This is a genomic window from Pseudomonas sp. NCCP-436 (genome assembly GCF_019656335.1).
Taxonomy (GTDB): Bacteria; Pseudomonadota; Gammaproteobacteria; order Pseudomonadales; family Pseudomonadaceae; genus Aquipseudomonas.
On record NZ_BPLZ01000007.1, the window covers coordinates 168,791 to 214,238 of the forward strand.

At 62.0% G+C, this 45,448-nt stretch carries 45 protein-coding genes and 1 riboswitch (1 of these 46 only partly in view); of the genes, 19 read left to right on the forward strand and 26 right to left on the reverse strand.

Annotated elements, in window-relative coordinates; all coding sequences use genetic code 11:
• Both rpoH and NCCP436_RS10020 read left to right on the forward strand, forming a co-directional pair.
• Positions 1-656: the 3' portion of an RNA polymerase sigma factor RpoH gene (gene rpoH / locus NCCP436_RS10015; protein ID WP_220803850.1), read on the forward strand. Its footprint begins 199 nt before the window's first position; only the last 656 of its 855 coding nucleotides appear in the window; the start codon falls outside the window, past its left edge; the stop codon is at positions 654-656.
• 193 nt (positions 657-849) lie between these two features.
• Entirely contained in the window at positions 850-1,521 is a 672-nt protein-coding gene (locus NCCP436_RS10020; RefSeq protein WP_220803851.1) for a lysoplasmalogenase, read from the forward strand.
• Here the strand turns inward: NCCP436_RS10020 and mtgA are convergent.
• Positions 1,490-2,200: a monofunctional biosynthetic peptidoglycan transglycosylase gene (gene mtgA, locus NCCP436_RS10025; RefSeq protein ID WP_220803852.1), complete on the reverse strand. Its 711-nt coding sequence runs from the start codon at positions 2,198-2,200 to the stop codon at positions 1,490-1,492. The genes NCCP436_RS10020 and mtgA overlap by 32 nt on opposite strands.
• Positions 2,201-2,354: 154 nt before the next feature.
• Between mtgA and NCCP436_RS10030 the strand changes: the two genes are divergently transcribed.
• From NCCP436_RS10030 to NCCP436_RS10055, 6 genes are all read left to right on the forward strand, one after another.
• Complete coding sequence (locus NCCP436_RS10030; protein ID WP_220803853.1) at positions 2,355-2,726, forward strand: DUF423 domain-containing protein; 372 nt, start codon at positions 2,355-2,357, stop codon at positions 2,724-2,726.
• A 102-nt stretch (positions 2,727-2,828) separates the two neighbouring features.
• On the forward strand, positions 2,829-3,029 hold the full coding sequence (gene thiS, locus NCCP436_RS10035) for a sulfur carrier protein ThiS (protein WP_220803854.1): 201 nt from the start codon (positions 2,829-2,831) through the stop codon (positions 3,027-3,029).
• A gap of 19 nt (positions 3,030-3,048) precedes the next feature.
• Positions 3,049-3,843 (forward strand): thiazole synthase, encoded by a 795-nt coding sequence (locus tag NCCP436_RS10040; RefSeq protein WP_220803855.1) that lies wholly within the window; start codon positions 3,049-3,051, stop codon positions 3,841-3,843.
• Between the two features lie 77 nt (positions 3,844-3,920).
• Entirely contained in the window at positions 3,921-4,637 is a 717-nt protein-coding gene (trmB, locus tag NCCP436_RS10045) for a tRNA (guanosine(46)-N7)-methyltransferase TrmB (protein ID WP_220803856.1), read from the forward strand.
• A 205-nt stretch (positions 4,638-4,842) separates the two neighbouring features.
• Entirely contained in the window at positions 4,843-6,186 is a 1,344-nt protein-coding gene (locus NCCP436_RS10050; RefSeq protein WP_220803857.1) for a DUF1329 domain-containing protein, read from the forward strand.
• Between the two features lie 103 nt (positions 6,187-6,289).
• Positions 6,290-7,357, forward strand: a complete 1,068-nt coding sequence (locus NCCP436_RS10055; RefSeq protein ID WP_220803900.1) for an NAD(P)-dependent alcohol dehydrogenase — start codon at positions 6,290-6,292, stop codon at positions 7,355-7,357.
• A gap of 97 nt (positions 7,358-7,454) precedes the next feature.
• On the opposite strand, the gene NCCP436_RS10060 is transcribed toward NCCP436_RS10055, so the two are convergent.
• The 11 genes from NCCP436_RS10060 to NCCP436_RS10110 form a co-directional block, all read right to left on the reverse strand.
• Positions 7,455-7,778: a DUF3392 domain-containing protein gene (locus NCCP436_RS10060; RefSeq protein WP_220803858.1), complete on the reverse strand. Its 324-nt coding sequence runs from the start codon at positions 7,776-7,778 to the stop codon at positions 7,455-7,457.
• A gap of 171 nt (positions 7,779-7,949) precedes the next feature.
• Positions 7,950-9,110, reverse strand: a complete 1,161-nt coding sequence (hemW, locus tag NCCP436_RS10065; protein WP_220803859.1) for a radical SAM family heme chaperone HemW — start codon at positions 9,108-9,110, stop codon at positions 7,950-7,952.
• Complete coding sequence (rdgB, locus tag NCCP436_RS10070) at positions 9,107-9,703, reverse strand: RdgB/HAM1 family non-canonical purine NTP pyrophosphatase (protein ID WP_220803860.1); 597 nt, start codon at positions 9,701-9,703, stop codon at positions 9,107-9,109. The genes hemW and rdgB overlap by 4 nt, the downstream gene beginning before the upstream one ends.
• Positions 9,696-10,112: a DUF4426 domain-containing protein gene (locus tag NCCP436_RS10075; RefSeq protein ID WP_220803861.1), complete on the reverse strand. Its 417-nt coding sequence runs from the start codon at positions 10,110-10,112 to the stop codon at positions 9,696-9,698. The genes rdgB and NCCP436_RS10075 overlap by 8 nt, the downstream gene beginning before the upstream one ends.
• Before the next feature lie 15 nt (positions 10,113-10,127).
• On the reverse strand, positions 10,128-10,748 hold the full coding sequence (metW, locus tag NCCP436_RS10080; protein ID WP_220803862.1) for a methionine biosynthesis protein MetW: 621 nt from the start codon (positions 10,746-10,748) through the stop codon (positions 10,128-10,130).
• Between the two features lie 2 nt (positions 10,749-10,750).
• Complete coding sequence (locus tag NCCP436_RS10085) at positions 10,751-11,890, reverse strand: homoserine O-acetyltransferase (protein ID WP_220803863.1); 1,140 nt, start codon at positions 11,888-11,890, stop codon at positions 10,751-10,753.
• A gap of 155 nt (positions 11,891-12,045) precedes the next feature.
• Complete coding sequence (locus NCCP436_RS10090; RefSeq protein ID WP_220803864.1) at positions 12,046-14,016, reverse strand: dynamin-like GTPase family protein; 1,971 nt, start codon at positions 14,014-14,016, stop codon at positions 12,046-12,048.
• A 184-nt stretch (positions 14,017-14,200) separates the two neighbouring features.
• Positions 14,201-14,491, reverse strand: coding sequence for a DUF167 domain-containing protein (locus tag NCCP436_RS10095; RefSeq protein ID WP_220803865.1), 291 nt, complete (start codon positions 14,489-14,491; stop codon positions 14,201-14,203).
• 2 nt (positions 14,492-14,493) lie between these two features.
• A complete protein-coding gene (locus NCCP436_RS10100) occupies positions 14,494-15,087 on the reverse strand; it encodes a YggT family protein (protein WP_220803866.1) in 594 nt (197 codons plus the stop codon).
• A 10-nt stretch (positions 15,088-15,097) separates the two neighbouring features.
• Positions 15,098-15,916, reverse strand: a complete 819-nt coding sequence (gene proC / locus NCCP436_RS10105; RefSeq protein ID WP_220803867.1) for a pyrroline-5-carboxylate reductase — start codon at positions 15,914-15,916, stop codon at positions 15,098-15,100.
• A gap of 18 nt (positions 15,917-15,934) precedes the next feature.
• On the reverse strand, positions 15,935-16,627 hold the full coding sequence (locus tag NCCP436_RS10110; protein WP_220803868.1) for a YggS family pyridoxal phosphate-dependent enzyme: 693 nt from the start codon (positions 16,625-16,627) through the stop codon (positions 15,935-15,937).
• A gap of 74 nt (positions 16,628-16,701) precedes the next feature.
• On the opposite strand from NCCP436_RS10110, the gene pilT reads away from it, so the two are divergent.
• Positions 16,702-17,736, forward strand: a complete 1,035-nt coding sequence (gene pilT / locus NCCP436_RS10115) for a type IV pilus twitching motility protein PilT (protein WP_220803869.1) — start codon at positions 16,702-16,704, stop codon at positions 17,734-17,736.
• 93 nt (positions 17,737-17,829) lie between these two features.
• Positions 17,830-18,975, forward strand: coding sequence for a PilT/PilU family type 4a pilus ATPase (locus NCCP436_RS10120; protein WP_220803870.1), 1,146 nt, complete (start codon positions 17,830-17,832; stop codon positions 18,973-18,975).
• On the opposite strand, the gene NCCP436_RS10125 is transcribed toward NCCP436_RS10120, so the two are convergent.
• Together NCCP436_RS10125 and NCCP436_RS10130 are read right to left on the reverse strand one after the other, a co-directional pair.
• Positions 18,941-19,831 carry a TIGR03915 family putative DNA repair protein gene (locus tag NCCP436_RS10125; protein WP_220803871.1) on the reverse strand — a complete coding sequence of 297 codons (891 nt, stop codon included), beginning with the start codon at positions 19,829-19,831 and terminating at the stop codon, positions 18,941-18,943. The genes NCCP436_RS10120 and NCCP436_RS10125 overlap by 35 nt on opposite strands.
• Complete coding sequence (locus tag NCCP436_RS10130; RefSeq protein ID WP_220803872.1) at positions 19,831-21,042, reverse strand: putative DNA modification/repair radical SAM protein; 1,212 nt, start codon at positions 21,040-21,042, stop codon at positions 19,831-19,833. Before NCCP436_RS10130 ends, NCCP436_RS10125 begins: the two co-directional genes overlap by 1 nt.
• Before the next feature lie 149 nt (positions 21,043-21,191).
• Here NCCP436_RS10130 and NCCP436_RS10135 point away from each other — a divergent pair, with 149 nt between their 5' ends.
• Positions 21,192-21,590 carry a TM2 domain-containing protein gene (locus NCCP436_RS10135; RefSeq protein WP_220803873.1) on the forward strand — a complete coding sequence of 133 codons (399 nt, stop codon included), beginning with the start codon at positions 21,192-21,194 and terminating at the stop codon, positions 21,588-21,590.
• 14 nt (positions 21,591-21,604) lie between these two features.
• Here NCCP436_RS10135 and ntrC read toward each other — a convergent pair whose 3' ends face one another.
• The 4 genes from ntrC to NCCP436_RS10155 form a co-directional block, all read right to left on the reverse strand.
• Positions 21,605-23,035, reverse strand: coding sequence for a nitrogen regulation protein NR(I) (gene ntrC, locus NCCP436_RS10140; RefSeq protein WP_220803874.1), 1,431 nt, complete (start codon positions 23,033-23,035; stop codon positions 21,605-21,607).
• The gene (gene glnL / locus NCCP436_RS10145; protein ID WP_220803875.1) at positions 23,032-24,120 is read right to left on the reverse strand and encodes a nitrogen regulation protein NR(II); all 1,089 of its coding nucleotides are present in this window, start codon (positions 24,118-24,120) and stop codon (positions 23,032-23,034) included. The genes ntrC and glnL overlap by 4 nt, the downstream gene beginning before the upstream one ends.
• 188 nt (positions 24,121-24,308) lie before the next feature.
• On the reverse strand, positions 24,309-24,926 hold the full coding sequence (locus tag NCCP436_RS10150) for a DUF4124 domain-containing protein (RefSeq protein ID WP_220803901.1): 618 nt from the start codon (positions 24,924-24,926) through the stop codon (positions 24,309-24,311).
• Between the two features lie 5 nt (positions 24,927-24,931).
• Entirely contained in the window at positions 24,932-25,498 is a 567-nt protein-coding gene (locus NCCP436_RS10155; RefSeq protein ID WP_220803876.1) for a DUF4124 domain-containing protein, read from the reverse strand.
• Positions 25,499-25,835: 337 nt separating this feature from the next.
• Here NCCP436_RS10155 and NCCP436_RS10160 point away from each other — a divergent pair, with 337 nt between their 5' ends.
• Together NCCP436_RS10160 and NCCP436_RS10165 are read left to right on the forward strand one after the other, a co-directional pair.
• Positions 25,836-27,944 carry a mechanosensitive ion channel family protein gene (locus NCCP436_RS10160; RefSeq protein ID WP_259651480.1) on the forward strand — a complete coding sequence of 703 codons (2,109 nt, stop codon included), beginning with the start codon at positions 25,836-25,838 and terminating at the stop codon, positions 27,942-27,944.
• Positions 27,945-27,965: 21 nt separating this feature from the next.
• The gene (locus NCCP436_RS10165) at positions 27,966-28,346 is read left to right on the forward strand and encodes a VOC family protein (RefSeq protein ID WP_220803877.1); all 381 of its coding nucleotides are present in this window, start codon (positions 27,966-27,968) and stop codon (positions 28,344-28,346) included.
• A gap of 55 nt (positions 28,347-28,401) precedes the next feature.
• Here the strand turns inward: NCCP436_RS10165 and glnA are convergent, their stop codons facing one another.
• A complete protein-coding gene (gene glnA, locus NCCP436_RS10170) occupies positions 28,402-29,808 on the reverse strand; it encodes a glutamate--ammonia ligase (protein ID WP_220803878.1) in 1,407 nt (468 codons plus the stop codon).
• Between the two features lie 326 nt (positions 29,809-30,134).
• Between glnA and thiI the strand changes: the two genes are divergently transcribed.
• Complete coding sequence (gene thiI / locus NCCP436_RS10175; protein ID WP_220803879.1) at positions 30,135-31,589, forward strand: tRNA uracil 4-sulfurtransferase ThiI; 1,455 nt, start codon at positions 30,135-30,137, stop codon at positions 31,587-31,589.
• Between the two features lie 160 nt (positions 31,590-31,749).
• Positions 31,750-33,567, forward strand: a complete 1,818-nt coding sequence (typA, locus tag NCCP436_RS10180) for a translational GTPase TypA (RefSeq protein ID WP_220803880.1) — start codon at positions 31,750-31,752, stop codon at positions 33,565-33,567.
• A gap of 68 nt (positions 33,568-33,635) precedes the next feature.
• On the opposite strand, the gene NCCP436_RS10185 is transcribed toward typA, so the two are convergent.
• Together NCCP436_RS10185 and NCCP436_RS10190 are read right to left on the reverse strand one after the other, a co-directional pair.
• Complete coding sequence (locus NCCP436_RS10185) at positions 33,636-34,367, reverse strand: RNA methyltransferase (protein WP_220803881.1); 732 nt, start codon at positions 34,365-34,367, stop codon at positions 33,636-33,638.
• Positions 34,367-35,989, reverse strand: coding sequence for an NAD(P)/FAD-dependent oxidoreductase (locus NCCP436_RS10190; RefSeq protein WP_220803882.1), 1,623 nt, complete (start codon positions 35,987-35,989; stop codon positions 34,367-34,369). The genes NCCP436_RS10185 and NCCP436_RS10190 overlap by 1 nt, the downstream gene beginning before the upstream one ends.
• 261 nt (positions 35,990-36,250) lie before the next feature.
• Between NCCP436_RS10190 and rlmE the strand changes: the two genes are divergently transcribed.
• Positions 36,251-36,871: a 23S rRNA (uridine(2552)-2'-O)-methyltransferase RlmE gene (rlmE, locus tag NCCP436_RS10195; protein ID WP_220803883.1), complete on the forward strand. Its 621-nt coding sequence runs from the start codon at positions 36,251-36,253 to the stop codon at positions 36,869-36,871.
• Positions 36,872-36,887: 16 nt separating this feature from the next.
• Here the strand turns inward: rlmE and NCCP436_RS10200 are convergent, their stop codons facing one another.
• Complete coding sequence (locus NCCP436_RS10200; RefSeq protein WP_220803884.1) at positions 36,888-37,505, reverse strand: trimeric intracellular cation channel family protein; 618 nt, start codon at positions 37,503-37,505, stop codon at positions 36,888-36,890.
• A gap of 119 nt (positions 37,506-37,624) precedes the next feature.
• Positions 37,625-37,710, reverse strand: a riboswitch (glycine riboswitch).
• 91 nt (positions 37,711-37,801) lie between these two features.
• Entirely contained in the window at positions 37,802-39,091 is a 1,290-nt protein-coding gene (gbcA, locus tag NCCP436_RS10205) for a glycine-betaine demethylase subunit GbcA (protein ID WP_220803885.1), read from the reverse strand.
• Between the two features lie 313 nt (positions 39,092-39,404).
• Between gbcA and gbcB the strand changes: the two genes are divergently transcribed.
• Positions 39,405-40,508 (forward strand): glycine-betaine demethylase subunit GbcB, encoded by a 1,104-nt coding sequence (gbcB, locus tag NCCP436_RS10210; protein WP_220803886.1) that lies wholly within the window; start codon positions 39,405-39,407, stop codon positions 40,506-40,508.
• A gap of 10 nt (positions 40,509-40,518) precedes the next feature.
• On the opposite strand, the gene NCCP436_RS10215 is transcribed toward gbcB, so the two are convergent.
• From NCCP436_RS10215 to NCCP436_RS10225, 3 genes are all read right to left on the reverse strand, one after another.
• Positions 40,519-41,715, reverse strand: a complete 1,197-nt coding sequence (locus tag NCCP436_RS10215; RefSeq protein WP_220803887.1) for an MFS transporter — start codon at positions 41,713-41,715, stop codon at positions 40,519-40,521.
• Positions 41,716-41,739: 24 nt separating this feature from the next.
• Positions 41,740-42,204, reverse strand: coding sequence for a MarR family winged helix-turn-helix transcriptional regulator (locus tag NCCP436_RS10220; RefSeq protein ID WP_220803888.1), 465 nt, complete (start codon positions 42,202-42,204; stop codon positions 41,740-41,742).
• Positions 42,205-42,333: 129 nt separating this feature from the next.
• On the reverse strand, positions 42,334-43,374 hold the full coding sequence (locus tag NCCP436_RS10225) for a low specificity L-threonine aldolase (RefSeq protein WP_220803889.1): 1,041 nt from the start codon (positions 43,372-43,374) through the stop codon (positions 42,334-42,336).
• Positions 43,375-43,633: 259 nt separating this feature from the next.
• On the opposite strand from NCCP436_RS10225, the gene NCCP436_RS10230 reads away from it, so the two are divergent.
• Both NCCP436_RS10230 and glyA read left to right on the forward strand, forming a co-directional pair.
• Positions 43,634-43,933, forward strand: coding sequence for a hypothetical protein (locus NCCP436_RS10230; protein WP_220803890.1), 300 nt, complete (start codon positions 43,634-43,636; stop codon positions 43,931-43,933).
• A gap of 781 nt (positions 43,934-44,714) precedes the next feature.
• Positions 44,715-45,448: serine hydroxymethyltransferase (gene glyA / locus NCCP436_RS10235; RefSeq protein ID WP_220803891.1), on the forward strand; the 734-nt coding region annotated here is incomplete at its 3' end.

Below are 45,448 nucleotides of genomic sequence, written 5' to 3' on the forward strand. Positions count from 1 at the left end.
GTAGCTATTCGGGTTATGGCCTGTCGCAGGCTGATCTGATCCAGGAAGGCAACGTCGGCCTGATGAAGGCGGTCAAGCGCTTCAATCCGGAAATGGGCGTGCGCCTGGTGTCTTTTGCGGTGCACTGGATCCGGGCGGAAATTCACGAGTTCATCCTGAAGAACTGGCGCATCGTCAAGGTGGCTACCACCAAGGCCCAGCGCAAGCTGTTCTTCAATCTGCGCAGCCAGAAGAAGCGTCTGGCCTGGCTGAACAACGACGAAGTCACCGCCGTGGCCGAAAGCCTGGGTGTTGAGCCGCACGAAGTGCGCGAGATGGAAAGCCGTCTGACTGGTCAGGACATGGCCTTTGACCCGGCCAGCGACGCCGATGACGACAGTGCTTTCCAGGCGCCGGCCCATTATCTGGAAGATCATCGTTACGACCCCGCCCGCCAGCTTGAGGACGCCGACTGGAGTGACAGCTCCAGCAGCAACCTGCATGAGGCGCTGGAAACCCTCGACGAACGTAGCCGTGACATCCTCTACCAGCGCTGGCTGGCCGAGGAAAAAGCCACGCTGCATGACCTGGCGGCCAAGTACAACGTTTCTGCCGAGCGTATCCGACAGCTGGAGAAAAACGCGATGAACAAGCTCAAGGGTTGTATGGCTGCCTGAGCTGAGCATCACTGAAAAAGCCGCATGGAAATGCGGCTTTTTTATGTCGGGCGTCGAGCCTCAGGGCGGCCGAAATGGCCGAAAAACCGGCGGTTACGCTGTGTAAACGGGGATTTCGGAGTCTATTGCCGCGGGGCATGATCGCAGCTCAGATGACTCTATTCGGAGTCTTTGTCACTGCGAGGAAATCGTCATGACGCGACCACTCTATGGCCTGGCTGTGCTGCTGGGTCTGGCCTATATCCTGCTGATCGCGCTGCAACCCTATCCGCTGAGCTGGTTGCTGAAGATGACCCCGATGCTGATCTACGCCGTGTTGGTCTGGCGCCATCTGGGAGGAGCGGCAGGCGCCTGTCTGGGGCTGGGCTTTGGGGCTGCGTCGGCAGGAGATTTTTTTCTCGACTACGGTAATCGGGACGGCCTGTTCATCCAGGCGCTGCTGGCTTTTCTGGTCAACCAGATCGCCTTTGCCGTGGGTTTTTTCCTGCTCAGTCGAGGTGGCCGCTGGCATTGGTCACGCAGTGTCCCGGTGCTGGTCTATGGATTGCTGCTGGCAGTCTGGATGGTGCCGGCAGCACAGGGGCTGGAGCTGGCTGTCGGTCTCTATCTGGCCTGCCTGCTGGTCATGGCGATTTGTGCCGGTCGGGTGGAGACGCGTCCGGGTGCGCTCTGGCTGGGGGCGATGCTGTTCGTGCTGGCGGATTCTCTGATAGGTCTGAACAAGTTCGTGATGCCCTTTGAACATTCGACGCTGATCATCGTCAGTTGCTATTTCAGCGGGCAGTCGCTGATCGCCTGGGGCTTGCTCAGCCGCCCTGCCGGTCTTGCGGCAACTAGCCGGATGTCTGCGGTTTCAGTCGGTTGAGGTAATCGCTGCCACCGAGCTGACGAATCTGCTGGCGGATCCAGCCTGCGCGGCGCTGTACGTAGGCATCCGGGCGGCCGGCGCTCCAGCGGTGTGGGTTGGGCAGTACGGCGGCCAACTGGCTGGCCTGCTGGGTATTGAGGTAAGGCGCGCCAATGCCGAAGTGGTGCTGTGCGGCCGCTTCGGCGCCAAAGATGCCGTCGCCCCATTCGACGCTGTTGAGGTAGACCTCAAGGATGCGTTCCTTCGACCAGAGCAGCTCGATCAGGCTGGTGAACCAGGCTTCCAGTCCCTTGCGCAGCCAACTGCGGCCGGACCAGAGGAACAGGTTTTTGGCTACCTGCTGGCTCAGTGTGCTGGCACCGCGCAGCGAGCCACCGCTCTGGTTGTGCGCCAGTGCTGCACGGATGGCTTGCACGTCAAAGCCCCAGTGCTCGGCGAATTTCTGATCCTCGCCGGCGATTACCGCCATCTTCAACGAGTCCGGCAACTCCTGCCAGGGACGCCACTGGCGCTTGAGAGACAGCGACTGGCCGCTGCTCCAGGACTCGATCTTGCGCTCGAGCATCAGCGCCGTGGCGGGTGGCGGCAGCCAGCGCAGGGCAAGCACCAGAAGGGCGCTGCTCAGCATCAGCCAGAGCAGCAGTTTCAGCAGGCGGCGGGGCAGGGAGCGCAGCATGGTGTCTCGCAGTCCGGAGGTGGTGGCTAATTAGAACAAAAAATGTCGGGGTGTGCGGAACATCCCCGCCTGAAGCGTCCCAGTGACAATACGACCGTTACTCGGACTGTGACGATGAGTAAACTGCCTCCGATCAACTGTTATAGGAGGCTTCATGGCACGTTTCTGGTTGTTGCTGTCTGCTCTGGCCGGGTTGTCCGGTGTTGCCCTGGGGGCCTTTGCCGCCCACGGCCTGAAGCACCGCCTGAGTGCCGAATACCTGGCGGTATTTCAAACCGGCACCCACTACCAGCTGATTCATGCACTGGCCCTGTTTGGTGTCGCTTTGCTGGCGCTGCATGCTCCGAGTCGACTGATCAATCTGGCCGGCACGGCGTTCGCCGTTGGAATTCTGCTGTTCTCGGGCAGCCTGTATGTGCTGACACTCAGTGGGCTTGGCAAGTTGGGACTGATTACTCCTATAGGAGGAGTGGCCTTCATGCTGGGCTGGCTGTGCCTGGGGCTGGCGGCGTGGAAAATGAGCTGACCGTGGCGTCAGAAATGAGGATGAATGGCGCCATTTTACCTTGGTCATGATCAGTTAACGGGCTAGAATGCTGGCCCTTTTTCTAGTTGTGACCGAGCCGTCATGCGCATTCTGTTGAATGGTGAACCCTTTGAGCTGCCCGAGCAGCAGACCGTCGCGGAGTTGTTGAGTCGCCTCGATCTGGCCGGCCGCCGGGTGGCGGTAGAGCTCAACCTGGACATTGTTCCGCGTAGCCAGCACGCCAGTACTCAGCTCGCCGAAGGCGATCAGGTGGAAGTGGTACACGCCATCGGCGGCGGTTGATCCCTTTGAGGAGTTTCCCATGAGCCAAGTTCGCAACGACAAGCCCTTTACCCTGGCCGGTCGTACCTTCCAGTCGCGCCTGCTGGTCGGTACCGGCAAGTATCGCGACATGGACGAAACCCGTGACGCCATCGCGGCCTCTGGTGCCGAGATCGTCACCGTGGCTGTGCGTCGTACCAATATCGGGCAGAACCCGGACGAGCCAAACCTGCTCGATGTCATCAGCCCCGAGCAATACACCATCCTGCCCAACACAGCCGGTTGCTACGACGCCAGTGAGGCCGTGCGAACCTGCCGTTTGGCTCGCGAACTGCTGGATGGCCACAACCTGGTGAAGCTGGAAGTGCTGGCTGACCAGAAGACTCTGTTTCCCAACGTCATCGAGACCATCAAGGCGGCCGAGATACTGGTAAAGGATGGCTTTGACGTGATGGTCTACACCAGTGACGATCCCATCATCGCCCGCCAGTTGGCGGAAATCGGCTGCATCGCGGTGATGCCGCTGGCCGGCCTGATTGGCTCGGGTCTGGGCATTTGCAACCCGTATAACCTGCGCATCATCCTCGAAGAGGCCAAGGTTCCGGTACTGGTCGATGCAGGGGTGGGCACCGCCTCCGACGCCACCATCGCCATGGAGCTGGGCTGCGAGGCGGTGTTGCTCAACAGCGCCATTGCCCATGCGCAGGATCCGATCCTGATGGCCCGCGCCATGAAGCATGCAGTCGAGGCCGGGCGCCTGGCCTACCTGGCCGGGCGTATGCCGAAGAAACTCTACGCCACAGCTTCTTCGCCGCTCGATGGCCTGATTGGCTAAGCCGACGCCGGCGATTGGCAGCGCCTGTCCGCCGGTGACCGTATTGGCGCAACTGCAAGCAATCTCAAGAGCACAGCATGACTGACACACAACAGCCCGAACTGACCGCAGACGGTCGCCAGCGCCGTACTATCAAGAGTTTCGTGATGCGCGCCGGGCGCATGACCGAGGCCCAGCAACGCGGCCTCGACAAGGGTTGGCCGTTGTTTGGCCTGGAGCTGGAGGACGGCCTGCGTGATTTTGACCAGGTATTCGGTCGCAGCGCATCGCGGACCTTTGAGATCGGTTTCGGCATGGGACACTCGACCCTGGAGATGGCCGCTGCCGCGCCGGAGCACGACTTTATCGGCGTCGAGGTGCACAAGCCGGGAGTTGGTGCCCTGCTCAACGGGGCGATGGCGCAGGGCCTGAACAATATCCGCGTGTACAGTTGCGATGCGCTAGAGGTGCTGCGCAACTGTGTGGCGGACGCCAGCCTTGACCGTGTGCTGCTGTTCTTTCCGGATCCCTGGCACAAGGCGCGGCACCACAAGCGGCGCATCGTGCAGCCGGTCTTCGCCGAGCTGGTGCGGCGTAAGCTGAAAGTGGGTGGCGTGCTGCACATGGCGACTGACTGGGAGAACTACGCCGAGCACATGCTTGAGGTTATGAACGCCGCGCCCGGCTATCGCAATCTCTCTGCCGACGGCACCTATGTCCCGCGCCCGCAGGAGCGTCCGGTGACCAAGTTCGAGCGTCGCGGCGAACGACTGGGTCATGGTGTATGGGATCTCAAGTTCCAGCGCGAGGATTGATCAGAGACCACGTCTGATACTTGCAGCCGTCCTGCAGGCGGCATAGCGACTAAGCTGATAACTAGAACCGACAGGATAGACAACCAGATCGGGAAAACCCGACGGGCCAGGAAGGCACCTCACCGCAAACACAACAAAGATAAGCACGTCGGTCAGGCGTGTGGAGATAAGCGGGCCGCCGTCAGGGGGCCGCAAGGAGAGCATTGTGTTGAGATCGGTTTCCATTCTGCTGCTTAGTGCCCTGGTTCTGCCGGCCCAGGCCAAGGTCGATGCCAGCCAGGCGGCCCGCCTGGGACAGGATTTGATGCCGCTGGGAGGCGAGCGTTCAGGTAACGCCAGCGGCACTATTCCGGCCTGGGACGGAGGTCTGACGACGCCGCCGCCCGGTTATCAGGTCGGCATGCACCACCCGGATCCCTTTGCCGACGATCAACTGCTCTATCGGGTTGATGCCGGTAACCTGGTTCAGCATGAACAGCAACTGCCGTTCGGTCTCAAGGCTCTGCTGGAGCAGTATCCGGACTTTTACCTGAAGGTCTTTCCGACTCGGCGCAGCGCCGCGGCACCGCAGCGCATCTACGATGCCACGCGCTTCAATGCGCTCCATGCCGAGCTGATTTCGGGGGGCAACGGGGTGCAGGGAGTGGCTTCCGGGGTGCCTTTCCCGATTCCTCAGAACGGCCAGGAAGCCATCTGGAACCATATCATGCGCTACCGAGGCGACCAGATCAGCATGGTCACCAACCAAGCGGCGGTGCTCGCCAACGGCAGCTACAACCTGCTCAAACTTGAGCGTGATGTCTACTTCCTCTATGGGCGGGATGGCGTGACTCCACAGGATCTGGACAACACCCTGTTCTATTACAAGTACAAGGTGGTGGCACCGGCCAAGCTGGCCGGTTCGGCTCTGGTGGTGCAGGAGACAATCGATCAGGTGCTGGCGATCCGCAAGGCCTGGCGCTTCAACCGTGGCGAGCGCCGCGTGCGGCGTCTGCCGATGCTTGCCTACGATACTCTGCAGCCCGACACCAACGGCATGGCCACGGCGGATCAGGTGGACTCCTACAACGGTGCACCGGATCGCTACGAATGGACGTTGCAGGGCAAGCGCGAGATGCTGGTGCCCTATAACAGCTACGCGCTGCATCAGCAGGGTGTCCCCTATGCCGACATCCTGCTCGGTAAACACCTCAATCCCGAGCTGCTGCGCTACGAGCTACACCGTGTCTGGGTGGTGGAGGCCGAATTGCGCAAAGGCTTCAGTCACCCCTACGGCAAGCGTCGCTTTTATCTGGACGAAGACAGCTGGCAAATCCTCGCCGTCGACCTGTACGACCGCGCCGGCAAGCTGATCGGCCTGCAGGAGGCCCACTCGATCAGTTACTACGAGGTGCCGATGTTTGGCTCCACGCTAGAGGCCATCTACGACCTCAAGGGCGGCCGCTATTTCGTCGACGGGTTGGACAACAACGAGCCGATATACGACTTCAATGCCAACCTGAGTCCGCGCGATTTCACGCCGCAGGCGTTGCGCCGTGAGGGCAAGTAAGAGGGCCGGCGCAAGGCTTGATCCATGACAATGACTGCGCTGCAGACTGAGTTAGATTGAGCTGTCCGGGTTTGGCTATCAGGAGGGCAGGGCAGTGAGTTTGATGAAGGCAGCGGTGTTTATCGAGCCGGGGCGGATCGAGCTGGTGGACAAGCCGATCCCGCCGGTTGGCCCCAATGATGCGTTGGTGCGCATTACCACCACGACAATTTGTGGCACGGACGTGCATATCCTCAAGGGTGAGTATCCGGTGGCCAGGGGGTTGACCGTTGGTCATGAGCCGGTAGGGATCATCGAGAAGCTGGGCAGCAATGTGCAGGGCTACCAGGAGGGCCAGCGGGTCATCGCCGGCGCCATCTGCCCCAGCTTTACCTCCTATGCCTGTCAGGACGGCTATCCGGCGCAGGATGGCGGCTGTCAGTGCCATGGCTATAAGCCCATGGGCGGCTGGCGCTTCGGCAACAGCATTGACGGTACTCAGGCCGAATACGTACTGGTGCCTGATGCCCAGGCCAACCTGGCACCAGTGCCGGACGGGTTGAGCGACGAACAGGTACTGATGTGCCCGGATATCATGTCCACCGGCTTTGCCGGGGCAGAGGCGGCCAATATCAGGATTGGTGATGTGGTGGCAGTGTTCGCTCAGGGGCCGATTGGCTTGTGCGCTACTGCCGGGGCCAAGCTGCGCGGAGCCAGCACAATCATTGCCATCGATGGCGTTGACGAGCGCCTTGGCATTGCCCGCCAGTTGGGTGCTGATGTCACTCTGAACTTCCGCGAAGTGGACGTGGTGGAAGAAATCCTCAAACTCACCGGCGGTCGCGGGGTGGATGCCTCCATTGAGGCGCTGGGCCTGCAGAGTACCTTCGAGCAGGCGCTGCGGGTGCTCAAACCGGGCGGCACGCTATCCAGTCTGGGCGTGTACTCCAGTGATCTGACCATCCCGCTGGGCGCCTTTCACGCCGGGCTGGGTGATCATCGCATCGTCACCTCGCTGTGCCCGGGCGGCAAGGAGAGGATGCGTCGTCTGCTTGGCGTGGTGTCTTCCGGTCGTATCGATCTCGGCCCGCTGGTCACTCACCAATATCCTCTGGATGACATCGTTGCGGCCTATGACTTGTTCGCCAATCAGCGCGACGGTGTGCTGAAGGTAGCGATCAAGCCGTTCTAGTCTCTGGACACAAGCGTCCGCGCTCGGCTTGCCTGGTCGCTGCGCGGCCGCGTGCCATGCTTGGCTTTGGTGGCTGGGTGCGCCGGGGGATTGCGCCCTAGTTACGGTCGGCAAGGATGCCGATGACCACGAAGATAAGGATCAGCACTGGCGCCAGGGTGAAGTTGTTGAAGTGCGCCAGGCCCTTGGCCAGCCAGGGCGTGAGGAACACGATGGCCAGGCCGTAGCCCACCGCGCAGAAGATCACGAATAACAGGGTGCGCAGGACGAAGTTCAGGTTGCCGATGGTGCGTTGTACCCAGGCATTGATCAGCGGACCGAACAGCACCAGCAGAGTAGCCATGATGGCCAGGGAAATATCGCCAAGATGACTGCGGCTCCAGCGCGACAGGGTGACGATCAGATCCAGTAGCAAATCCATTGAAGCTCCTTGTGAGGACGCCCGGGAACAGCCGCAGCCATGTAGCATGGGCTGCAGATTTCAGGCGTCATAGACTACCGGATTCGCCACGGCCTGTGTGCGAGGGCTGGCATTTGCCAGCTTGCAGGGTGCAAGACTAGCTATCCTGTCGTTGCGCAGATAGACGCAGGGTCAGCTCAGGAAGTGCTGCAGCAGGTCGTTGAGGAACAACTGTCCCTCGGGCGTGGCCTGCAGGTGCAACGGGTCAGGGTGCAGCAGGCGGCGCTGTTCGGCTGCCTGGCGCGCTGTATCCAGTACCTGCAGCGGAAGACCGGTACGCTGGCTGAACATTTGCGCCGGCACGCCTTCATTGAGACGCAGCGCATTGATCAGAAATTCAAACGGCAATTCGTCTGGGGTAAGCAGTCGTTCACCTGCCCGGTAGGACTTGGCCGGATCGAGATAGTCCTTCGGCAGGCGGGTTTTCCAACTGCGCAGGATGCTTCCCTCCGGACTGCTCAGCTTGGCGTGGGCGCCGGCGCCGATACCGAGGAAGTCGCCGAACGTCCAGTAGTTGAGGTTGTGCCGTGCCTGACGGCCAGGGCGGGCGTAGGCGGACACTTCGTACTGGGCGTAGCCCTCGGCGGCGAGCAGCGCCTGGCCGGCTTCCTGGATTTCCCACAGCAGATCGTCCTCGGGTAACTCCGGCGGCTGGCTCCAGAACACCGTGTTCGGTTCCATGGTCAGCTGGTACCAGGACAGGTGGGTCGGCCCCTGGCTGATGGCCGTGCGCAGGTCGAACAGGGCATCCTCGATAGTCTGTCCGGGCAGGCCGTGCATCAGGTCGAGGTTGAAGTTGTCGAAGCCGGCGGCGCGTGCCATGTCGGCGGCGCGGATTGCCTCGTCGCCGTTGTGGATGCGTCCCAGCGCCTTGAGCTTGTCATGCTGGAAGCTCTGCACGCCAATGGACAGGCGATTGATACCCAGTGCACGGTATCCCTTGAACTTGGCCTGCTCAAAGGTACCCGGATTGGCCTCCAGGGTGATCTCGATATCTGCTGCGAATGGAATGCGCCGTTCCACACCTTCGAGCAGACGGCCAAGGGCTCGATCGGAAAACAGGCTGGGCGTGCCGCCGCCGAAGAAGATCGATACCAGCGGCCGGCCATGGACCAGCGGCAGATCAGTGTCGAGGTCGTCGAGCAGGGCGCTGACGTATTCGTCCTCGGGCAGCACCGGTCCGGCGGCATGGGAGTTGAAATCGCAGTAGGGGCATTTGCGCACGCACCACGGAATGTGGATGTACAGCGCCAGGGGCGGGAGCAGGAAACTCCCGCCAGCGGTATTGCTCATGCCAGCTCCAGGCGCTGCTTGAGCAGGGCCATGGCGCGGGCACGGTGGCTCAGGCGGTTCTTCTGCTCGGCCGGCAGCTCGGCGCTGGAACACTGGGTTTCCGGTACCCAGAACAGCGGGTCGTAACCGAAGCCGTGTTCGCCACGGGCCTCGTGCAGGATGCGCCCGTGCCACAGGCCCTCGCAGAGGATCGGCAGGGGGTCGTCGGCATGTCGCACCAGTGCCAGGGCGCAGACGAACTTCGCGTCGCGCTGCTCGTCGGGCACGTCCTTGAGAGCCTGGAGCAGCTTGGCATTGTTCGCTGCATCGCCCTGGCCGTCGGCATAACGCGCAGAGTAGATGCCCGGCGCGCCGCCGAGGAAGTCAACTGCCAGGCCGGAGTCATCGGCCAGGGCCGGCAGGCCGGAGATGCGTGCAGCGTTGCGCGCCTTGAGGATGGCATTCTCGACGAACGACAGGCCGGTTTCTTCCGGTTCGACCTGGCTGAACTCGCCGATCGAGCGCACGCGTACGGCGTCGCCGAGCATGGCCTGCAGCTCCTTGAGCTTGCCGACATTGTGGCTGGCCAGTACCAGTTCCTTGAAATCATTCATCGGGGAACATTTCCTGGTTGAAGGTGATGCGGTGCGGGGTGTCGCCCTGGCGTACGTCAAGGGTAAAGCTCAGCACTTCGCGGGTCTTGAACGGGAACTGCGCCAGGTAGTAGATGGCTTCGCCTTCGCGTACCTGGCGGAAATTCAGCGCCGTGCTCTTGCCCAGCAGATCCTTGACCTCGCCACCAACCACCGCGGTGCTGGGCTTGCCTGTCTTGAGCACGGCGACGTTGATCACGCCGAGCGTCTTGCTGCGGGTCAGTCCGGCGGCTGCGGCGATATCCGGCTGGATAAAGCCGGAGTTGAAGACGCTGTAGTGTATGTCCAGCTCGCCGAAGCTCTGTTTGCGTTCGGCGGCGGCCGGCAGGGCCAGGCAAAGGGCGATCAGGAAGGGGATGATGCGACGCATGATGTTCTCCTCGGGTCAGACCGCGACACGGTGGGCGGGCAGGTCGGCGCCGCTGATACGGTAGATGCCGATTTCGCCCAGCAGGTTGGGCCACAGGCGGCTGCCGAAGCCATGGCGGTGGTCGCGATCCACTGCCAGGCGCTCTTCCACCCGGGCCCCCTGTTCATGGCACAGACGCTCGAAATCCTCGAAGGTGCAGAAGTGGATGTTCGGCGTGTTGTACCAGGTGTAGGGCAGGAAATCCGATACGGGCATACGACCCTTGGTGGTCAGATACCAGCGGCAGCGCCAGTGGCCGAAGTTGGGAAAGGTGATGATGCAGGTCCGGCCCACCCGCAGCATCTCGGCCAGTACCTTGTCCGGATAGTGCAGCGCCTGCAGCGACTGGGTCATGACCACCACGTCGAAGCTGTTGCTGGCGAAGTTGCCCAGGCCCAGGTCGAGGTTCTGTTCGATGACGTTGACGCCGCGCTCGATGCACAGGGCGATCTTGTCCGGGTCGATCTCCAGACCGTAGCCGGAGACCTGCTTGTTGTCGCGCAACCAGGCCAGCAGTTCGCCGTCGCCGCAGCCCAGGTCGAGCACGCGGCTGCCCGGGGCAATCCAGTCCTGGATGATTTCCAGATCCGCTCGCATGCTCACACCTCGATCCGTTTCATGTAGCTGCCGAAGGCCTGCAGATAGCGCGGGATCGGCATGAGGAAGGCATCGTGGCCCTGTGGTGCGTCGATCTCCAGGTAGCAGACGTTTTTCTTCGCCGCCATCAGGGCATCGACGATTTCCCGCGAGCGGGCGGGGGAGAAACGCCAGTCGGTGGTAAAGGACATCAGGCAGAAGTCCGCTGAGGCCACTGACAGGGTCTTGGCCAGATCACCACCATGGGCAGCGGCCGGGTCGAAGTAGTCCAGAGCCTTGGTCATCAGCAGATAGGTATTGGCGTCGAAACGTCCGGAGAACTCCTCGCCCTGGTAGCGCAGGTAGCTTTCCACCTGAAACTCGACACTGTGGAAGTCATAGTTGAGCTTGTCGGTCTTCAGCTCGCGGCCGAATTTCTGGCCCATGGCATCGTCCGACAGGTAGGTGATGTGACCGACCATGCGCGCCAGCATCAGGCCGCGCTTGGGAACCACGCCGCGGTCGTGGAAGTGTCCGCCGTGGAACTCCGGATCCGTGAGGATCGCCTGGCGCGCCACCTCGTTGAAGGCGATGTTCTGCGCCGACAGCTTCGGCGCCGAAGCGATGGCCAGGCAGTGACGCACGCGCTCGGGGTAGCTGATGGTCCACTGCATGGCTTGCATGCCGCCAAGGCTGCCGCCGACCACCGCGGCCCACTGCTCGATGCCCAGAGCATCGGCCAGGCGGGCCTGGCTGTGCACCCAGTCTTCCACGGTCATTACCGGAAAGTCGGCGCCGTAGGGTTTGCCGGTGGCCGGGTTGATACTGCTCGGGCCAGTGGAGCCGTTGCAGCCGCCGAGGTTGTTGAGGCTGACGACGAAAAACTTGCGGGTGTCGATGGGTTTGCCCGGGCCGATGCAGCTATCCCACCAGCCGGGTTTTCGATCATCAGGGTTGTGGTAGCCGGCGGCATGATGGTGGCCGGACAGGGCATGACAGATCAGCACCGCGTTGCTGCGCGCGGCATTCAATTCGCCGTAGGTTTCGACAATCAGTTCGTAGTCGGCCAGGCTACGACCACAGGCCAGCGCCAGCGGCTCGCTGAAGCGGAACACCTGGGGGCTGACCAGGCCGACGGAATCTTCGGGAAAGGCAGTGGGCATGGATGCGCTGCTAATGAAACGGAGGAGTCCGCCAGTCTAAAGAGAGGGGCAGGCAGCGGCAAGCGGACATGCCGCAAGTGGTGGATGAGGTTGGTACGGGTGAGGCCGGATCAGTCCCACGATGGCCTGTCCCCGGCGAGACAGGTTCCTGGCGTCTACTGCAAACGCGCCGCTGCCGGCAGGCTGACAATCTTGCCCTGGCGTTGTACCGGTGCCGGGCGGCGTAGTATGCGCAGCATTTCTGCGGCCTGGGCCAGTTGTTGTTCCAGTTGTTGCCGGTAGCGCGCCAGTTGCTCACTTCGCTGGCGGGTCTGGCGATTCTCCTGGGCCAGCGATTTGAGGCGTAGCATGTGGGTTTCCAGCATCTGCTTGTGTTCAAGGGTCTGCTGCATCAGTGGCATCAGGGCATCGGCAGCCCAGTGCTCGGCGTCCTGGCGCAGGCGTTTGTGCAGGGCGATCACTTCCTGAGCCAGGGTGGCGAAGAAGCGCCGGGTCAGGCTGCGCTGTTCGGTGAGCAGAGTCTTGAGCTGCAGGCGGAACTGATCGCCCTTGGCCTGCAGTGCCTTCAGTTCCTTCAGGTGGCGCTGGATATTGAACTGCGGGGCATCGATGGAGCCCAGCGGGTTGTCCTCGTTGTGCCTATGGTAGATGGCCGCGACCATTTTGTTGGCCATCTCGGCTTCATGCTGCAGGTGATGCATATCCACTTCTATGGCGTGGAAGAAGTCGAGGATTGCCTGGTTGATGCCAAGGGTGGTCCAGCTTCCGGTGAGGTTACGGCGCACCTGCACCAGGTGTTCTTCGAGGCGTTCTGCGCGCACGGCCTGGCATAGCAATTCGCCCCGGCGCTGAAGCAGGCGCTGGTTGGTCTTCAGTCCGAGCAGGCGCTTGTGGTGCAGGCTGTGATCGTCACGGGTCTTGGCGGTCAGCTCAAGCAGCAACTGGCCGCTGTCGTGCTGGTGGTTGCCGAGCAGCGCAAGCTGTTCGTCGACTCGTTCCAGGCGCAGATTCAGTACGTGCTGGCTATTGCTCAGCAGGTTCAATGTCTGCCGCACCACCTGTTCCTCGATCAGTCGCTCCTTCTGCGCGACGATGCGTTCGCACAGGAGTCGTTCCAGTTCGACCAGTTGGCTGCGGGCCAGCAGTGTTTCGTCCAGAGAGATCTTGGCCAGCAGCGCCTGCTTGGCTGAAAGCGGCAGTACATCCTGTTCGCTGATACCGAGCAGCCTGGCGGTGCTGCTCTGTATGCGGCTGATGGCCTCTCCCACGAAGGCTTCGCCGGCCAGATCGTCCCATAGCACGTCGATTTTGTTCAGTACGGCGAACAGGCTGGTCTGTTCGTCATCACCGAGTTGACGGATATGCTGCTGCCAGATGTCCATGTCACTGGCGGTCACACCGGTGTCCGCGGCCAGCAGGAAGACGATTGCCTGGGCGCTGGGCAGCATCGACAGGGTCAGTTCTGGCTCGCTGCCGAGGGCGTTCAGGCCAGGGGTGTCGAGAATACGCAGGCCCTGGCGCAGCAGTGGATGGTCGAAGTTGACCATGGCGTGGCGCCAGGCCGGCACCAGCACCTGGCCGGACTGATCCGTGCTTTCAAGCATGTCCGGGTGGAAGCCGAGCTGAATTGCTTCCTCCACTGCCATGGCCTTGGTTCTGGTCACCTGCTGGAAGGCCAGTGCCATGTTGGCCGGGTCGCCGGGGTCCAGAGGGATGTTCACCCAGTGTCTGGGGATGCGCTTGAACTGGGCGATGCTGGCCGAAGCTGTGCGGGTCTCGATCGGCAGCAGACGCACGTAGGGGCGTTCCGACGCGGGATCGAAGAACAGCTCGGTGGGGCACATGGTGGTGCGGCCGGCCTGAGAGGGCAGCATGCGCTGCCCGTAGCCGGAGAAGAACAGGCTGTTGATCAGCTCGGTCTTGCCGCGGGAGAACTCGCCAACAAAAGCCAGGGTGATCTGGTCGGTGCGTAGCACTCGCAGAGCGCGCTCAAGTTTGGCTTGTACTGCCTCGGAGCTGAGCCGGTTGTGCTCCAGCCAGCTGCGATAGCGCGTGATCTCGCGCATCAGCCCGCGCTTCCAGGCCACGTAGGCGTCGACCTGCTGGCTGAGTCGTTCCATGCTCATCCTGGTTCTCCTTGTTGTCGGCAAGGTCTCACGGAGGCTGACTGTCTCCGTCAGAGTTGCTGGCTGTGCCGCCGTGCCGCGCGGCGGACGGGGAATCCGCCGGATTATGCGCTGTTTGGCTGGGGCGTCAATTGGCCCTTGGTACTGATCCGCCTCATGGTCGAGGATGACGAACGAACGGTCGTCAGGGGTGCTGCAGGCCAGGGATTGGCGGCAGGCAGCCGGGCGAGCGGATGCGCAGACGCTTCTGTCGGTTAAGCTCGCCGCTTTCCAGGCTTACCTGGCTCTTGGCTACGCCGAAGGCCTTGGCCAGGAAAGCCTGCAGCTGGGCATTGGCCTTACCTTCCACGGGTGGGGCGGTGAGGCGGATTTTTAGGCGTTCGCCGTGCAGCCCGGCGAACTCGTCCTTGCTCGCCTTGGGCTGCAGGTGGCAGTCGAGGAGCAGATCCTCTCCGTCCCAGCGGTAGAAACTCATGTTCAGAGGAAGGGGCTGAGGACCGAGGGCAGGCCGGTGGAGCTGGCCAGACTGCCGATGACGAAACGGTCGATCAGGTTGAGGGTAATGAAGGCAAAGATCGGCGAAATATCCAGCCCGCCCATGTTCGGCAGCAGCCGGCGGAAGGGGGCCAGCAGCGGCTCGCAGATCTGCTGCACCAGTTGTGCTCCCGGGTTATAGCTGCCAGGGGCGACCCAGGAGAGGATCACGCTGATGATCAGGGCGAAAAAGAACACCTTGAGAAACAGCGAGGTCACGCCGATCACGGACCAGACCAGTAGTTGCGGGATGAAGCCGGTGGCGTTGTAGCCGATCAGGGTCAGGGTGATCACCATCAGCAGCAGTTGCACCAGGATGGCCAGCACCAGCGATGCCAGATCCAGCCCGGCAAAGCCCGGAATGATGCGGCGCAGCGGTGTCAGCAGAGGCTGGGTGGCCTTGACGATGAACTGGCTCAGCGGGTTGTAGAAGTCGGCACGCACCAGCTGCAGGATGAAGCGCAGCAGTACCACCAGCAGATAGAGGCTGCCGAGGGTCTGGATGATGTAAACGAGAGCTTCGATGAGTCCGGACATTGTTGTCTCCTTATTGACCCAATTGTTCGGCCAGCTCCGCCGAGCGTCGGGCGGCGGCGTCGAGAGCTTGCTGCACCAGTGCCTCGAAGCCACCGGCCTGGAACGTACGAATCGCTGCTTCGGTAGTGCCGTTTGGCGAGGTGACGCGGCGGCGCAGTTCGGTGGCGTCTACATCGCTTTCGCTGGCCATGCGGGCAGCGCCCAGGGCCGTTTGGATGCTCAGACGGGCAGCGGTTTCGCGCGGCAAGCCGAGCTGTTCGCCGGCACTGGTCATGGCTTCGATCAGCAGGAAGAAATAGGCCGGGCCGCTGCCAGATACGGCGGTCACGGCATCGAGCTGGATTTCCTCGTCCAGCCACAGAGCCAGGCCGACGGCGCTCAACAGTTGCTCGGCCTGAGCTTTCTGGGCAGCGCTGACACGGGCATTGGCGAACAGGCCGGAGACGCCCTGGCGTAGCAGGGCCGGGGTATTGGGCATGCAGCGCACGACCGGACGTGGGCCCAGCCACTCTTCCAGGCTGGCGCAGCTAATTCCGGCGGCGATGGAGACGATCAGTTGATCCGTACTCAGGTGCGGTGCCAGATCCAGGCATACGGCCTTCATCACCTGCGGTTTTACAGCCAGCACGATCAGGTCGGCGCCACGGATGGCTTCGGTGTTGTCGGCGAAAGTGGCGATGCCGTGATTTTGCTCCAGGCGGGAGCGTTGCTCGCTGCTCGGCTCGCTGGCACGGATGCTGTCAGCAGGTACGCCTTGGGCGCGCAGGCCGCCAATCAGGCTGGCAGCCATGTTGCCGGCGCCGATGAAGGCGATGATCGGGGTGCTCATTGCAGAAAGTTCCTTTAGTCAGGGAGTGGGCTGCCCGTAGTCGCGGGCGCCAAACAGGGCCGTGCCGATACGTACCCAGGTGGCACCTTCGGCAATGGCGGCTTCCAGATCGTGGCTCATACCCATGGACAGAGTGTCGAGATCCAGTGCCAGTTCATCGCGCAGTTGGCGCAGACGGGCAAAAGCAGCACGTTGGGCAGCGATGTTGTCGGTTGGTTCGGGGATTGCCATCAGCCCGCGCAGTCTGAGATTGGGCAGGAGGGCGACTGCCCGGGCCAGTTCCGGCAACTCTTCGGGGCTGCAGCCGGACTTGCTGTCCTCGCCACTGACATTGACCTGCAGGCAGACATTCAGCGCTGGCAAATGTGCGGGGCGCTGGTCCGACAGGCGTTGGGCGATCTTCAGTCGATCCACCGAGTGCACCCAGTCGAAATGCTCGGCGATGGGCCGAGTCTTGTTCGACTGGATGGGCCCAATGAAGTGCCATACCAGCGACAGGTCGCTCAGCTCGGCTTGTTTGCCGAGAGCTTCCTGCAGATAGTTCTCGCCGAAGTCCCGCAGCCCGGCGTCATGGGCCTCGCGAATGGCGATGGCGGGTTTGGTTTTGCTCACCGCCAGCAGGCCGATCTCGGTGAAATTGCGCTGCGAGGCTTGCGCCGCCTCACGGATGCGAGCACCGACCTTTGCAATATTCTTTGCTATCGTGGACATTACCTGCGCTCTATAAGCCCGGCCTTTTCAGGGGTCGTGGCATTCTACCTGCTTGCCTGTAAATGGGGAGTCCCATGGATATTACCGAGCTGCTTGCCTTCAGCGCCAAGCAAGGCGCGTCGGATTTGCACCTCTCGGCGGGGCTGCCGCCGATGATCCGCGTAGATGGTGACGTGCGCCGCATCAATCTGCCGCCTCTGGATCACAAGCAGGTGCACGCGCTGATTTACGACATCATGAACGACAAGCAGCGCAAGGACTACGAGGAGTTCCTGGAAACCGACTTCTCCTTCGAGGTGCCGGGCGTAGCGCGCTTCCGGGTCAACGCCTTCAATCAGAACCGCGGTGCCGGTGCGGTGTTCCGTACCATTCCCTCCAAGGTTCTGACCATGGAGGAGCTCGGTATGGGCGAGGTGTTCCGCAAGATCACCGACGTGCCGCGTGGCCTGGTACTGGTGACCGGTCCCACCGGCTCGGGCAAGTCCACCACTCTGGCGGCCATGCTCGACTACCTCAACAACAACAAATATCAGCACATCCTCACCATCGAGGATCCGATCGAATTCGTGCACGAGTCGAAGAAGTGTCTGGTCAACCAGCGCGAAGTGCACCGCGATACCCACGGCTTTTCCGAGGCTCTGCGCTCGGCGCTGCGTGAGGACCCGGACATCATCCTGGTGGGTGAGATGCGTGATCTGGAGACCATTCGCCTGGCGCTGACTGCAGCGGAAACCGGTCACCTGGTGTTTGGCACCCTGCACACCACCAGCGCGGCCAAAACCATCGACCGGGTGGTCGACGTATTTCCCGCCGAAGAGAAGGCCATGGTGCGCTCGATGCTGTCGGAGTCGCTGCAGGCGGTTATCTCGCAGACCCTGCTGAAGAAGATCGGCGGCGGTCGTGTGGCGGCACACGAAATCATGATCGGCACTCCGGCAATCCGCAACCTGATTCGCGAAGACAAGGTGGCGCAGATGTACTCGGCGATTCAGACCGGTGGCGCGCTGGGCATGCAGACCCTTGATGCCTGCCTCAAAGGGCTGCTGTCCAAGGGGCTGATCAGTCGCGATGCGGCACGGGAAAAGGCCAAGAGCCCGGAAAACTTCTGAGTTGGCGCAATGACGGTTGTGAAGCACGCCCGCAGCCGTTCATCCCACGCGGGACGCCAGTGCATCGAGCGTGCGGATGAGTGAAAACGACGTATGGATTTCGAAAAACTGCTGCGTCTGATGGTGGAAAAGGGCGGTTCCGATCTGTTCATTACCGCAGGTGTGCCGCCTTCGATGAAGGTCAACGGCAAGATCATGCCGGTGACCAAGAATGCCATGTCGCCGGAGCAGACCCGCGAAACCGTGCTGGGCGTAATGAATGAAGCGCAGCGTCGCGAGTTTGCCGAGAAGCATGAGTGCAACTTCGCCATCAGTGCCCGCGGGATCGGTCGTTTCCGCGTCAGCGCCTTCTATCAGCGTAACCTGGTGGGGATGGTGCTACGTCGTATCGAGACCAACATTCCCACGCTTGATGACCTCAAGTTGCCTGAGGTGTTGAAGAAGCTGGCACTGACCAAGCGTGGTCTGGTGCTGTTCGTTGGTGCCACCGGCACCGGCAAGTCCACCTCGCTGGCGGCGATGATCGGTTACCGTAACAAAAACACCAGCGGCCATATCATCTCCATCGAGGACCCGATCGAGTACATCCACCAGCACCAGAGCTGCATCGTCACCCAGCGCGAGGTGGGTATCGATACCGAGAGCTTCGAAGTGGCGCTGAAGAACACCCTGCGTCAGGCGCCGGATGTGATCCTGATCGGTGAGATCCGAACCCGCGAGACCATGGACTACGCCGTGGCCTTCGCCGAGACCGGGCACCTGTGCCTGGCCACCCTGCACGCCAACAACGCCAACCAGGCACTCGACCGCATCATCAACTTCTTCCCGCCGGATCGTCACAATCAGGTGTGGATGGATCTGTCGCTCAACCTCAAGGCCATTGTTGCCCAGCAACTGGTACCGACCCCGGATGGCAAGGGTCGTCGTGCGGTGATCGAGGTGCTGATCAACACGCCTCTGGCTGCCGATCTGATCCGCAAGGGCGAAGTGCACGAGCTCAAGGGGCTGATGAAGCGTTCTACCGAACAAGGCATGCAAACCTTCGATCAGGCTCTGTACAACCTCTATACCCAGGGCGAGATCACCTACGAGGATGCCTTGCTGTATGCCGACTCGGCCAACGATCTGCGTCTGATGATCAAGCTTGGTTCCGAAGCCAGCGGCGATCACCTGTCCAGCATGGCCAAGGGGCTGGCGCTGGAAATCAGTGAGGAAGATCCGGGGCGGATATTCCGCTGACCCCGTCGTTGACGGTACGTGCTGACTCGGTGGCGGCTTTTACGGCAATTCGTTTGCCTTTTTTCCCGGCCAGCAGCGTGGCCTGGCCGTCACGCTGCGCCCCGGCGCGTGCGTCGCTGACCAGTTGCGGGATCAGCGGGCCTTCCGGCAGGTGTTTCCAGAAACGTACCGGCAGGTGTTGCTGCAGTGCCAGCGGATTGAGCCGGGCCGGATTGAAGATGCTGCTGTAGTAGGTTCGCCACAGCGCCTGATCCTTCTCCTCCTCCTCCGGCTGTTGTGCCCACTGCCGCCACAGCGCCGGGCAGGCCGGCTCATGCTGCAGTTGCTGACCATCCCAGAGTACTCCGTCGCGTGGCGTGGCGATAAGCCAGCTGTGCCGGCCGAGCCGGTCGCAGAAGTGCTGGCTGGCCGTCGGCAGGATATCGTGCGCAGGCTCGAACCAGGCGACGAAGTCCACCGAGTCGGGCGGTCCCTGTCTGAAGCGCAGGAAGGCGTGCATGTGATGAATTTCACGCCGCACCGCCTTGATTCGCCGCTGCAGCTCGCTGCCGTCGGGATCGCCGGCCAGTACGGCGTAGCGTTCACCTTTGACGAAGCGCCAGAGCACCCGGTAGAGCAGACTCCAGCGGCCTTCGCCGCGATAACGGGCGGCACTTTCCAGCCAGGCCAGGAGTTCCGGCGAGACGCGCAGGCGACCGCTGGGAAGTGCTGCGGGATTGTCATACTGGTCGAACAGACCGGGAGCGGTCTCCTCATCCAGCCACTGCACCTGATGCGGCGCCAGTCCTTGCAGCAAGGCCTGACGGGCAAGCTGGCGCCAGCCGGCAAAGCTGCCGTCGAAGCGCAGGCCGTGCATCACCATAGCGCCATCTGGGTTGGGGTGTCGCGCAATTGCTGGCGCAGCACGCTGGATTCCTGTTCGCCGTGTGACGGCCGGTAGTCCTGGGTGATGATGAAAGGGCGGGCCTTCTCCACCACGCAGCGAAGGCGGCGCAGATCGTCGAAACGGATGCGGCGCTCGCGGCGCAGGACGCTCAGGCGTCGCGCAGTGACTACACCGATGCCGGGAACGCGGGCGATCAACTGCTCGTCGGCGCGGTTGAGGTCGACCGGAAACTGCTCGCGGTTGGCCAGTGCCCAAGCCAGTTTGGGATCGATGTCCAGCGCCAGGTTGCCTGGAGTGGCGAGCAACTCGTCAGCGTTGAAACCGTAGCCGCGCATGAGGAAGTCAGCCTGGTAAAGGCGATGTTCACGCAGCAGTGGCGGAGCCTGGAGAGGGACGCTTTGCGGGCTGTGCGGAATGGGGCTGAAGGCCGAGTAGTAGACCCGCCGCAGGCGATAGTCACGGTACAGTGACTGAGCGTTGTGAAGGATGGTGCGGTCGTCGCTGGCATCGGCGCCGACAATCATCTGGGTGCTCTGGCCAGCGGGGGCGAAGCGCGGTGCGCGGGTTTCCTCGCGGGACTCCTGCTCGCCCTGATGAATGTGTCCCATGGCCTGGCGGATGCTGCCGGCGTTTTTCTCCGGCGCCAGCCGAACCAGGCTGGTTTCGCTGGGCAGTTCAATGTTGACGCTGAGCCGGTCGGCGTAGCGGCCGGCTTCGGCGATTAGCTCTGGCGCGGCGTCCGGGATGGTCTTCAGGTGGATGTAACCGCGGAACTGGTGTTGTTCGCGCAGCAGTCTGGCGACACGTACCAGTTGCTCCATGGTGTAGTCGGCCGAGCGAATGATGCCGGAGCTGAGAAACAGTCCGCTGACGCAGTTACGCTTGTAGAAGTCCAGGGTCAGGCTGACCACCTCTTCGGGGGTGAAGCGTGCGCGCGGCACATCGCTGGAGCGGCGGTTGATGCAGTACTGGCAGTCGTACAGGCAGAAGTTGGTCAGCAGAATCTTGAGCAGCGAGACGCAGCGACCGTCCGGCGTGAAGCTGTGACAGATACCCGTACCGTTGCTGGCGCCGATGCCGTCCTTGCCCCGCGAGCTGCGTTTGGGCGCGCCACTGCTGGCGCAGGAAGCATCGTATTTGGCGGCGTCAGCGAGAATGCTGAGTTTGTCGATTAACTGCATGGTGGAGACCATGTGATACTGTATTTTTGTACAGTACACGCCGCGTGAGTCGACTTCAAGCGGCCTGATTGCTTGAAGCCTTCGGGAGAACGTGCAACCTTCGGTCAAATAGCGCGTCTTACGGCGGTATCCCGCACAAGGAGTTGACCATGCAACGACAGGACACCCACAGCAAGCTGATCGGCTACCTGCTGTGGATTTTCGGGTTTCTCGGTTCGCACCGTTTCTATTACGGCAAGCCGGTGACCGGCACCATCTGGTTCTTTACCCTGGGCCTGCTGTTCATCGGCTGGATCATCGATCTGTTTCTGATCCCGGCAATGGATCGCGAGGCCGATCTGCGCTTCCATGCCGGAGACATTGATTACAACATCGCCTGGATCCTGCTGACCTTCCTTGGTGTATTCGGTGTGCACCGCATGTATCAGGGCAAGTGGATCACCGGAATTCTCTATCTGCTTACCGGCGGGCTGTTCCTGGTTGGCGTACTCTACGACTTCTGGACCATGAACACGCAGATCTCGCTGAAGAACGCCCTGCGTGGCTGAGCAGGACGAGGGCGCTATTCGTCGCCCTCGTCGTCCCCGCCTGCGACGTTCATTCCCAGTTCTTTGATCTTGCGGGTCAGGGTATTGCGACCCCAGCCCAGCAGCACGGCGGCATCACGACGGCGGCCGGCGGTATGCTTGAGCGCCGTTTCGATCATGATTCGCTCAAAGGTCGGTACGGCAATATCCAGCAGGCCGGACTGACCACGTGCCAAAGCCTGATCGGCCCATTGGCGCAGCCCCTGTTCCCAACTGCTGGCCGGCGCGGCATCCTGCGGTTGCACCAGCAGCTCCGGTGGCAGGTCGTCGACATGTACCTCGCGCCCGGACGCCATGACGGTGATCCAGCGACAGGTGTTCTCCAGCTGACGCACATTGCCCGGCCAGGGCAGGTTCTTCAGGTAGTCCTCGGTCTCGCTTTTGAGCAGCTTCGGCTCCACCGCCAGCTCCTGGGCTGCGCGCGAGAGAAAATGCCGGGCCAGAGTGGGAATGTCCTCGCGGCGGTCGGCCAGCCGGGGAATATGGATGCGGATGACGTTGAGGCGGTGGAACAGGTCTTCGCGGAATTTCCCGGCCTGCACCAGCGATTCGAGGTTCTGGTGGGTGGCGGCGATGATGCGCACGTCTACCTTGACCGGGGTGTGGCCGCCGACCCGGTAGAACTCGCCGTCGGCCAGTACCCGCAGCAGGCGGGTTTGCGTATCGGCCGGCATGTCACCGATCTCGTCGAGAAACAGGGTGCCGCCATCGGCCTGTTCGAAGCGACCGCGGCGTTGACTGGCGGCGCCGGTAAAGGCTCCCTTCTCGTGGCCGAATAGTTCCGACTCCATCAGGTCTTTCGGTATCGCCGCCATGTTCAGGGCGATGAACGGTGCCGCCGCGCGCGGGCTGTGGCGGTGCAGTGCGTGTGCCACCAGTTCCTTACCCGTTCCCGACTCACCGTTGATCAGTACGGTGATATTGGATTGGGAAAGGCGGCCGATGGCCCGGAAGACCTCCTGCATGGCCGGGGCCTCGCCGATGATCTCCGGTGTGCGCGCCTGGGCAGTGGGAGCAGCCAGACTCTGCTGCTCCTGGGCATGCTGGAGGGCGCGCTTGACCAGAGAGACGGCCTCGTCCACGTCGAACGGTTTGGGCAGGTACTCGAATGCGCCGCCCTGATAGCTGGCTACGGCACTGTCGAGATCCGAATGCGCGGTCATGATGATCACCGGCAGGCGCGGGTACAGCTCGCGAATTCTTGCCAGCAGATCCAGGCCGCTGGCGCCGGGCATGCGGATATCCGAGATGATCACGTCCGGCTGCTGGCGAGTCAGGCGGGAAAGGACGCTGTCGGCACTGTCGAAGCTCTGGGTGCTCATGCCTTCCTGTTGCAGAGCCTTTTCCAGTACCCAGCGGATGGAGCGGTCGTCGTCGACGATCCAGACGGTTTCACTGCTGTTCATGGGCTGTTAGCTCCTTGTTCCAGCGGCAGGAAGATTGAGAACACGGTATGCCCGGGATGGCTTTCGCATTCGATCAGCCCCTGATGCTGACTGATGATGTTCTGGGTGATGGCCAGACCCAGGCCAGTGCCGTCGGCGCGACCGCTGACCATGGGGTAGAAGATGGTGTCCTGCAGCTCCGCTGGAATGCCGGGGCCGTTGTCGATGATCTGGATCTTGACCACCAGGCGATGACGCGTATGGCCGATGGTGAACTGACGCAGAGTGCGGCTGCGCAGGCTGATACGCCCGAGGCCCAGGTTGTGCTTCTGTCCGGCTATGGCCTGCATGGCATTGCGCACGATGTTGAGCACGGCCTGGATCATCTGCTCGCGGTCAATCAGCAGGTCCGGGATGCTTGGGTCGTAGTCACGCACCAGGGCGATGCTGCCCTGGGCTTCGGCCTCAATCAGGTTGGCGACCCGTTCAAGTACCTCGTGGATGTTGGTCAGGCTCAGCGTCGGTAGTTTGTTGGAGCCCAGCATGCGGTCGACCAGATTACGCAGACGATCCGCCTCTTCAATGATGACGTTGGTGTAGTCGCGCAGTTCCTCGTTAGGCAACTCGCGCGAGAGCAACTGGGCGGCACCGCGAATGCCGCCCAGCGGGTTCTTGATTTCGTGGGCCAGGCCGCGCACCAGCAGTTTGGTGGTCTCCTGCTTGGACAGCTGCGCTTCTTCCTTGGTGATGCGCAGCAGGCGGTCGCGCGGATGCACTTCCAGCAGCAGGAAGGTCTGCCCCTGGTTGAACAGCGGGGTCACGGCATAGTCGACGGTCAGGGTCTGGCCGGTGGCCGAGGTCAGCACCGCCTCGCGCTTGTTGAAAGGATGTGCCTGCTCCACCGCCTGGTGTAGCGACGACAGGGCTTCGGGCGACTCGGTGAACAGTTCGCTAATGAACTGTCCGTGACTGCGCTGACCGCTGACTGCCAGCAGCATTTCGGCAGCCGGATTCATGTATTCCAGGCACAACTGGCTGTTGAGCAGCAGAGTTGCCGTGGTCAGATTGTCCAGGAGTAGGCGATGCAGAGCGTCGTTGATGGTCATAGGCAGTGTGTTCCGGTAATGGGCAGGAAAATGCAAGAAACAAACCAGAAGCCCTGAAAAGACGCATGTTTTCTGCGTCCGCCCGTATTTCGGCAGTTGCTGAGTAGTGGGATGGCTCAGGTGACGCCCCCAAACAGGGAGGTAAGGTCAGGTAAAAAAGTATTATTGCACCATAATGGTGCGCTTTCTTAGGGGAAGGGAAGGATGCTGACCTTTTCCTTGGGTTTGTCCTTCGGTGGGCACTCCGGGCGAACGCCGTAGTCATCCTTCCGGCAGGGCCTGACCTTGCGCTTCTGTGCCAGGCTCATGCGGTGCATGTGGAAGGGCTGGGCCGGGGTGCGCTCGACGATCAGACCGGCGCTATCGATAATCTCGGCTGCCAATTGGTGGGTTCCACGATCAATGTGCTGCAAGGCGAACACCGGGCTGCGGCTGGGGGCTCCTTGCGGCTCGCCGTTGATTAGTACGCGAAAGCTGTGTCCTGGAAGCAGCGAGGGCTCGCTGGTCAGGGTGACGATCATGTCGCCAGAACCGTTATGCACCGAAGCGTCCGGCTCCGGTAGCAGGATGCGCAGCAGCTGGTAATGGACTGCCGGCTTGCCGACTGCAGGCGGCGATGTGCGCGGAGTCGGGGGCTGGGCGTTGAGTTGCACGCTGTTGGAGGGTGCGAGAATGACTCGCTCGGCATTCTGGCTGGTGGGCTTGTCGGTGAACACGCGGTTGCCCTCGGCATCGATGTAGGTATAGACCTGGGCCGTGGCGCCACAGGCGAGGGCAAGCAGAATGCAGAGCAGCAGGGAGCGCATCATGGTCAGTTGGCAGGTTTCGGAGTGGGCTTGGGCGGCGTGGCAGGCTGGCGGGCCGGACTGTTGACGCTGATGCGCTGCACACTGAAAGCCTCACTGGGGCTTTGCTGAATGATGCGTTCGCCCTGCATCACGGCCACGGCCAGACTGTGCTCGCCGCGGCCGATTTCGGTTACTTGCAGGCTCGTTACGTTGCTTGCCTGGCCGTAGGGCTGGCCATCGAGGATCAGGCGTAGGAGGTGGCCGGGTTGCAGGCGTGGCTGGATCTCGACGCTGACGATGAAACTGCCGTTGTTGCTGCGTATAGCCTCCTCATCGGGAATACCGATCAGGCGCAGCAGGTTGTAAGGAGCCTGCGCCTCGCTGCTTTCAGTTTCGCTGCCTTGGTTGTCGCTGGCTGTTGTCGGAGCCTGCATGGTGTTGGTGGGTGGAAGGGTGACGCTTTCGGCTGCGGAACCATCCGGTGGCTGGTTGGTGAACACCGTGTTGCCGTTGGCGTCGATGTACTTGTAGATCTGTGCGCTGGCGGGCAGGGCCAGGGTCAGTAGCAGGCAGGCGAGTAGCGGGCGCATGACGCGATCCTTCCGCGAATGGGACACCAGGCTCTAAGCCTTGCACTGCCGGACGTTGCTGGCAAGTATGAGGCACCATGGCTGTGATCTCGGGCTACAAATGGCGCACGGTTATCCATTCAGATGAAGGCTCCGTCAGGTGCAGGGTGGACGGGGTTTGCGCTAGGCGCAGGTCAGGTGTTGTGTCGGGGACTTCTGGCAGCTGTCGGCAAATCCCAGATTGCAATTGGCATCGTCATACTTGTACACCTGGCCCGGGAGGCGAGCGCTGGGCGTTAGGCGGATTTTGATGGGGGTGTAAGTGAAGGGACTTAACCGGGTACTGGGGAGTATGTTGATGCTGCTGAGCCTCTCAGTCAGCGCGGCTTTGCCAGGGCTTGGCAGCGTTACGGCTGACAAGGAGCAAACGGTGTCAGCCGAGCAACTGGATCAGTCGCTCAAGCAGGTCATCACCGTGTTGGAGAGTGACAAGCAGCGCACGCAACTGGTGGACTCGCTCAAGCAGTTACGCGAATCCAATGCCAAGGTTGCGCCGACGCCCCCCGGGGTCATAGGACTGCTTGGGGAAACCCTGGGCTCGCTGGAGAAGCAGTTCCAGGGCAACAAGAGCCCCAGCAGTCTGTGGGGACAGAAATTCGCGGACGCGGCACAAGAAGTACGTGAGCGCTGGATCAGTTGGCAGCAGTTGTCCGGAACGCTACTGGATTTTTCACAGGTTTTGTTGGTTTGGGGCGCCGTGGCGGTAGCGCTGCGCTGGCTGGCCAGTCGTCTGCAACAGCGCTTTGGCTTGTCCCAGGAGTTGCCGCAGCAGCCGTCGACACGTGATCTGGTGCTGTTCGCCCTGCGCAAGCTCGGACCGTGGGTGATAGCGTTTGTCATCACGCTGTACTTTTCCGTGGCGCTGAGCAGCTCGCTGGGGCGCATGCTGGCGCTGGTTACCGCCTACGTACTTGTCTGGGGCACCCTGTTCGCGGCCCTGTGCGTGATTTGCCTGTCCCTGCTCAGCGGCCCGCACCGCACACGAGCCTTGAGCATTCTGCGCCGCCGGGCGTTTCATCCGCTGTGGCTGATCGGCAGCCTGGCGACCTTGGGCGCGGTGATGCATGACGGCCGAGTGATGGAGGGGCTGGGGGCATCGGTGGCGCAATGCATTGGCGCGTTGGCCAATATCCTTGCAGCGCTTTTGACCGGCTTGTTCGCCCTGCGCTACCGCCGACCTGTTTCTCACCTGATCCGCAATCAGCCGTTGCAGCGACGACTCAATGGCGGTGTCACCCGTGAGTTGATCGAGCTGGTAGGGCGCTTTTGGTACCTGCCGGTGCTGATATTAGTGGGTATTTCGCTGGTGGCGACCGTGCTGACCGGTGGCGATAGCGCGTCGACCTTGCGTAAGGCGTTGATGTGCTCGGCAGTGGCGGTGATGGCCCTGACGGCCAATGGCCTGATCAGTCGTGCGCAGCGCAAGCCGAGTCGCGTTGGCCATCGCCCCAGCGCCCCCTATGTAGCCCAACTGCGCAAGTTCATCTTCACCCTGGCGCACATGGGCAGTCTGCTGCTGTTTGTGGAAATCGGTCTGCGTGTGTGGGGCATGTCGCTGTTGACCTTCGATAGCGGCAACGATGGTGATGTACGGCGCATGGTGTTCGGCTTTGTCACTACTTTGCTGTTTGCCTGGCTGGTCTGGATTCTGGCCGACACCGCGATTCAGACGGCGCTTGGGCTGGGGCCCAAGAGTCGTAGCAACACGCGTGCGTTGACGATGTTGCCGCTGATTCGCAATGTGATCTTCGTGACCATTGCCATCATTGCGGTGATTGTGGCACTGGCCAACATGGGCATGAACGTCACGCCCTTGCTGGCGGGGGCCGGGGTGATCGGTCTGGCCATTGGCTTTGGTGCGCAGTCGCTGGTGGCTGATCTGATCACTGGCCTGTTCATTATCATTGAGGATTCGCTTTCGATTGATGACTACGTGGACGTAGGGGGACACCTGGGCACTGTCGAGGCGCTGACCATCCGCACTGTGCGCCTGCGCGATCTGGATGGAGTGGTGCATACGGTGCCCTTTAGCGAGATCAAAACCATCAAGAACTACTCGCGCCAGTTTGGCTACGCCATGTTCCGCTGGCCGGTGCCGGCGACCATGGCCATCAATGATGCTCAGGCTCTGGTGCGTGAAGTAGCCAAAGACCTGCGCGATGACCGCGAGGTCAGCCGCAATATCTGGTCGCCGCTGGAGATGCAGGGTATAGAGAGCTTTGACAACGGTCAGGCGATCATGCGTTTTCGTTTTAAGACCGCGCCGATCAAGCAATGGGAAGTGCAGCGTGCGTTTAACCTTTTGCTGCGCCAGAAACTGGATAAACTCGGCCTGGAGCTGGCCATGCCGCGCTTGAATGTAGAGCTTTCACGTCGGCCCAGGGGCAATCCCGAGGCCGATCAATAGCACCTGTACGGTAGTACAACCATGTTCAGTCACATCATGCTGGGAGCCAACGACGTGGCCGCCTCCAAGGCGTTCTACGATGCCATTCTGGCAACCCTGGGCATTGAGCCAGGCGTAATCGACAGCAAAGGTCGCTGCCTGTATGTCACGCCCAAGGGAGTGCTTGGGCTAACCCGGCCGCTTGACGGCAAGCCAGCCAGCAAAGGCAACGGTAGTACCATCGGCTTTGCCGCCGATAGCCCTGAGGCTGTGGAGGCCTGGCATGCTGCCGGTCTGGCGGCTGGCGGCACCGCCTGCGAGGATCCGCCTGGCGTGCGTTCGAGCGACGGGCGCTCGATGTATCTGGCCTACCTGCTGGATCCGGCCGGCAATAAGCTGTGCGCCGCACACTTTATGCGCTGAATTTAAGCAGGCGAAAAAAAGCCCGGGCATTGCCCGGGCTTTTTCGTTGCGCAAATTAGACGCTGTAGTACAGGTCGTATTCGAGCGGGTGTACGAAGGTACGTACTTTGATTTCTTCTTCGGCTTTGAGCTCGATGTAAGCATCGAGGAAGTCGTCGGAGAAAACGCCGCCTTTGGTCAGGAACGCACGGTCGGCGTCCAGCGCTTCCAGAGCTTCCTTCAGGCTGCCGCATACCTGCGGGATCAGCTTGGACTCTTCCGGCGGCAGGTCGTACAGGTTCTTGTCTGCGGCATCGCCCGGGTGGATCTTGTTCTGGATGCCGTCCAGACCAGCCATCAGCAGTGCAGCGAAGGCCAGGTAGGGGTTGGCAGCCGGATCCGGGAAGCGCGCCTCGATGCGGCGAGCCTTCGGGCTGGATACGTACGGGATGCGGATCGAAGCAGAACGGTTGCGAGCCGAGTAGGCCAGCATGACCGGTGCTTCGAAGCCCGGCACCAGACGCTTGTAGGAGTTGGTCGACGGGTTGGTCAGGGCGTTCAGTGCCTTGCCGTGCTTGATGATGCCGCCGATGAAGTACAGCGCGGTTTCGGACAGGCCGGCATAGCCTTCACCAGAGAAGGTGTTCTTGCCGTCCTTGGAGATGGACATGTGCACGTGCATACCCGAACCGTTGTCGCCATACAGCGGTTTCGGCATGAAGGTGGCGGTTTTGCCGTAGGCATCAGCCACGTTGTGTACGCAGTATTTCAGGGTCTGAACTTCATCAGCCTTGGCAACCAGGGTGTTGAACTTCACGCCGATTTCGTTTTGGCCAGCGGTGGCCACTTCGTGGTGGTGTACTTCGACGACCAGACCCATCTCTTCCATGGCGTTGCACATGGCGGTACGGATCTCGTGATCGTGATCGACCGGCGGAACCGGCACATAACCACCCTTGGCGGCAGGACGGTGGCCCTTGTTGCCGCCTTCAACGTCCTGGTCGGTCATCCAGGAGCCCTGCTCGGAGTAGATCTTGAACATCGAGCCGGAGATGTCGGATTTGAATTTGACCGCATCGAAAATGAAGAACTCGGGCTCCGGGCCAACGAATACGGTATCACCGATGCCGGTAGACTTCAGGTACTCCTCGGCGCGTTTGGCAATCGAACGCGGGTCGCGGTCGTAGCCCTGCATGGTGCTCGGCTCGATGACGTCGCAGACCAGAATCAGAGTCGGCTCTTCGGTAAAGGGATCCAGTACGGCAGTTTCGTCGACCGGCATCAGGATCATGTCGGAGGCTTCGATACCTTTCCAGCCGTGGATGGACGAGCCGTCGAACATCTTGCCAGCTTCGAAGAAGTCCTCGTCGAGCGCATCACGGGCGGGCACCGTCATGTGGTGTTGCTTGCCCTTGGTGTCGGTGAAGCGCAGGTCGACCCACTTCACGTCGTGTTCTTTGATCAGTTGAACGGCCTTAGACATGTTGTCCTCCAGATGGAAAAGGCTCTTTCTCCGAGCCCCGAATGTGCGGTGAAGCCCGGCGGGATAGTCCGCCAGGGTGCCCTGCCTCACAAGGGAGCAAATTGCATGCCAGCGCCCTTAATTGGGCGGAGGGCTCTGAAATGCGGCCCTTTCACGGGGCATGACTTTTTATCTGGTCTTGCGTGCACCAATAGTGTGCTCTTTTTTGGTGCGAGGCATTGTTTTGGTGCGTTCTGGGTGTTTTAAGGATTTTGGTCAAAGGTTGAGCAGTTTCCGCTATAATTCGCGCCCCTGTTTTTTCGTCCCCTGGTGTGGGCGTCCATTTCATGAAGCTGATCGTCAAAGTTTTCCCGGAAATCACCATCAAGAGCCGGCCGGTACGCAAGCAGTTTATTCGCCAGCTGGCGAAGAACATCCGCAGCGTATTGCGTGATCTCGATCCCGAGTTGCAGGTGACGGGGGTCTGGGACAACCTCGAAGTGGAAACCCGCAAGGACGATCCGAAGCTGCTGGCGGAAATGACCGAGCGCCTGCGTTGTACGCCCGGCATCGGTCTGTTCCTGGAAGTGAACGAATATCCGCTGGGTGACCTCGATGACATTACCGAGAAGGTCAAACGGCATTACGCCGAGCAGTTGCCGGGCAAGATTTTCGCCGTGCGCTGCAAGCGTGGCGGCAAGCACACTTTCACCTCCATCGAGGTAGAGCGCCATGTCGGCAGCCGCCTGCGTCAGGAATGTGCGGCCGCCGGCATCGATCTGAAGCACCCGGAAGTCGAGGTGCGTCTGGAAATTCGCGACCAGCGCCTGTTCGTGGTGCACAGCCGCCATGAAGGCCTCGGTGGCTACCCGCTGGGCTCGCTGGAGCAGACCCTGGTGCTGATGAGCGGCGGTTTCGATTCCACGGTGGCGGCCTACCAGATGATGCGTCGTGGTCTGGTGACCCATTTCTGCTTCTTCAATCTCGGCGGTCGTGCCCATGAACTGGGTGTGATGGAAGTGGCCCACTACCTGTGGAACAAGTTTGGTCGCAGCCAGCGCGTGCTGTTTATCAGTGTGCCGTTCGAGGAAGTGGTTGGCGAAATCCTGTCCAGGGTCGACAACAGCCAGATGGGCGTGATCTTAAAGCGCATGATGCTGCGCGCCGCCACCCGGGTGGCCGAGCGCCTGGAGATCGAAGCGCTGGTCACCGGCGAGGCGATCAGCCAGGTTTCCAGCCAGACCCTGACCAACCTGACGGTGATCGACTCGGCTACCGATATGCTGGTGTTGCGCCCGCTGGTCGCCAGCCACAAGCAGGACATCATCGACACGGCTACGCGTATCGGCACCGCCGAGTTCGCCAAGAATATGCCCGAATATTGCGGTGTCATTTCGGTCAACCCGACGACCCGTGCCCGTGGCTACCGTATCGAGAAGGAAGAGTCGAATTTCGACATGACCATTCTCGACCGCGCCCTGGAGCGTGCTACCCAGTTGCCCATAGACAAGGTGATCGATGAGCTGGGCAAGGACGTGCAGGTGGAGGAAGTCCATGAGGCGCTGGCCGGGCAGATCGTGCTGGATATTCGCCATCCGGATGCCGCCGAGGACGATCCGCTGGAGCTTGACGGTATCGAGGTGCGCCAGTTGCCGTTTTATGCGCTTAACAACAAGTTCAAGGAGCTGGACGAGAATCGCCAGTACCTGCTGTATTGCGACAAGGGCGTCATGAGCCGTCTGCATGCTCACCACTTGCTGAGCGAGGGGCATGCCAATGTGCGCGTTTATCGCCCGGCATAAGCGTCCCGGCATGCACGGCGGCAGTATCCGCCACCGCCCTCCCGACGTACGGCGCGGTACCGGCCGCGCTCATCGCCTGTAATAGCTGAACCGATCTTTTGCTTTTTCGTGCCGGACAGTCCGACGCTGCCCGGGCGAGCCAACCGACGAGACCACACCTGTGATCGAAAATCTGCGCAACATCGCCATCATCGCCCACGTTGACCATGGCAAGACCACTCTGGTCGACAAACTCCTGAAACTCTCCGGCACCCTCGATCGCAAGGAAGCCGAGAATGAGCGCGTGATGGATTCCAACGATCAGGAACGTGAGCGCGGCATTACCATCCTGGCCAAAAACACCGCCATCAAGTGGGGCGACTACCGCATCAACATCGTCGACACCCCCGGACACGCCGACTTCGGCGGCGAGGTGGAGCGTGTGATGTCCATGGTCGACTCCGTACTGCTGGTGGTCGACGCCCAGGACGGCCCCATGCCGCAAACCCGCTTCGTGACCCAGAAGGCGTTCAAGGCCGGCCTGCGTCCGATCGTCGTGGTGAACAAGATCGACCGTCCGGGTGCGCGTCCTGACTGGGTTATCGATCAGATATTCGACCTGTTCGACAATCTCGGTGCCACCGACGAACAGCTGGACTTTCCGATCGTCTATGCCAGCGCTCTGAACGGCATCGCCGGTCTCGATCATGAAAACATGGACGACAACATGGACGCTCTGTTCCAGGCGATCATCGACCATGTGCCGGCCCCTGAGGTGGATTCCGAGGGTCCGTTCCAGATGCAGATCTCCCAGCTGGACTACAACAGCTTCCTCGGTGTGATCGGCATTGGTCGCATCAAGCGCGGCCGGATCAAGGCCAACAGCCCGGTGGTGGCCATCGATGCCGAAGGCAACAAGCGTACCGGTCGTATCCTGAAGATCATGGGCCACCATGGTCTGCAGCGTGTGGAAGTGCCGGAAGCCGAGGCGGGTGACATCGTCTGCGTTTCCGGCATGGACGAGCTGTACATCTCCGACACCCTGTGTGATCCGGCCGCCGTCGAGGCGCTGCCGCCGCTGACCGTCGACCAGCCGACCGTGAGCATGACCTTCCAAGTCAACGACTCGCCGTTCGCCGGCCGCGAAGGCAAGTTCGTCACCAGCCGCAACATCAAGGAGCGCCTGGAGAAGGAGCTGCTGCACAATGTGGCGCTGCGCGTCGAGCAAGGCGACTCGCCCGAGAAGTTCAAGGTTTCCGGGCGTGGCGAGCTGCACCTGTCGGTACTGATCGAAACCATGCGCCGTGAAGGCTTCGAGCTGGCCGTGGGCCGTCCGGAAGTGGTGATCATCGAGAAGGACGGCGAGAAGCAGGAGCCGTACGAGAGCGTCACCATCGACATCGAGGAGCAGCACCAGGGCCCGGTGATGGAGCAGATGGGGCTGCGCAAGGGCGACCTGACCAACATGATCCCTGATGGCAAGGGCCGCATCCGCCTCGAGTACACCATTCCGGCACGTGGTCTGATCGGCTTCCGCAACAACTTCCTGACCCTGACCTCGGGTACCGGCATCCTGACCTCGACCTTCAGCCACTACGGCCCGATCAAGGCCGGCGAAGTGACCAACCGTCAGAACGGCGTGCTGGTCTCCATGGCCACCGGTACCGCGCTGACCTACTCCCTGGAAACCCTGCAGGATCGCGGCAAGCTGTTCCTGTCCCCGGGCGACGAGGTCTACGAAGGCCAACTGGCCGGCATCCACAGCCGTGACAACGATCTGGTGATCAACCCGACCAAGGCCAAGAAGCTCGACAACATGCGCGCTTCCGGCAAGGACGAGACCATCCAGCTGACCCCGGCGCTGAAGTTCACCCTGGAGCAGGCGCTGGAGTTCATCGATGAGGACGAACTGGTCGAAGTCACGCCGAAGTCGATCCGTCTGCGCAAGAAGCTGCTGAGCGAGAATGACCGCAAGCGCTATGAGCGCAGCAAGGTCTGAGTTCTCTCAGGCAGAAATGAAAGCCCCGCCAGAGTGATCTGGCGGGGCTTCTGTTTTTAGGGGGGGCGTCATGCCCGGAGGCTGAGTTCGTAGGCGCAGAGGGTGACGCTGCTGGCCAGGTTGAGCGAGTCGATCAGGCCGCTGCCGGCGATGGTGAAGGGGGTCGCAGCGAGTTGCTGAAGGGCTTCGGCTGGCACGCCGCGGGCCTCGTTGCCGAAAAGGTAGCAGTCGAAATGGCCGAAGGCCGGATCCGGCAGGTGCGTACCCTGCATGTCGAGGCAGGCGATGCGCGGGTAACGGCGGGTCAGCGCGTCGAGGCTGACATCCTGTTCGAAGGGGGTGTGGAAAATCGCCCCCATACTGGCCCGCACCACCTTGGGGTTGAACGGGTCGACGCTGCCAGGGCTGAGCAGGCAGCGGAAGCCGCCGAACCAGGCCAGGCTGCGCAGGATGGTGCCGAGGTTGCCCGGGTCCTGCACCTCATGCAGGTAGATCGCCTTCTCCCCCGTCGCCGGCGCGCTGGCTGTCAGCGCCGCATTCGGCACGACCGCGATGATTCCTTGCGGGGTCTTGGTATCGGCGATCTGCGCCATCTGCCGCTCACTGATCAAGCGGGTATGGAACGGGCTTGGCCAGTGCTCATAGGTGCTGGTGACATAGAGCTCGCTGCGCGTGAGCAACGGATTGTCCTGCGCGGCCTTTTGCAGTTCCAGCACCAGATGCTCGCCCTCGACCAGGAAGTGGCCGAGCTGCTCGCGGTGCTTCTTCTGCTGCAGCTTTTTGATGTCGTCGAGTTTCATCAGTGGGCGGCCTGGCTGGCGAGTATCGACTTGGCCACCGCCTCGGCGACGCGGATGCCATCTACCCCGGCCGAGAGAATCCCGCCGGCATAGCCGGCGCCTTCGCCGGCCGGGTACAGGCCGCGCAGGTTCAGGCTTTGCAGGGTCTCGTTGTCACGGGTGATGCGCACTGGCGAAGAAGTGCGGGTTTCGATGCCGGTAAGCACCGCATCCTCGCGGTCGAAGCCTCGGATCTGTCTGCCGAAGGCCGGCAGCGCCTCGCGAATCGCTTCGATAACATCCGCCGGCAGCGAGGGTGCCAGGTCTCCCAGGCGTACGCCTGGCTTGTAGGACGGCAGCACCTCGCCGAACTCGCTGGACGGTACGCCCCGTATGAAGTCGCCGACCAGTTGTCCCGGAGCGCAGTAGTCGCTGCCGCCGAGGATGAAGGCGTTGGACTCCAGACGCTCCTGCAACTCGACGCCTGCCAGCGGGCCGCCCGGGAAGTCCTGCTCAGGGCTGATGCCGACCACGATGCCGGCGTTTGCATTACGCTCGTTGCGCGAATACTGGCTCATGCCGTTGGTAACCACGCGCTGCGGCTCGGAGGTGGCGGCGACCACGGTGCCGCCCGGGCACATGCAGAAGCTGTAGACGGCGCGGCCGTTGCGGGCATGATGCACCAGTTTGTAATCCGCTGCGCCAAGGGCCGGGTGACCGGCGTACTTGCCCAGACGGGCCTGGTCGATAAGGCTCTGCGGGTGCTCAATGCGAAAGCCGATGGCGAAGGGCTTGGCCTCGATGTGCACCTGCCGCCGTTGCAGCATGCGGAAGGTGTCGCGGGAGCTGTGTCCGAGAGCCAGGATCACGTGGCGGCTGTGCAACTGTTCGCCGCTTTCCAGTACCACGCCGTGCAACTGGTCGCCTTCGATCAGCAGGTCGGTGACCTTGCTCTCGAAGCGTACCTCGCCGCCCAGGGCGATGATTTCCTCGCGCATCGCGGCGACCACGCCGGTCAGACGGAAGGTGCCGATATGTGGCTTGCTGACATAGAGGATCTCTTCCGGTGCACCAGCGCGGACGAACTCGCTCATGACCTTGCGACCGTAGAACTTCGGATCCTTGATCTGGCTGTACAGCTTGCCGTCGGAGAACAGCCCGGCTCCGCCTTCGCCGAACTGCACGTTGGATTCGGGGGTCAGCACCTTCTTGCGCCACAGTGCCCAGGTGTCCTTGGTGCGTCGGCGCACGTCCTTGCCGCGCTCCAGTACGATGGGGCGAAAGCCCATCTGCGCCAGCAGCAGGGCAGCGAATAGCCCGCAGGGTCCGAGGCCGACCACTATCGGCCGCTCGTTCAGCCCTGCTGGAGCCTGGGCCACCGGATAATAATGTGTATCCGGTGCCGGGCGCACATGCTTGTCGCCGGCAAGGCGAGCCAGTACTGCAGCCTCGTCACGTACCTCAACATCAAGGATGTAGATAAACAGGATCACGCTGTTCTTCTTGCGGGCATCGTAGCTGCGCTTGAAGATCTGCAAGCCGAGCAGATCCGTGTCGCTGATCTGCAAGCGCCGGACGACGGCCTGGCGCAGTTCGTCGGCACTGTGATCGAGGGGCAGGGCGAGTTCGGTGATGCGAATCATGGCGTGATCCTGGCCGGTCTGTCCGGCAGAGGAGAATGAGGGGAACCGGCAATTGTACCTGCCGGCCGTAGTACTGTCAGGGGCGGATGCTGGATTTCGTATGGCCGGGGCTGGGGATGGGCTTATAATTGCGGCAATTTGGCAGCCGATGACCTTATCTGGACGCTGCGGCCGGTGGCTCAGGCGGTTGATGTCGGCCATAGGCCTGTTCCTGGCCCGCGTTCTGGGCTGCCCTTCACCCGATTCTGGCGCAAGGTTCCGATGAAACGCTCGAAAAGCAGCAGTCGCTGGCTGAATGAACACGTTAATGACCCCTATGTGAAGCAGGCGCAGAAGGACGGCTACCGTTCGCGCGCGGCCTACAAGCTGATCGAGCTTAACGAGAAGGATCGCCTGATCCGCCCGGGCATGTTGCTGATGGATCTTGGCTCGGCGCCCGGTGGCTGGTCACAGATCGCCGGGCGGCTGGTGGGCAGCGAAGGGCGGGTGATCGCCAGCGACATTCTGCCGATGGATTCGCTGGACAATGTCGATTTCATCCAGGGCGACTTCACCGACGACAAGGTATTCCAGCGCATCTTGGAGGTGCTCGATGACCGTCAGCCTGATCTGATCATCTCTGACATCGCACCCAATATCAGCGGTGTTGCCGCCGCTGATCAGGCCTCGTCGATGTACCTGGTCGAGCTGGTGCTGGACATGGCGCGGCAGGTGCTCAAGCCGGGCGGCAACCTGGTCGCCAAGGTATTCCAGGGCGAAGGTTCCGACGAATACCTGCGTGACGTGCGCACCTCATTCGAGAAGGTGGTGGTGCGCAAGCCGGCTGCCTCGCGCCCGCGTTCGCGTGAGGTGTACGTGGTGGCCAAGGGCTTTCGCGACTGAGCGTAAACCGCTGTCTTTAGTGATACCAGCGTTCGGCGTAGGAGAAGGTCGGCAGCGATAGTTTCCAGCGGATGGCTACCAGGCGCAGAGCCAGGCCGCTGCTGAAGGAAGCGAGCAGGTTGATGTCGTGATCGACACCCAGATGCATAAGGCCCAGGTAAAGCAGAGCGACCAGCAGCGAGACGCTGGCGTAGAGCTCCTGGCGTAGTACCTGTGGAGTGCGGCTGCAGAGAATGTCGCGCAGGATGCCGCCGAAAATGCCGGTGATGATCCCGGCCATCACCACCACTACGGTGGGGTAGTTCAGGCGCAGCGCCACATCACAGCCGATTACCGTGAAGGCGATCAGCCCCATGGCGTCGAGCAGCAGGAACAGGTTTTTCAGGCGGTGCATGACGCGGGCGATCAGCATCGTCAGCAAACCGGCGGCGATCACCGTGTAGATGTAGGGCGGATGTTGAGTCCAGTTGATCGGGTAGTTGGCCAGCAGGATGTCGCGTACGGTACCGCCACCTAAGGCGGTGATGAAGGCGATGAGGGAAACCCCGAACATGTCCATATTGCGGCGGCCGGCGGCAAGCGCACCGGACATGGCTTCGGCGGTAATTGCTATCAGATAGACGTAGAGCAGCACACAGAATTCCTGCGTTCGGGTGCCTCTCCCTCTGTCCTGTTACCTGAGAGTTTGTGCAGCGTGCCGGCTGCTTGCCCCTTCGGTGGCTGCTCTGGGCAGCGTCTCTCCAGTTGGCATGATGATGGCTCGCAGTGCGGGTGCCTGAGCGATTATGGGAGTTTGCGCCGTCGGCGGAGGCGGTGCCTCTCTCTCCTGCGAGGGACGCGGATTATACGCGGAATCCGGCCAATGGCCAGTCGAGCTGACGAAGCAATGGGGAAAGGCCGGCGGCGCGCAGCCGCCGGCTCGTGGCAGCCTTAGCGAGTTGCCGCTTCACGCAGCTGCGCGGGGGTATCGCCGAGGTTGTTGAGCATGCGTTCGCTGTACCAGTCGAGGAAGTTGATCACGCCGAACTCGTAAGTCTTGGAGTACGGTCCCGGCTGGTAGGCGGTGGAGTTGATGCCGCGCTGGTTCTCCTCGGCCAGGCGGCGATCCTGGGCATTGGTGGCATCCCAGACTTCGCGCAGGCGGGCCACGTCGTAATCGACACCTTCCACGGCATCCTTGTGTACCAGCCACTTGGTAATGACCATGGTTTCCTGGGCGCTGATCGGCCACACGGTGAATACGATCATGTGATCGCCCATGCAGTGGTTCCACGAGTGCGGCAGGTGCAGGATGCGCATCGAGCCCAGATCCGGATCGGTGATGCGCCCCATCAGCTTGTTACAGCCCGGCTTGCCGTCCATGGTCATGGACACGGTGCCCTTGAGCAGCGGCATACGCACGATGCGGTTACGCAGGCCGAAGCTGGCGTGAGCGTACGGAATCTTGTCCTTGTCCCAGCGCGCGGTGCATTCGGCGACCTGATCCTTGAATGCCTGAGTGGCACGCGGGTCGGTGACGTCGTCCCACTCCAGCAGGGTGTTGAGCAGTTCCGGGTGCGAACCGCTGCAGTGGTAGCACTCGCGGTTGTTCTCGATCACCAGCTTCCAGTTGGCCTGTTCCATCAAGGTGGTTTGTACCGCCACCTTGGTGTTCTCCATGTCGTAGGGTTCCATGTAGTGCTCAAGCGTTGCCAGGAACTCATCGATGGCAGGCGGGTTTTCCGCCAGGGAGATGAAGATGTAGCCGCCGGCGGTTTTGCAGTGCACCGGCTTGAGGCTGTAGTCGGCCATATTGAAGTCGTCGCCCATCTCGGTGCCGGCGAACAGCAGTCGACCATCCAGTTCGTAGGTCCACTGGTGATACGGGCAGACCAGCTTGGCGACCTTGCCCTTGTCGCTTACGCACAGGCGCGAGCCACGGTGACGGCAGACGTTATGGAAAGCGTGAATCTTGCCTTCGGCCCCACGCAGCACGATCACCGGGTTGTTGCCGATTTGCACGGTCAGGAAGTTGCCCTTGGCCGGGATTTCGCAGGTCATTCCGGCGATCAGCCACTCCTTGTGGAAGATCTCCTGCATGTCGACCTGGAACAGACGTTCATCGTTGTAGAACGGCTGCGGCAGCGAGAAGGTGCGGTCGCGCTCGTGCAGCATCTGTGCAGTGGCCTTGCGGACGGGGCCCAGCGGGTCGCCTAGGCTCAGATTCTGGGTGCAGTCCATGTTGACTCCTCATTGGCCGGCAGGTTGCGCCTGCCGAAAAAGTGGCTGATACGGTAAGTGCCGCAAGGTGTCGATCAGTCGCTGCTGCCTGCGTGGGCATGCATGCTTTGGTGAGGCGGAGTGTGGGCCCGGGCGATGGGTAAACCTTATCCACGGGCGACATGGTCGGATGCGTTTCCGACGCGGCAGACCGCGCTGCGGCTGGCAGGTCGCGATAAGTATGCGAATGTCGTGAATGGATAAACGGCCATTTGCGGCCTTTCGCACAATCGTTTCCATATAGGCCGATACCCGGCCGTGTGGAGAGCCGTTCATGAGCACTAACGCCTTCCTAAACCCGGTAACGACCCAGACCTGGACCAATGGCCGCCACCTGGTGCGCTGCGTCAAGGTGATTCAGGAAACCTGGGACGTGCGCACCTTCTGCTTCATGGCGGATCAGCCGGTGCTGTTCTTCTTCAAGCCGGGTCAGTTCGTCACCCTGGAGCTGGAGATCGACGGTCAGCCGGTCATGCGTTCCTACACCATTTCCAGTTCGCCTTCTGTGCCTTACAGCTTCTCCATCACCATCAAGCGGGTGCCTGGCGGCAAGGTGTCGAACTGGCTGCACGATAATCTCAAGGAGGGTGACGAGCTTCCGGTACACGGGCCGGTCGGTCTGTTCAACGCCATCGATTTTCCGTCCGACAAGGTGCTGTATCTCTCCGGTGGTGTCGGCATCACCCCGGTGATGTCTATGGCGCGCTGGTTCTACGACACCAACGCCAACGTCGACATGGTCTTCGTGCATAGCGCCCGTTCGCCGAAGGACATCATCTACCAGCGTGAGCTGGAGCACATGGCGGCGCGCATCAACAACTTCAGCCTGCACGTGATCTGCGAAAAGCACGGCCTGGGCGAAGCCTGGGCTGGCTATCGGGGCTACCTGAACAAGCCGATGCTGGAGCTGATCGCGCCGGACTTCCTCGAGCGCGAGATCTTCTGCTGCGGGCCGACGCCCTACATGGCTGCGGTGCGCAAGCTGCTTGAAGCGGCCGGCTACGACATGCAGCGTTATCACGAGGAGGCCTTCGGTCCGACCCCGCCGGAGATCCGGGCCGAGGTCAAGGAGCTGGCCGCCGAAGCAGCCGATGCGCCGGAGTTGCCGCTGGCCGAACTCAATCAGGTGGAGTTCATCAGCACCGGCAAGAGCATCCGTGTGGCGCCCGGCGAAACCGTGCATGCTGCTGCGGCCAAGCTCGGCCTGCACATTCCCAAGGCCTGCGGCATGGGCATCTGCGGCACCTGTAAGGTGATGAAGACGTCAGGCGAAGTGGAGATGGAGCACAACGGCGGCATCACCGACGAGGATGTGGCCGAGGGCTACATCCTGTCGTGCTGCAGCGTGCCGAAGGGGGATGTCGCCATCGATTTCTGATGGCGAACCTTCAGTTGCCCCGCAGGTTGCTGTGGCGCGCGACCAGCACGCCGAGGGTCAGGCTGGCCAGCACCACGCAGCTGCAGAAGCCGGTCACGGCCACCGTCATGCCCCAGTGATCGGCGATCCAGCCCATGCCCATCATCGGCACGATGGCGCCGACATAGCCGGCCACCCAGTAGGTGGCCACCAGCCCGGAGCGGTTGTGCGGCTGGGCGATGCGGCTGACGATCTTCGACCCGGTCATCATCGACAGGCCGTGGCCGAGCGCCGTCAGCAGCACGCCGGTGGCGAACAGCAGCGTTGAGCCTTGCGAGAAGTTGAAGATCATCAGTCCGTTGCTGCTGGCCATGGCCAGCATTCCCGCAGCCCCGGCCACGAACAGCTGCAGGCGTGAACAGAGCACCTGCAGGCCCGCCGAGGTGAAGAGGATCGCGGTGATCGCCGCACCACCGACGATCGGCCCGTGCCAGCTCACCATGCGCTCGAGAAACAGCGGCGCCAGCGAGGCATACAGGCCGAATACGCCGAAGGCCAGCAGCGGAAAGCCACAGGCCAGGACGAATACCCCGCGGTTCCCCGCTTCCGGCCGAGTCAGGCGCGGCAGGCAGTTGTGCAGGCACTGGCGCAGCGTGACCGGCTTGCCGTCTGCCGCTGGCGGCAGGCCGTACAGGCCGGCCAGCGCCAGGGCGCCGAGCAGCAGGCTGGGTACATAGGCGAGCAGAAGCGGCTGCGGCAGCCACTGGCCGACGATGCCGCCGAGCAGCGGGCCGAGGCCGAAGCCGAAGGCGATCAGCACGCTGGTCAGCATCGACACCCGCGCCCGTGCCTCTGCCGGCGACAGCTGCATCAGGCCCACGGTGCCCGATATGGTCAGCATGCTGGCGGCGATTCCCACCAGATAGCGTCCCGTGGCCAGGCTGGGGACGTCCCAGGCCAGCAGCGTCAGCAGGGTGCTGAGCAGCATCAGGATCACCCCGTAGCGCATCACCCGGCGAAAGCCGAGCAGGTCGGAGAGCCGGCCGAACAGCAGCAGACCGGTGAGCGAGCCGAGCATGTAGATCACGTAGATCAGCGATATCTGGCTGACCGGCAGGCGCCATTGCTCCTGGTAGATGGGGTAGAGCGGGCTGATCAGCGCTGTGCTCATGCCGCCAACGATTATGGCGAATGCGACCCGGAAGAAGGGCGTGCCGAGGCGTTTCATGGGCTCATCCTGCATGCTGATGGGTCACAGCTGGGCGAAGCGCCGGAGGATCTTCTCCAGGGCGGCGCGGGTGATGTGTCGTTCCTCGTCGCTGAGGTCGGCGAGCAGTTGCTGTTCGATTTCCAGGCTGCGCTGGAGTATCTTCCTGGCGATTTCCCGGCCGGCCTCGGTCAGCGAGATGCATTTGGCGCGGCGATCCTGCGGCTCGTGGTGCCACTGCACCAGCTGGCGCTCGCGCAGCTGGCCGAGCACCCGCACCAGCGACGAGGTGTCCAGCGCCAGGGCCTCGGCCAGTGCCTTCTGGCGCATCGGCTGGTTGTGTGCGTAGAGCGCCAGCAGCGGCGCGCGGGTGGCATCGGTAAGCGCCAGGTCCCTGAAACTGAGGTCGACCTGGCGCCGCCACTGGCGATACACGCCCCCGATCAGCAGGCCCAGGCGCTCGCGCATCTGCTGCCGCGTTTCCGGGCAGTCGGGAGAGTTGGTTTGCATGTCAACCATTCTGCTCCCGGGCAGCGGGAGCAGCAACTGCGGGCGTGCGCAAAGTCTGCGCGGTGCCGGTGCCCGGTCGGATGACCTGCAGATGACGGATGCGGGAAGTATCGCCGCACGCCGTCTGGATCAGGCGCTCATCACCTCGCGGATATCGGCGGCCAGTTGGCGTACGCGGGCTTCGTCGGTATCCCAGCTGCACATGAAGCGTGCGCCACCGGCGCCGATGAAGGTGTAGAAGCGCCAGCCGCGCGCGGTCAGGGCGGCGATGGCCGGTTCCGACAGTTGCAGGAACACGCCGTTGGCCTCCACCGGGAACATCAGGCTGACCCCCGGCACGTCCGCCACCAGCGTGGCCAGCATCTGCGCGCAGCGGTTGGCATGGTTGGCATATTTGAGCCAGGCGTCATCCTGCAGGATGCCGACCCAGGGCGCCGACAGGTAACGCATCTTCGAGGCCAGCTGGCCGGCCTGCTTGCAGCGGTAGTCGAAGTCTTCGGCCAACGCCTTGTTGAAGAAGATGATGGCCTCGCCCACGGCCATGCCGTTCTTGGTGCCGCCGAAGCACAGCACGTCGACGCCGGCCTTCCAGGTCAGTTCGGCCGGGTTGCAGCCGAGGAAGGCGCAGGCATTGGAGAAGCGCGCGCCGTCCATGTGCAGGTGCAGGCCCAGCTCCTCGCAGACCTGGCTGATGGCGCGCACTTCTTCCGGGCGATAGACGGTGCCGACTTCGGTGGCCTGAGTTAGGGTGACCACGCGCGGCTTCGGGTAGTGGATGTCCTGACGCTTGAGGGCGATCTCGCGGATGGCCTGCGGCGTCAGCTTGCCGTTCTCGGTTCTGGCCAGCAGCAGCTTGGAACCGTTGGAGAAGAACTCCGGCGCGCCGCATTCGTCGGTCTCGACGTGGGCGGTCTCCGAGCAGATCACGCTGTGATAGCTCTGGCACAGCGAGGCCAGGGCCAGGGAGTTGGCGGCAGTGCCATTGAAGGCGAAGAACACCTCGCAGTCGGTCTCGAACAGGCGGCGGAAGTGGTCGGCGGCGCGGGCCGTCCATTCGTCATCCCCGTAGGCGCGCTGGTGGCCACGGTTGGCCTCGGCCATGGCGGCCCAGGCTTCGGGACAGATGCCGGAGTAGTTGTCGCTGGCAAATTGCTGGGCGTTGTCGGGCATGGGCGCATTCCTTCTGCTGGTGATCCGGCAATAGGCCGGCAAAGGCGCACTTTAGCGCCGCTGGGCGATGACAGAAGTCCGTAGCCGCGACGAGTTGTTGTGTTGATGCGTACTGGCCGGTCATGGAACGGACTGCCGTTCGACCGGCGGGGGGAACTTGACTGGCGTCGCGGGGCTCACTATCTGGCAGGTCGCGCAATTTCGCGTGGCCGGGCTGCCGGGTCGAGACCGGCTCCCGCCATCAGAGAAGGAGTTTCACATGCCCTACCGTCATCTGCTCGCCCTTGCCCTGCCGTTTTCCATTGTCCTGTCTGCCGGCGCCGCCGAGTGGTCGGCCCAGGCTCGCAGCGAGTTCGTCCAGCAGTGTGTGGCCGGTGCACCTACGGGATACCAAGAGGCAAAACTGAAGGCTTATTGCGACTGTGCTGCTGACAAGGTCAGTGCCGAGTTCAGTGAGAGCGAGTTGCAGGCCATGACTCGCCAGTCACCGATGGATCCTGCCATGCAGCAGCGCCTGCAGAAGGCCTCTGGCAGTTGTGCGACAAAGCTCAGCTCCTAATTGCGTTGCAAGGCGGCAGTACGGAAGGTGCAATTCGACGCTGTAAGCGCGTGTTGCACAGCCTTTTCTGTCGCCGCCTTCGTTATTTTCCCGTCACTTTCTCCGGACAAATAATGCACGCTGGTGCCAGAGTCAGGCAGGCTCCGGCCTGGCGAAAGATATCCACAGATTTGGCACAGGAGTTTCCACTGTTACTGTGCGCAGATCGGACGTCCGAACTGTAGTCTGCCGCTTTCCTGTCCGTCTGACGCCAGGCTCGACCAGCTCTGGCCTGTGGCCTGGGCTCAACAGTCTATGCACAGTTTCATCCACAGATTCTGTGCATATCCGGCCTTGGCTTGCGGTGAGCCCTTCCCTTGTTCTCGGAAGCACTCCGCGCAGTGGTCGCTGTGCGGATTTCGAGCAGCTGCCCGCATCCCGCACTGGATGTGTTCTACAGGCATCTGGCTACAGATTATCCACAAGGTAGTCCAGCGCTTCTGTGTATGAGTCAAAGCTGTCTTGCTCAGAAACTGTACGCCGCGCCCCAAGCCACGGTTTTGCTGGCGCCTGGCCTTTTCTTCAACGTTTTTCCACAGCTTGATCCCCGGTAATTGTGCGCAACGCGCAGCGCCTCAGGCGGGCGCCTGTTTGCGACAGAGGTATGTCGCAAACGAATGCTCTCGCGGCGTTGGCAGGCATTTGGGGGACTAGGGGCGGCCCTACCATCGTTGCATAGGGCCAGTCGGCCCGCCGCTCACCCCGTTAAGACCGCCATCCGCAGGCGCTGCAGGAGATCAAGATGTTCAGCAAGCAGGATCAGATTCAGGGTTACGATGACGAGTTGTTCGCCGCCATCAGCCAGGAGGAGCGTCGTCAGGAAGATCACATCGAGCTGATCGCCTCCGAGAACTACTGCAGCCAGCGCGTGATGCAGGCCCAGGGCAGCGGCCTGACCAACAAGTACGCCGAAGGCTATCCGGGCAAGCGTTATTACGGCGGCTGCGAATACGTCGACAAGGTCGAGCAACTGGCCATCGAGCGCGCCAGACAGCTGTTCGGTGCCGACTACGCCAACGTCCAGCCGCACTCCGGCTCTTCGGCCAACAGCGCCGTGTACCTCGCGCTGCTCAATGCCGGCGACACCATCCTCGGCATGAGCCTGGCCCACGGCGGTCACCTCACCCACGGCGCCAAGGTGTCGTCCTCGGGCAAGTTGTACAACGCCGTGCAGTACGGCATCGACGAGAACGGCCTGATCGACTACGACGAAGTGGAGCGCCTGGCTGTGGAACACAAGCCGCAGATGATCGTCGCCGGCTTCTCGGCCTACTCGCGGGTGCTGGATTTTGCCCGTTTCCGCGAAATCGCCGACAAGGTCGGTGCCTACCTGTTCGTCGACATGGCCCACGTCGCCGGTCTGGTGGCTGCCGGCCTGTATCCCAATCCGATTCCGTTTGCCGACGTGGTCACCACCACCACCCACAAGACCCTGCGCGGCCCGCGTGGCGGCCTGATCCTGGCCCGTGCCAACGA

What these genes read in the sequence shown, in the direction of transcription:
- NCCP436_RS10225 (WP_220803889.1), bottom strand. Translation starts at nt 43,374, where the DNA reads ATGCCCGACAACGCCCAGCAATTTGCCAGCGACAACTACTCCGGCATC.
- NCCP436_RS10095 (WP_220803865.1), bottom strand. Translation starts at nt 14,491, where the DNA reads ATGAGTTTCTACCGCTGGGACGGAGAGGATCTGCTCCTCGACTGCCAC.
- rdgB (WP_220803860.1), bottom strand. Translation starts at nt 9,703, where the DNA reads ATGAATGATTTCAAGGAACTGGTACTGGCCAGCCACAATGTCGGCAAG.
- NCCP436_RS10040 (WP_220803855.1), top strand. Translation starts at nt 3,049, where the DNA reads ATGAGCCAAGTTCGCAACGACAAGCCCTTTACCCTGGCCGGTCGTACC.
- glnA (WP_220803878.1), bottom strand. Translation starts at nt 29,808, where the DNA reads ATGTCTAAGGCCGTTCAACTGATCAAAGAACACGACGTGAAGTGGGTC.
- gbcB (WP_220803886.1), top strand. Translation starts at nt 39,405, where the DNA reads ATGAGCACTAACGCCTTCCTAAACCCGGTAACGACCCAGACCTGGACC.
- NCCP436_RS10150 (WP_220803901.1), bottom strand. Translation starts at nt 24,926, where the DNA reads ATGCGCTCCCTGCTGCTCTGCATTCTGCTTGCCCTCGCCTGTGGCGCC.
- NCCP436_RS10060 (WP_220803858.1), bottom strand. Translation starts at nt 7,778, where the DNA reads ATGGATTTGCTACTGGATCTGATCGTCACCCTGTCGCGCTGGAGCCGC.
- glnL (WP_220803875.1), bottom strand. Translation starts at nt 24,120, where the DNA reads ATGACCATCAACGACGCTCTGCATCGCCTACTCCTGGACAATCTGACC.
- NCCP436_RS10100 (WP_220803866.1), bottom strand. Translation starts at nt 15,087, where the DNA reads ATGTCCGGACTCATCGAAGCTCTCGTTTACATCATCCAGACCCTCGGC.
- NCCP436_RS10125 (WP_220803871.1), bottom strand. Translation starts at nt 19,831, where the DNA reads ATGCACGGCCTGCGCTTCGACGGCAGCTTTGCCGGCTGGCGCCAGCTT.
- thiI (WP_220803879.1), top strand. Translation starts at nt 30,135, where the DNA reads ATGAAGCTGATCGTCAAAGTTTTCCCGGAAATCACCATCAAGAGCCGG.
- NCCP436_RS10120 (WP_220803870.1), top strand. Translation starts at nt 17,830, where the DNA reads ATGGATTTCGAAAAACTGCTGCGTCTGATGGTGGAAAAGGGCGGTTCC.
- NCCP436_RS10185 (WP_220803881.1), bottom strand. Translation starts at nt 34,367, where the DNA reads ATGAAACTCGACGACATCAAAAAGCTGCAGCAGAAGAAGCACCGCGAG.
- NCCP436_RS10085 (WP_220803863.1), bottom strand. Translation starts at nt 11,890, where the DNA reads ATGCCCACTGCCTTTCCCGAAGATTCCGTCGGCCTGGTCAGCCCCCAG.
- NCCP436_RS10075 (WP_220803861.1), bottom strand. Translation starts at nt 10,112, where the DNA reads ATGCGTCGCATCATCCCCTTCCTGATCGCCCTTTGCCTGGCCCTGCCG.
- trmB (WP_220803856.1), top strand. Translation starts at nt 3,921, where the DNA reads ATGACTGACACACAACAGCCCGAACTGACCGCAGACGGTCGCCAGCGC.
- NCCP436_RS10055 (WP_220803900.1), top strand. Translation starts at nt 6,290, where the DNA reads ATGAAGGCAGCGGTGTTTATCGAGCCGGGGCGGATCGAGCTGGTGGAC.
- ntrC (WP_220803874.1), bottom strand. Translation starts at nt 23,035, where the DNA reads ATGAACAGCAGTGAAACCGTCTGGATCGTCGACGACGACCGCTCCATC.
- NCCP436_RS10090 (WP_220803864.1), bottom strand. Translation starts at nt 14,016, where the DNA reads ATGAGCATGGAACGACTCAGCCAGCAGGTCGACGCCTACGTGGCCTGG.
- NCCP436_RS10155 (WP_220803876.1), bottom strand. Translation starts at nt 25,498, where the DNA reads ATGCGCCCGCTACTCGCCTGCCTGCTACTGACCCTGGCCCTGCCCGCC.
- rlmE (WP_220803883.1), top strand. Translation starts at nt 36,251, where the DNA reads ATGAAACGCTCGAAAAGCAGCAGTCGCTGGCTGAATGAACACGTTAAT.
- NCCP436_RS10110 (WP_220803868.1), bottom strand. Translation starts at nt 16,627, where the DNA reads ATGTCCACGATAGCAAAGAATATTGCAAAGGTCGGTGCTCGCATCCGT.
- NCCP436_RS10165 (WP_220803877.1), top strand. Translation starts at nt 27,966, where the DNA reads ATGTTCAGTCACATCATGCTGGGAGCCAACGACGTGGCCGCCTCCAAG.
- NCCP436_RS10130 (WP_220803872.1), bottom strand. Translation starts at nt 21,042, where the DNA reads ATGCAGTTAATCGACAAACTCAGCATTCTCGCTGACGCCGCCAAATAC.
- metW (WP_220803862.1), bottom strand. Translation starts at nt 10,748, where the DNA reads ATGCGAGCGGATCTGGAAATCATCCAGGACTGGATTGCCCCGGGCAGC.
- NCCP436_RS10135 (WP_220803873.1), top strand. Translation starts at nt 21,192, where the DNA reads ATGCAACGACAGGACACCCACAGCAAGCTGATCGGCTACCTGCTGTGG.
- NCCP436_RS10020 (WP_220803851.1), top strand. Translation starts at nt 850, where the DNA reads ATGACGCGACCACTCTATGGCCTGGCTGTGCTGCTGGGTCTGGCCTAT.
- NCCP436_RS10160 (WP_259651480.1), top strand. Translation starts at nt 25,836, where the DNA reads ATGCTGCTGAGCCTCTCAGTCAGCGCGGCTTTGCCAGGGCTTGGCAGC.
- NCCP436_RS10220 (WP_220803888.1), bottom strand. Translation starts at nt 42,204, where the DNA reads ATGCAAACCAACTCTCCCGACTGCCCGGAAACGCGGCAGCAGATGCGC.
- hemW (WP_220803859.1), bottom strand. Translation starts at nt 9,110, where the DNA reads ATGAGCAATACCGCTGGCGGGAGTTTCCTGCTCCCGCCCCTGGCGCTG.
- proC (WP_220803867.1), bottom strand. Translation starts at nt 15,916, where the DNA reads ATGAGCACCCCGATCATCGCCTTCATCGGCGCCGGCAACATGGCTGCC.
- pilT (WP_220803869.1), top strand. Translation starts at nt 16,702, where the DNA reads ATGGATATTACCGAGCTGCTTGCCTTCAGCGCCAAGCAAGGCGCGTCG.
- NCCP436_RS10030 (WP_220803853.1), top strand. Translation starts at nt 2,355, where the DNA reads ATGGCACGTTTCTGGTTGTTGCTGTCTGCTCTGGCCGGGTTGTCCGGT.
- thiS (WP_220803854.1), top strand. Translation starts at nt 2,829, where the DNA reads ATGCGCATTCTGTTGAATGGTGAACCCTTTGAGCTGCCCGAGCAGCAG.
- NCCP436_RS10230 (WP_220803890.1), top strand. Translation starts at nt 43,634, where the DNA reads ATGCCCTACCGTCATCTGCTCGCCCTTGCCCTGCCGTTTTCCATTGTC.
- NCCP436_RS10215 (WP_220803887.1), bottom strand. Translation starts at nt 41,715, where the DNA reads ATGAAACGCCTCGGCACGCCCTTCTTCCGGGTCGCATTCGCCATAATC.
- NCCP436_RS10190 (WP_220803882.1), bottom strand. Translation starts at nt 35,989, where the DNA reads ATGATTCGCATCACCGAACTCGCCCTGCCCCTCGATCACAGTGCCGAC.
- gbcA (WP_220803885.1), bottom strand. Translation starts at nt 39,091, where the DNA reads ATGGACTGCACCCAGAATCTGAGCCTAGGCGACCCGCTGGGCCCCGTC.
- mtgA (WP_220803852.1), bottom strand. Translation starts at nt 2,200, where the DNA reads ATGCTGCGCTCCCTGCCCCGCCGCCTGCTGAAACTGCTGCTCTGGCTG.